The 57,671-nt window shown below is 66.2% G+C and carries 50 protein-coding genes and 1 tRNA gene (1 of these 51 running past the window's edge); 35 read left to right on the forward strand and 16 right to left on the reverse strand.

What is annotated here, in order from left to right; translation table 11 throughout:
- The 4 genes from dnaA (at position 1) to gyrB (ending at position 6,432) form a co-directional block, all read left to right on the forward strand.
- Positions 1-1,395, forward strand: coding sequence for a chromosomal replication initiator protein DnaA (dnaA, locus tag AC0J5K_RS00005; RefSeq protein WP_048528875.1), 1,395 nt, complete (start codon positions 1-3; stop codon positions 1,393-1,395).
- A 161-nt stretch (positions 1,396-1,556) separates the two neighbouring features.
- The gene (dnaN, locus tag AC0J5K_RS00010) at positions 1,557-2,675 is read left to right on the forward strand and encodes a DNA polymerase III subunit beta (protein WP_074836547.1); all 1,119 of its coding nucleotides are present in this window, start codon (positions 1,557-1,559) and stop codon (positions 2,673-2,675) included.
- 99 nt (positions 2,676-2,774) lie between these two features.
- Positions 2,775-3,875: a DNA replication/repair protein RecF gene (recF, locus tag AC0J5K_RS00015; protein WP_274562032.1), complete on the forward strand. Its 1,101-nt coding sequence runs from the start codon at positions 2,775-2,777 to the stop codon at positions 3,873-3,875.
- Positions 3,876-4,014: 139 nt separating this feature from the next.
- Complete coding sequence (gene gyrB, locus AC0J5K_RS00020; protein ID WP_048528882.1) at positions 4,015-6,432, forward strand: DNA topoisomerase (ATP-hydrolyzing) subunit B; 2,418 nt, start codon at positions 4,015-4,017, stop codon at positions 6,430-6,432.
- Between the two features lie 137 nt (positions 6,433-6,569).
- On the opposite strand, the gene AC0J5K_RS00025 is transcribed toward gyrB, so the two are convergent.
- Positions 6,570-7,508, reverse strand: a complete 939-nt coding sequence (locus tag AC0J5K_RS00025) for a MurR/RpiR family transcriptional regulator (protein ID WP_274562035.1) — start codon at positions 7,506-7,508, stop codon at positions 6,570-6,572.
- 217 nt (positions 7,509-7,725) lie between these two features.
- Here AC0J5K_RS00025 and AC0J5K_RS00030 point away from each other — a divergent pair, with 217 nt between their 5' ends.
- The 6 genes from AC0J5K_RS00030 to AC0J5K_RS00055 are packed head-to-tail and all read left to right on the forward strand — an operon-like array spanning position 7,726 to position 13,571.
- Complete coding sequence (locus AC0J5K_RS00030; RefSeq protein WP_274562037.1) at positions 7,726-8,190, forward strand: TRAP transporter small permease; 465 nt, start codon at positions 7,726-7,728, stop codon at positions 8,188-8,190.
- Positions 8,187-9,473, forward strand: a complete 1,287-nt coding sequence (locus AC0J5K_RS00035; protein ID WP_074836552.1) for a TRAP transporter large permease — start codon at positions 8,187-8,189, stop codon at positions 9,471-9,473. Before AC0J5K_RS00030 ends, AC0J5K_RS00035 begins: the two co-directional genes overlap by 4 nt.
- A gap of 27 nt (positions 9,474-9,500) precedes the next feature.
- Positions 9,501-10,538, forward strand: coding sequence for a TRAP transporter substrate-binding protein (locus tag AC0J5K_RS00040; protein ID WP_274562040.1), 1,038 nt, complete (start codon positions 9,501-9,503; stop codon positions 10,536-10,538).
- A 60-nt stretch (positions 10,539-10,598) separates the two neighbouring features.
- Positions 10,599-12,065, forward strand: coding sequence for a M81 family metallopeptidase (locus AC0J5K_RS00045; protein ID WP_274562042.1), 1,467 nt, complete (start codon positions 10,599-10,601; stop codon positions 12,063-12,065).
- Complete coding sequence (locus tag AC0J5K_RS00050) at positions 12,062-13,117, forward strand: D-TA family PLP-dependent enzyme (RefSeq protein WP_274562043.1); 1,056 nt, start codon at positions 12,062-12,064, stop codon at positions 13,115-13,117. Before AC0J5K_RS00045 ends, AC0J5K_RS00050 begins: the two co-directional genes overlap by 4 nt.
- Positions 13,118-13,169: 52 nt before the next feature.
- Positions 13,170-13,571, forward strand: coding sequence for a RidA family protein (locus AC0J5K_RS00055; RefSeq protein WP_274562045.1), 402 nt, complete (start codon positions 13,170-13,172; stop codon positions 13,569-13,571).
- A 68-nt stretch (positions 13,572-13,639) separates the two neighbouring features.
- On the opposite strand, the gene AC0J5K_RS00060 is transcribed toward AC0J5K_RS00055, so the two are convergent.
- Positions 13,640-14,137 (reverse strand): lactoylglutathione lyase family protein, encoded by a 498-nt coding sequence (locus AC0J5K_RS00060; RefSeq protein ID WP_274562047.1) that lies wholly within the window; start codon positions 14,135-14,137, stop codon positions 13,640-13,642.
- Between the two features lie 104 nt (positions 14,138-14,241).
- Between AC0J5K_RS00060 and AC0J5K_RS00065 the strand changes: the two genes are divergently transcribed.
- From AC0J5K_RS00065 to AC0J5K_RS00115, 11 genes are all read left to right on the forward strand, one after another.
- Positions 14,242-15,132, forward strand: a complete 891-nt coding sequence (locus AC0J5K_RS00065; protein ID WP_274562049.1) for a LysR family transcriptional regulator — start codon at positions 14,242-14,244, stop codon at positions 15,130-15,132.
- A gap of 148 nt (positions 15,133-15,280) precedes the next feature.
- Positions 15,281-16,837, forward strand: a complete 1,557-nt coding sequence (locus AC0J5K_RS00070; protein WP_274562051.1) for an ABC transporter substrate-binding protein — start codon at positions 15,281-15,283, stop codon at positions 16,835-16,837.
- Positions 16,834-17,871: an ABC transporter ATP-binding protein gene (locus AC0J5K_RS00075; protein ID WP_473009719.1), complete on the forward strand. Its 1,038-nt coding sequence runs from the start codon at positions 16,834-16,836 to the stop codon at positions 17,869-17,871. Before AC0J5K_RS00070 ends, AC0J5K_RS00075 begins: the two co-directional genes overlap by 4 nt.
- The gene (locus AC0J5K_RS00080; RefSeq protein WP_274562054.1) at positions 17,868-18,707 is read left to right on the forward strand and encodes an ATP-binding cassette domain-containing protein; all 840 of its coding nucleotides are present in this window, start codon (positions 17,868-17,870) and stop codon (positions 18,705-18,707) included. Before AC0J5K_RS00075 ends, AC0J5K_RS00080 begins: the two co-directional genes overlap by 4 nt.
- The gene (locus AC0J5K_RS00085) at positions 18,704-19,441 is read left to right on the forward strand and encodes a glycerophosphodiester phosphodiesterase (RefSeq protein ID WP_274562056.1); all 738 of its coding nucleotides are present in this window, start codon (positions 18,704-18,706) and stop codon (positions 19,439-19,441) included. Before AC0J5K_RS00080 ends, AC0J5K_RS00085 begins: the two co-directional genes overlap by 4 nt.
- Positions 19,438-20,373: an ABC transporter permease gene (locus AC0J5K_RS00090; RefSeq protein ID WP_274562057.1), complete on the forward strand. Its 936-nt coding sequence runs from the start codon at positions 19,438-19,440 to the stop codon at positions 20,371-20,373. Before AC0J5K_RS00085 ends, AC0J5K_RS00090 begins: the two co-directional genes overlap by 4 nt.
- Positions 20,370-21,269 (forward strand): ABC transporter permease, encoded by a 900-nt coding sequence (locus AC0J5K_RS00095; RefSeq protein ID WP_274562059.1) that lies wholly within the window; start codon positions 20,370-20,372, stop codon positions 21,267-21,269. The genes AC0J5K_RS00090 and AC0J5K_RS00095 overlap by 4 nt, the downstream gene beginning before the upstream one ends.
- A 141-nt stretch (positions 21,270-21,410) precedes the next feature.
- Positions 21,411-22,322: an ABC transporter substrate-binding protein gene (locus AC0J5K_RS00100; RefSeq protein WP_274562061.1), complete on the forward strand. Its 912-nt coding sequence runs from the start codon at positions 21,411-21,413 to the stop codon at positions 22,320-22,322.
- A gap of 59 nt (positions 22,323-22,381) precedes the next feature.
- Positions 22,382-23,362, forward strand: a complete 981-nt coding sequence (locus AC0J5K_RS00105; RefSeq protein ID WP_274562062.1) for a FecCD family ABC transporter permease — start codon at positions 22,382-22,384, stop codon at positions 23,360-23,362.
- A complete protein-coding gene (locus AC0J5K_RS00110) occupies positions 23,355-24,371 on the forward strand; it encodes a FecCD family ABC transporter permease (protein ID WP_274562063.1) in 1,017 nt (338 codons plus the stop codon). Before AC0J5K_RS00105 ends, AC0J5K_RS00110 begins: the two co-directional genes overlap by 8 nt.
- Before the next feature lie 2 nt (positions 24,372-24,373).
- Positions 24,374-25,168 (forward strand): ABC transporter ATP-binding protein, encoded by a 795-nt coding sequence (locus AC0J5K_RS00115; RefSeq protein WP_274562065.1) that lies wholly within the window; start codon positions 24,374-24,376, stop codon positions 25,166-25,168.
- A gap of 70 nt (positions 25,169-25,238) precedes the next feature.
- Here the strand turns inward: AC0J5K_RS00115 and AC0J5K_RS00120 are convergent.
- A tRNA-Thr gene (locus AC0J5K_RS00120) sits at positions 25,239-25,314 on the reverse strand.
- A gap of 209 nt (positions 25,315-25,523) precedes the next feature.
- Between AC0J5K_RS00120 and nadA the strand changes: the two genes are divergently transcribed.
- From nadA to AC0J5K_RS00140, 4 genes are all read left to right on the forward strand, one after another.
- Positions 25,524-26,573: a quinolinate synthase NadA gene (gene nadA / locus AC0J5K_RS00125; protein ID WP_074836565.1), complete on the forward strand. Its 1,050-nt coding sequence runs from the start codon at positions 25,524-25,526 to the stop codon at positions 26,571-26,573.
- A 5-nt stretch (positions 26,574-26,578) separates the two neighbouring features.
- The gene (locus tag AC0J5K_RS00130) at positions 26,579-28,150 is read left to right on the forward strand and encodes an L-aspartate oxidase (RefSeq protein ID WP_274562066.1); all 1,572 of its coding nucleotides are present in this window, start codon (positions 26,579-26,581) and stop codon (positions 28,148-28,150) included.
- A complete protein-coding gene (gene nadC / locus AC0J5K_RS00135; RefSeq protein WP_274562068.1) occupies positions 28,147-28,998 on the forward strand; it encodes a carboxylating nicotinate-nucleotide diphosphorylase in 852 nt (283 codons plus the stop codon). Before AC0J5K_RS00130 ends, nadC begins: the two co-directional genes overlap by 4 nt.
- Before the next feature lie 258 nt (positions 28,999-29,256).
- The gene (locus AC0J5K_RS00140; RefSeq protein ID WP_274562070.1) at positions 29,257-31,470 is read left to right on the forward strand and encodes an NADP-dependent isocitrate dehydrogenase; all 2,214 of its coding nucleotides are present in this window, start codon (positions 29,257-29,259) and stop codon (positions 31,468-31,470) included.
- Positions 31,471-31,704: 234 nt separating this feature from the next.
- Here AC0J5K_RS00140 and ureG read toward each other — a convergent pair whose 3' ends face one another.
- From ureG to AC0J5K_RS00180, 8 genes are all read right to left on the reverse strand, one after another.
- A complete protein-coding gene (ureG, locus tag AC0J5K_RS00145; RefSeq protein WP_274562072.1) occupies positions 31,705-32,337 on the reverse strand; it encodes an urease accessory protein UreG in 633 nt (210 codons plus the stop codon).
- Complete coding sequence (locus tag AC0J5K_RS00150; protein ID WP_274562074.1) at positions 32,334-32,975, reverse strand: urease accessory protein UreF; 642 nt, start codon at positions 32,973-32,975, stop codon at positions 32,334-32,336. The genes ureG and AC0J5K_RS00150 overlap by 4 nt, the downstream gene beginning before the upstream one ends.
- Positions 32,965-33,429: an urease accessory protein UreE gene (locus AC0J5K_RS00155; protein ID WP_074836570.1), complete on the reverse strand. Its 465-nt coding sequence runs from the start codon at positions 33,427-33,429 to the stop codon at positions 32,965-32,967. Before AC0J5K_RS00155 ends, AC0J5K_RS00150 begins: the two co-directional genes overlap by 11 nt.
- An 80-nt stretch (positions 33,430-33,509) precedes the next feature.
- Entirely contained in the window at positions 33,510-35,270 is a 1,761-nt protein-coding gene (ureC, locus tag AC0J5K_RS00160) for an urease subunit alpha (protein ID WP_274562076.1), read from the reverse strand.
- 1 nt (position 35,271) lies between these two features.
- Entirely contained in the window at positions 35,272-35,577 is a 306-nt protein-coding gene (locus tag AC0J5K_RS00165) for an urease subunit beta (RefSeq protein WP_274562078.1), read from the reverse strand.
- Positions 35,574-35,741, reverse strand: a complete 168-nt coding sequence (locus AC0J5K_RS00170) for a hypothetical protein (RefSeq protein WP_193388051.1) — start codon at positions 35,739-35,741, stop codon at positions 35,574-35,576. Before AC0J5K_RS00170 ends, AC0J5K_RS00165 begins: the two co-directional genes overlap by 4 nt.
- A gap of 47 nt (positions 35,742-35,788) precedes the next feature.
- Positions 35,789-36,091 (reverse strand): urease subunit gamma, encoded by a 303-nt coding sequence (locus AC0J5K_RS00175; protein ID WP_048528939.1) that lies wholly within the window; start codon positions 36,089-36,091, stop codon positions 35,789-35,791.
- Between the two features lie 4 nt (positions 36,092-36,095).
- Positions 36,096-36,980, reverse strand: coding sequence for an urease accessory protein UreD (locus AC0J5K_RS00180; RefSeq protein ID WP_274562082.1), 885 nt, complete (start codon positions 36,978-36,980; stop codon positions 36,096-36,098).
- 355 nt (positions 36,981-37,335) lie between these two features.
- Here AC0J5K_RS00180 and urtA point away from each other — a divergent pair, with 355 nt between their 5' ends.
- From urtA to AC0J5K_RS00210, 6 genes are all read left to right on the forward strand, one after another.
- Positions 37,336-38,622: an urea ABC transporter substrate-binding protein gene (gene urtA / locus AC0J5K_RS00185; protein ID WP_048528940.1), complete on the forward strand. Its 1,287-nt coding sequence runs from the start codon at positions 37,336-37,338 to the stop codon at positions 38,620-38,622.
- 69 nt (positions 38,623-38,691) lie between these two features.
- On the forward strand, positions 38,692-40,674 hold the full coding sequence (gene urtB / locus AC0J5K_RS00190) for an urea ABC transporter permease subunit UrtB (protein WP_274562083.1): 1,983 nt from the start codon (positions 38,692-38,694) through the stop codon (positions 40,672-40,674).
- 124 nt (positions 40,675-40,798) lie between these two features.
- Entirely contained in the window at positions 40,799-42,031 is a 1,233-nt protein-coding gene (gene urtC, locus AC0J5K_RS00195) for an urea ABC transporter permease subunit UrtC (protein WP_074836574.1), read from the forward strand.
- Positions 42,028-42,768, forward strand: a complete 741-nt coding sequence (gene urtD / locus AC0J5K_RS00200) for an urea ABC transporter ATP-binding protein UrtD (protein ID WP_048528944.1) — start codon at positions 42,028-42,030, stop codon at positions 42,766-42,768. Before urtC ends, urtD begins: the two co-directional genes overlap by 4 nt.
- Before the next feature lie 4 nt (positions 42,769-42,772).
- Positions 42,773-43,468 (forward strand): urea ABC transporter ATP-binding subunit UrtE, encoded by a 696-nt coding sequence (gene urtE / locus AC0J5K_RS00205; protein WP_274562192.1) that lies wholly within the window; start codon positions 42,773-42,775, stop codon positions 43,466-43,468.
- 87 nt (positions 43,469-43,555) lie between these two features.
- A complete protein-coding gene (locus tag AC0J5K_RS00210; protein WP_274562086.1) occupies positions 43,556-46,483 on the forward strand; it encodes a calcium-binding protein in 2,928 nt (975 codons plus the stop codon).
- Between the two features lie 18 nt (positions 46,484-46,501).
- On the opposite strand, the gene uxaC is transcribed toward AC0J5K_RS00210, so the two are convergent.
- Genes uxaC through AC0J5K_RS00235 form a run of 5 tightly spaced genes read right to left on the reverse strand, consistent with a single transcriptional unit; the run spans position 46,502 to position 53,468 of the window.
- Positions 46,502-47,893 (reverse strand): glucuronate isomerase, encoded by a 1,392-nt coding sequence (uxaC, locus tag AC0J5K_RS00215; RefSeq protein WP_274562087.1) that lies wholly within the window; start codon positions 47,891-47,893, stop codon positions 46,502-46,504.
- Positions 47,890-49,293, reverse strand: a complete 1,404-nt coding sequence (locus tag AC0J5K_RS00220; protein ID WP_274562089.1) for a mannitol dehydrogenase family protein — start codon at positions 49,291-49,293, stop codon at positions 47,890-47,892. Before AC0J5K_RS00220 ends, uxaC begins: the two co-directional genes overlap by 4 nt.
- Complete coding sequence (locus tag AC0J5K_RS00225) at positions 49,290-51,653, reverse strand: TIM-barrel domain-containing protein (RefSeq protein WP_274562090.1); 2,364 nt, start codon at positions 51,651-51,653, stop codon at positions 49,290-49,292. The genes AC0J5K_RS00220 and AC0J5K_RS00225 overlap by 4 nt, the downstream gene beginning before the upstream one ends.
- Positions 51,650-52,954 carry a TRAP transporter large permease gene (locus tag AC0J5K_RS00230; RefSeq protein ID WP_274562092.1) on the reverse strand — a complete coding sequence of 435 codons (1,305 nt, stop codon included), beginning with the start codon at positions 52,952-52,954 and terminating at the stop codon, positions 51,650-51,652. The genes AC0J5K_RS00225 and AC0J5K_RS00230 overlap by 4 nt, the downstream gene beginning before the upstream one ends.
- Before the next feature lie 10 nt (positions 52,955-52,964).
- Positions 52,965-53,468, reverse strand: a complete 504-nt coding sequence (locus tag AC0J5K_RS00235) for a TRAP transporter small permease (protein WP_048528952.1) — start codon at positions 53,466-53,468, stop codon at positions 52,965-52,967.
- A gap of 217 nt (positions 53,469-53,685) precedes the next feature.
- Between AC0J5K_RS00235 and AC0J5K_RS00240 the strand changes: the two genes are divergently transcribed.
- The 4 genes in view from AC0J5K_RS00240 to uxuA are tightly spaced (at most 24 nt apart) and all read left to right on the forward strand, a layout consistent with a single transcriptional unit that may run on beyond the window.
- Positions 53,686-54,663: a TRAP transporter substrate-binding protein gene (locus AC0J5K_RS00240; RefSeq protein ID WP_274562096.1), complete on the forward strand. Its 978-nt coding sequence runs from the start codon at positions 53,686-53,688 to the stop codon at positions 54,661-54,663.
- Positions 54,664-54,670: 7 nt separating this feature from the next.
- Positions 54,671-56,452 (forward strand): glycoside hydrolase family 2 protein, encoded by a 1,782-nt coding sequence (locus AC0J5K_RS00245; RefSeq protein ID WP_274562098.1) that lies wholly within the window; start codon positions 54,671-54,673, stop codon positions 56,450-56,452.
- Entirely contained in the window at positions 56,452-57,183 is a 732-nt protein-coding gene (locus AC0J5K_RS00250) for an FCD domain-containing protein (protein WP_048528956.1), read from the forward strand. The genes AC0J5K_RS00245 and AC0J5K_RS00250 overlap by 1 nt, the downstream gene beginning before the upstream one ends.
- 24 nt (positions 57,184-57,207) lie before the next feature.
- On the forward strand, positions 57,208-57,671 hold the start of the coding sequence (gene uxuA / locus AC0J5K_RS00255) for a mannonate dehydratase (RefSeq protein WP_274562101.1). The gene runs 703 nt beyond the window's last position; only the first 464 of its 1,167 coding nucleotides appear in the window; the start codon lies at positions 57,208-57,210; its stop codon lies beyond the right edge, outside the window.

The raw sequence follows: 57,671 nt of genomic DNA on the forward strand, positions 1-57,671 counted from the left end.
ATGACAAAAGACCAGTGGGGAGCACTACAGGGGCAGTTGCGCGAGACCGTTGGAGCAAACAACTTCACCAATTGGATCGAGCCGCTACAATTCGAAGGGGTGACGGACGGGGTGGCGCATTTCAATGTGCCGACCAGTTTTCTAGGCAATTACGTTCAGCGCAATTTTGGGGATTTGCTGCTGTATGCTATGACCAATGCCGGGGCGGATGTGCGCCGGATCGAGTTTGACGTGCCGGCCAACAAGGCCAGCATGCCGGCGGTGTCGCGTGCAGCGAACACGCCCGACCGGACCGGACAAACACAAACCAAGGCGACACAGTCGATGACATCACGCGCAGATCTGGCCGACTTGCTGCCCAGCGCGCCTCTCGACAAGCGGTTCACCTTCGACACCTTTGTCGTCGGCAAGCCGAACGAGCTGGCGCATGCCGCGGCGCGGCGCGTCGGTGAGGGGGGCGAGGTGACATTCAACCCGCTGTTCCTCTATGGCGGCGTGGGCCTCGGCAAGACGCACCTGATGCATGCCATCGCGTGGGAGCTGAAAAGCCGCTCGCCGCATCTCAACGTGCTCTACCTGTCGGCCGAGCAGTTCATGTATCGTTTCGTCCAGGCGCTACGCGACCGCAAAATGATGGATTTCAAACAGATCTTTCGCTCGGTTGATGTGCTGATGGTGGATGACGTCCAGTTCATCGCCGGCAAGGACAGCACCCAGGAGGAGTTCTTTCACACCTTCAACGCGCTGGTCGATCAGAACAAGCAGATCATCATTTCGGCCGACCGCGCGCCGGGCGAGATCAAGGATATGGAGAACCGCATCCAGTCGCGCCTGCAATCCGGTCTTGTCGTCGATCTGCACCCGACGGATTACGAATTGCGCCTCGGCATCCTGCATTCCAAGCTGGCGACCCACCGGCTGCAATATCCCGAGCTGGAGCTCGACGAGAAGGTGCTCGAATTCCTCGCGCACCGGATCTCGACAAACGTGCGGGTGCTCGAAGGCGCGCTGACGCGGCTTTTCGCCTTTGCCTCGCTGGTCGGCCGGCCGATCACCATGGAGCTGACGCAGGATTGTCTGGCCGATGTGCTGCGCGCCTCGGAACGCAAGATCACCATCGAGGAGATCCAGCGCCAGGTGGCCGAGCATTACAACATCCGCATGTCCGAGCTGATCGGGCCGAAGCGGCTGCGGGTGTTTGCGCGGCCGCGTCAGGTGGCGATGTATCTCTGCAAGCAGCTGACCAGCCGCTCGCTGCCCGAGATCGGTCGCCGCTTTGGCGGGCGGGACCACACCACCGTGATGCACGGGGTGCGGCGCATCGAAGAGCTCAAGGTGCAGGACGGCCAGATCGCCGAAGACCTGGAGATGCTGCGCCGGACGCTGGAAGCGTAGGCGGGAAAGCACGATTGGCGGGCCGAGTGCGATCTTGGCCCGTCGTGCCCTTGACGCCCCTCTCAAACCATTGGAAATCTCTCGTAATTGCCCGAAAAGGGCTTGGAGCGCTGGGGGGATGCGGCTAACGTGCCGGTCCCGGGCTTTCGGAGGGACAGGGTATGAAAATCAGTATCGAACGCGGCACGTTGCTCAAGGCCGTCGCGCAGGCGCAATCGGTTGTCGAGCGCCGCAACACAATCCCGATCCTTGCCAATGTCCTGATCGAAGCCGAGGGGGATACCGTGTCCTTCCGCGCCACCGACCTTGATATCGAGGTGGTCGACAAGGCCGCCGCCCAGGTCGAACGCGCCGGCGCCACCACCGTTGCCGCCGTCACCCTGCACGAGATCGTTCGCAAGCTGCCCGATGGCGCGCTGGTGACTCTGGCCGAAGAAGGCGCCTCGGGCCGGCTGACGGTCGAGGCCGGACGGTCGAATTTCTCGCTGGCGACGCTGCCGCGCGAGGATTTCCCGGTGATGGCGACCTCGGAATATTCGTCCAACTTCTCGGCCCCGGCGCCGGTTCTGCGGCGGCTGTTCGACAAGTCGAAATTCGCCATTTCCACGGAAGAGACGCGGTATTACCTGAACGGCGTCTACATGCATGTCGCGGATGGCGAAGAGGGCAAGGCGCTGCGCTGCGTTGCCACCGATGGCCACCGTCTGGCGCGGATCGACGCCCCGCTGCCCGATGGTGCCGGCGAGATGCCCGGCGTGATCGTACCGCGCAAGACCGTGGGCGAGCTGCGCAAGCTGCTGGACGATGACGACATGGAAATCGCGGTCTCGGTCTCCGAGACCAAGGTGCGCTTTGCCACGCCGGACATCATGCTGACGTCCAAGGTGATCGACGGCACCTTCCCCGATTACACCCGCGTCATTCCGCAGGGCAACACCCGCAAGCTCGAAGTCGATGCCAGCGATTTCGCCCGCGCGGTCGACCGGGTGGCGACGGTTTCGTCCGAGCGGTCGCGGGCGGTGAAGATGGCGCTGGACGAGGATCGGCTGGTGCTCTCGGTGAATGCGCCCGACAGCGGCGCCGCCGAGGAAGAGCTGGCCGTGGCCTACGGCGATGAGCGGCTCGAGATCGGGTTCAACGCGAAATACCTGCTGGAGATCGCCAGCCAGGTGGACCGCGAGAACGCGGTCTTCATGTTTAATTCCGCCGGCGATCCGACCCTGATGCGCGAAGGCAATGACACCAGCGCGGTTTATGTCGTCATGCCGATGCGGGTCTGAGTGCCTTTCCGGCGCGGAATCTGGGCCGCAGGCCGCCGCGCCATCGCCGACCGGCCGTCTGCGGCGGCGATCGCGCGGTTTGCGCTACGTGGCTAGGTCATGCCGACCCATCTGACTCACCTCAAACTTTCGCATTTCCGCTCGCACAAGCGCGTGGAGATGACGACCGATGCCCGCCCCGTCGCGCTTTACGGCGCCAATGGCGCCGGCAAGACCAACATTCTCGAAGCCGTCTCGTTGATGTCGCCGGGCCGCGGGTTGCGCCGGGCCAGCGCCGAAGAGATGACCCGCCGGCCCGAGGCGCTGGGCTGGAAGATCACCGCCATGCTCGAGGCCGACACCCGCGCCCGTGAAATCGAGAGCCTGTCAGAACAGGGCAGCGCCCGGCAGGTCAGGATCGACGGCAAGCCCGCCAGCCAGATCGCCTTGGGCAAATTTGCCCGCGTTCTCTGGCTGATCCCCTCGATGGACCGGCTCTGGATCGAAGGCGCCGATGGGCGGCGGCGGTTCCTCGACCGGATGACGCTGAGCTTCTTTCCCGACCATGCCCAGGCGGTGCTGGATTACGAAAAGGCGATGCGCGAGCGCAATCGTCTGCTCAAGGATCAGGTGCGCGACGCCCATTGGTATGCCGCGCTCGAGGTGCAGATGGCCCGCGCCGGCGCGGTGATCCATGCCAACCGGCAGGCGGCGCTCGCGCGGATCGCCGAGGCCCAGGCGGGCACCGAGACCGCCTTTCCGGTGAGCGAGCTTGACCTGACCGCCACCGAAGGCGAGATGCCGGCCGGCGAGGCGGAATTGCGCGCCGCGCTGGCTGAGAGCCGGTTTCGCGATCTGGCCACCGGCCGCGCCATGGTGGGGCCGCACCGGGCCGAGCTGCACGCCGTCTTTGCCGCCAAGGGGGTGCCGGCGCGCGATTGTTCGACCGGCGAGCAGAAGGCGCTTTTGATCTCGCTGATCCTCGCCAATGCAAGGGCGCTGGCGCGCGATTTCGGCAGCCCGCCGATCCTGCTGCTCGACGAGGTCGCCGCCCATCTCGATGCCGCCCGCCGCGCCGCGCTTTATGATGAAATCTGCGCCCTTGGCGCCCAGGCCTGGATGACCGGCACCGGGCCGGAGCTTTTTGCCGACCTGGGTGCCCGGGCGCAGCGCTTCGAGGTCAGCGAGACGGGCGGCGCCTCCTCGATCGCCACCGGCTGATCAAGCGTGCCATTGCGCGCGGGGCGGCCCCGAGAGAGCCCGCGGCGGGGACCGGCCGACACACAAAATCTTGTGGCATCTGCGTGACATATACGCAAAAAGCGCATATATTCCGGGCGAGAGAAAAAGAAGGCATCGCATGTCCGAGCAAGCACAACCCGCACCCGAATATGGCGCGGATTCGATCAAGGTTCTTAAAGGCTTAGAAGCTGTCCGCAAACGTCCCGGCATGTACATCGGCGACACCGACGACGGCTCGGGTCTGCATCACATGGTCTACGAGGTGGTGGACAACGGCATCGACGAGGCGCTGGCCGGTCATGCCGACTATGTGCATGTGAAAATCCACGCGGACAACTCGGTCTCGGTGCGCGACAACGGCCGCGGGATTCCGGTCGACATCCACGAGGAAGAGGGTGTTTCGGCGGCCGAGGTCATCATGACCCAGCTTCACGCCGGCGGCAAATTCGACAGCAATTCCTACAAGGTCTCGGGCGGGTTGCACGGCGTCGGCGTTTCGGTCGTCAACGCGCTCTCGGTCTGGCTCGAGCTGCGGGTCTGGCGCAACGGCAAGGTGCATTACGCCAAGTTCGAACATGGCGAGACCACCGAGCATCTGCGCGTCACCGGCGATGCCGAGGGCGAAAGCGGCACTGAGGTGCGTTTCCTCGCCTCGACCGACACCTTCTCGAACCTCGACTACGATTTCCATGTGCTGGAAAAGCGCCTGCGCGAACTCGCCTTCCTGAATTCCGGCGTCAAGATCATCCTCGAGGATGATCGTCCGGCCGAGCCGCTGCACATCGAGCTGTTCTATGACGGTGGGGTCAAGGAATTCGTCAAATATGTCGACCGCCACAAACACGCGATGATGCCCGAGCCGATCTATGTGCAGGGCGAACGCGACGAGATCGGCGTCGAAGTGGCGATGTGGTGGAACGACAGCTACCATGAGACGGTGCTGCCCTTTACCAACAACATCCCGCAGCGCGACGGCGGCACCCACCTGGCCGGCTTCCGCGGCGCGCTGACCCGGACGATCCAGAAATACGCTCAGGAAAGCGGCATCGCCAAGCGCGAGAAGGTCAACTTTACCGGCGACGACGCCCGCGAAGGGCTGACCTGCGTGCTCTCGGTCAAGGTGCCCGACCCCAAGTTCAGCTCGCAGACAAAGGACAAGCTGGTCAGCTCCGAGGTGCGGCCCGCGGTCGAGAACCTTGTCGGCGAGAAACTGTCGGAGTGGTTCGAGGAAAACCCCAATGAAGCCAAGATGATCGTCAGCAAGATCATCGAAGCCGCCATGGCGCGCGAGGCCGCCCGCAAGGCACGGGAATTGACCCGCCGCAAATCCGCGATGGACGTCAATTTCCTGGCCGGCAAGCTCAAGGACTGCTCGGAAAAGGATCCGGCCAAGACCGAGCTCTTTCTCGTCGAGGGGGACAGCGCCGGCGGCTCGGCCCAGACCGGCCGCGACCGGGGCACCCAGGCGATCCTGCCGCTCAAGGGCAAGATCCTCAACGTGGAACGCGCGCGGTTCGACCGCATGCTCTCGTCCCAGGAGATCGGCAACCTGGTGATGGCGCTCGGCACCGGCATCGGCCGGGACGAGTTCAACATCGACAAGCTGCGCTACCACAAGATCGTCATCATGACCGACGCCGACGTAGACGGCGCCCACATCCGCACCCTGCTTCTGACCTTCTTCTACCGGCAGATGCCCGAGCTGATCGAGGGCGGCTATCTCTATATCGCCCAGCCGCCGCTCTACAAGGTCAGCCGCGGCAAGTCCGAGGTTTATCTCAAGGACCAGGCGGCAATGGATGATTACCTGATGAATCAAGGGGTTGACGGCGCGGTGCTGAAACTCGCCGGCGGCGAGGAAATCACCGGGCAGGACCTTCTGCGGGTGGTCGAAGAGGCGCGCCAGCTCAAGCGCGTGCTTGACGCCTTCCCGACGCATTACCCGCGCCACATTCTCGAACAGGCGGCGATTGCCGGCGCTTTCGTGCCCGGCGCGGTGGATGCCGATTTGCAGGGCGTCGCCGACAAGGTGGCGCAGCGGCTCGATCTGATCGCGCTGGAATACGAAATGGGCTGGCGCGGAAGGATCACCCAGGATCACGGCATCCGCCTGGCCCGCATTCTGCGCGGCGTCGAAGAGGTGCGCACCCTTGACGGCCCGATGCTGCGCTCGGGAGAGGCCCGCCGCACCGGCAGCTTTACCGAGTCGCTCCAGGAAATCTACGGCAGCGCGGCCACCCTGCACCGCAAGGATCGTCATCAGGTGATCCACGGTCCGCTCGATCTCTTGAAGGCGATCCTGGAAGAGGGCGAAAAGGGCAACACGCTTCAGCGTTACAAGGGTCTGGGCGAGATGAACCCCGACCAGCTCTGGGAAACCACGCTCGATCCGGACGCCCGGACCTTGTTGCAGGTCAAGGTCGATGACGTGGCCGAGGCCGACGACATCTTTACCAAGCTGATGGGCGACGTCGTGGAGCCACGGCGCGAATTCATCCAGAAAAACGCGCTGAGCGTGGAGAACCTGGATTTCTAAAGGGCTGTAGGGGATGCAGGGTCACAAACGGCTCATGCTGGAGTGAGGTAAAGCGAACTGCCGCCACCGCAAGTTTCGGTCTCGCGCGAGACCGGCGCCAGGCTCCGCTGGTGGCGGTCGCGGTGCCGGCAACGGCGTTAGTCGCCCAGAGGTTGCGGGTCGGTCCGGCCGTGGTAGGCGGTAAGCGAGGCGCGGATGCGGCGCAGGTTCTCGCGGGTCTTGTCGGCGTTTTCATGTGCCACGGACAGCGCCAGCGCGTCGAGAATGGCCAGATAGGCAAAGCGCGACGGCGTCGGTTTGAAGATGTCGCTGTCTTCCGGCAAGTCGAGGCCGATTGCAGTCTCGCAGGCGTCGGCCAGGCGAGAGCCGGCCCGGGAGATGCCGAGGGTGGCGGCGCCGTAGCTGCGCGCCACGCGGGCGGCGCCGACCACGGCGTCGGCCTCACCGCTGGAAGAAAACAGCAGCATCACGTCACCGGGGCCCAGGGTCGCGGCCCGCATCTGCAAAACGTAGCTGTCATTGACCGACGCGCTGGGGATGCCGAGGCGAAAAAGCCGGTTGGCGGCCTCGGTGGCAAGCATCGAGGAGCCGCCGCCGATGCCGGCCGACACCACCTGCCGGGCGTGTGCCAGAAGCGTGCCGGCCGCGGCGATCTGCTGCGGATCCACCTGGTTCTGGGCGGCCGAGAGGGTGGCATAAAGCGCGCCGAGCACACGGTCGAGCGCGGTGCCGGACAGGCCGTCGTCGCCGGCGGCGATGGCGGGCTGAAGATATTGTTGGCTCACCGCCAGGTTCTGGGCCAGGCGCAGCTTGAACTCGCGAAATCCGTCGCAGCCAAGCGTCCGGCAAAACCGGATCACCGTCGGCGTGCTGACATCGGCGGCTTCGGCAACCTTGGCAATGGTCATGTCCGAGACCGTGTTCAGATTGGCTTTGACGAAATCCGCCACCTTCTGTTCCCGGGCGGCAAAATTGCCGTCGTGCTTGCGCAATTCCGAGATGACATCGGCCACCCTGGCGCGGCCGCGCACCGGCAGTTCCGACGAGGACGACAGGTCTGATCGATCGCTTGGCATGGGTCACCGTTTCATCCGTTTGCGTACCTTAGATACATATGGCTGACAATAAAGTACATAGATGACAGGGATTTCCACTTAGATATGTACTTTAATGACAAATTTGCTTGATTTTTCCCGGGTGCTCCGGCAGAACTGTACCTGAGTTACAAGCTGGATTCGGGGAGGGGTCGTTGTGAAATCCTGGGCTGGAAAGGTCAGTGCGCGGATTAACGCCGTGGTGGAGGCCATTGTGGCGGGCCTCATGCTGGCGCTTGTGTTCGACGTCTGGCTGGGCGTCGCCGATCGCTATTATTTCCACTGGCAGCTTCCCTGGCCCGAGGAATTTGCCCGTTATCTGATGATCTGGGCGGCGATGCTGGCGGTGTCCTGCGGTATTGCCGGGCGCGAACATATCGGGTTGACGGCCTTTGTCGACCTGCTTCCCAAGGTGCTGCGTCGGGCCAGCCTGATCGCGATGGATTTGCTGGCGCTGGCGCTTTTTCTCTACGTGCTCTGGTACGGCATTCCCTTTGCCAATGGCGGCGCCAGCCGGCAGGCGATGATCTTTGGCACCAGCTTGCGCCCCTATTACGCGGCGATCCCGATGGCGGCGGCGATTGCCTCGCTCCAGATGGCGCTGGTGCTTCTGCGCGATCTTGGCGCCCACAGCGAACCCACCTTCGAGGAGGATGCGGTATGATCTGGGCGCTGGCAGCATTTGTCTTTCTGATCCTGTTTGGCATGCCGATCGGCTTTGCCATCGGCCTGGCGGGTGTCGTCGGGTTGATCGATATGGGCGGAACCCAGTTTCTCGCCATCGGCCCGTCCAAGATCTTCAACGGCCTCAACATCTTTCCCTTTCTCGCCATGCCGTTCTTTATCCTCGCGGGTGAGGTGATGAACGACACCGGCATCACCGACCGGCTGGTCAAGCTGGCCCGCGTTCTGGTGGGCCGGTTCCGCGGCGGGCTGGCGCATACCAACATGCTGGCCTCGGTGTTCTTCGCCGGGCTGACCGGCTCGGCCACGGCCGATGCCGCCGCCTTTGGCCGCACGCTGGTGCCGGCGATGGTCAAGGAGGGCTACAAGCGCGACTATGCCTGTGCTGTTACCGCCGCCGGCTCGATCATCGGGCCGACGATTCCGCCCTCGGGGCTGATGGTGGTCTATGGCTCGCTGATGGGCGTGTCGATTGCCGGGCTGTTCGCCGCGGGCGTCCTGCCGGGGCTGGTGATTTGCTTGGTCTGCATGTCGGTGATCGCCATCGGCGGCAACCGCGAGAACCTGCCCAAGGCGCTGCGCGGCGCCACGCTGCGCGAGGTCTGGCAGACCTTCGTGTCGTCGCTGACGGCGCTGGCGATGCCCGTCATCATCCTCGGCGGCATCCTGGGCGGCGTGGTGACACCCACCGAGGCGGCTTCGATCGCCGTGGCCTATGCGCTCTTCATCGGCATCTTCGTCTATCGCACGCTGACCTTCCGCAGCTTCTACGGCATGCTGGTGCGCACCGCGCGGATCACCGGGGTGATCTTCGTCATCATCGCCTTCGCCGGCATCCTTGGCTGGTGGATGAGCTTCGAGCGCATCCCGCAGATGATCGCCGAGGGCGTGCTGAGCCTGTCGGACAACCGCTATATCGTGATCGCCATCATCATCGGCCTGCTACTTGTCGTGGGCATGGTGATGGACATCACCGCCATCCTGATCATCCTCGCGCCGGTGCTGGTGCCGCTGACCGAGAATGTCGGGCTCGAGCCGATCCATGCCGGGATCATCTTCGTGCTGGCGCTCAACATATCGCTGATGACGCCGCCGGTGGGCGCCTGTCTCTTTGTGCTGTCCTCGGTGACGGGCGAAAAGCTCGAGCGGATCTCGCTCAAGCTCTTCCCCTTCCTGATAGCCGAGGTCGCGGTGCTCTTCATCTTCGCCTTCTGGGAGGACGCAGCGCTCTGGCTGCCGCGCCTGCTGGGATTTGCCCAATAACCGTTTCATGACAACTGGAGGATAATAATGAAACATCTCGCAACCTGTGCCGCGCTTGCCGGCATGATGACCGCCTCGTCGGCCTTTGCCGGTGGCACAATCAAGTTCGGCCATGACAACAAGGCCGACCCCTTCGAGAACCCGGCGCATGCCTGTACTGCCGTCTTCTCGAACATTCTCGAGGCCGGCACCAATGGCAGCGTCGACGTCGAGGTCTTTGGCTCGAACCAACTCGGCACCGCCGCCGAACACGTGCAGCAGGTGCGCGACGGCATCTTGCAGGCGACGCTGACCTCGACCGGGGCGTTGGCCAGCTATTACCCGCGCATCGACGTGCTGAACCTGCCCTTTGCCTTTGCCGACAACAGCTCGACTTACGAAGTCTTCGATGGTGCCTTCGGCACGGCGCTGGCGGCGGATATCGAAGAGACGTTGGGCGACGTGGTGGTTCTGGGGTTCCCGGATACCGGCGGGTTCTTTGCCGTCACCAACTCCAAGCGGCCGATTGCCGAACTGGCGGATTTCGAGGGCGTGCGGGTGCGCACCATGACCCTGCCGTCGCACCAGAAGATCATGCAGGCGCTGGGCGCCGAGGCCTATCCTCTGGCCTGGGGCGAGGTCTATTCCGGGCTGCAAACCGGCGTGATCGACGGCCAGATGAACCCGGTGCCGATCATCTCGTTCGCGAACTTCGCCGAGGTGCAGGAGTACATGACGCTCACCAACCACCTGTTTTCGCCCTATACCTTCATGATCAACCGGGCGTTCTATGAAGATCTGACCGATCAGGAGCGGACCGTGCTGCACCACGCGGCCGAGAACTGCGTCACCGCCAGCCGTGGCATCAGCCGGATCATCGAAGCCTCGGATCGTGGTCTTGCCGGGCTGATGGACCAGATCGAGGTGACCGCCCTGACCGCCGAGCAGCGCAAAGCCATGGCCGATGCGACCCAGCCGGTGTTCGAGACCCATGTCGCCGAGAATCTGGACGCCAAGGCGGGCGAATTGCTCGAGCTTCTGAAGACCGAGGTCTCTGCCGCCAACGGCAACACCTACCTCGACTGATCCCGACAATGCGGGCCGGGGGCGCTCTGCCGCCGGCCCCAAGCAGATAGGTTTCCCAATATGCGTGTTTTCTGTGCCTCCGTCGCGACGGAATGCAATACCTTCTCGCCGCTGCGGGCCGACTTCACCGATTTCGCCCAGAGCTTCTATGCTCCGCCGGGGGCGCATCCCGAGACGCCGACCCTGTGCAGCGCGGTCTTTCCGGCGCTGCGCCGGCGGGAAGCCGCCGGCGAGATCGAGCTGATCGAGGGCACCGCGACCTGGGCCGAGCCGGGCGGCATCGTCAATGCGCCGACATGGGACCGGTTGCGCGAAGAGGTGCTGGCGCAGCTGCGCGCCGCGCTTCCTGTCGAGGCGGTGGTACTGGGGCTGCACGGCGCGATGATCGCCGAAAACTGCGTCGATTGCGAGGGCGTGCTGATCGAAAGCATGCGCGAGGTCGTCGGGCCTGATGTCACCATCGGCGTCAGTTTCGACCCGCACAGCCACCTTAGCGCCAAACGCACGGACAACGCGGATATCATCACTGTTTTCAAGGAGTTCCCGCACACCGATTTTGTCGAAACCGGCGAGGCCTGTGTCGATCTGACCCTGCGCGCCGCGCGGGGCGAGATTGCCCCCGCGATGGCGGTGTTTGACGTGCGGCTGATGGATATCCTGCCCACCAGCCGCGATCCGATGCGCGGTTTCGTCGACCGGATGCAGGCGCTCGAGGCCTCCGGCGCGGCGCTGTCGGTTTCGGTGATCCATGGCTTCATGGCGGGCGACTCGCCCGATCTGGGCGCAAAGCTCATCGTCATCACCGACAATGACCCGGCCGCCGCCGCCCGGCTGGCGCGTGATCTGGGGATGGAACTCTTTTCCTTTCGCGGTGCGGCCCGGCCCGATTTCCTGACCGCCCGCGAGGCACTGCAACGCGCCGCCGCTGCGCCCGACGGGCCGGTGGTGATCGCCGACGTCTGGGACAATCCCGGCGGCGGCGTGCCGGGCGACAGCACCATTCTGCTGCGCGAGGCGATGGCGCTGGGGCTGACCGATGCAGCCTTTGGCACGATCTGGGATCCGATGGCGGTGCGGCTTTGCCATGCGGCGGGCGAGGGCGCCCGGCTGGCACTGCGCTTTGGCGGCAAGACCTCCTCGGTGGCGGGCGATCCGGTGGATGCCGAGGTTCTCGTCAAGCGCGTGCAGAAGGATGCGGTCCAGAGCTTCGGCACCTCGGTCGTGCCGCTGGGCGATTGCGCGGTGATCGAGGTACAGGGGATCGAGGTCGTGCTGAACTCGAACCGGGCGCAGGCCTTTTCGCCGGATCTGTTCGGCAACCTCGGCATCGACACTGCCGCCCGCAAGATCCTGGTGGTCAAGTCGACCAACCATTTCCATGGCGCCTTTGCTCCGATAGCGGCCGAGATCCTCTATGCCGCGGTGGACGGGCCGTACCCGAACGACCCGCGCAAAAACGCCTATACCCGCCTGACCCGGCCGCTCTGGCCGATCGTCGACAACCCGCATGAATTGGAGGCGCAATGACGTTCCCCGAAATCGACACCCCCGCCGTCCTGGTCGACCTCGATATCGCCGAGGCCAACATCGACCGCTTTCAGGCCCATTGCGATCGCCATGGCCTGCGGCTGCGCCCGCATATCAAAACCCACAAGCTGCCGCGCCTCGCCCAACGTCAGATCGCCGCCGGCGCCATTGGCATCACCTGTCAGAAGATCTCGGAAGCCGAGGCGATGATCGCCGAGGGCGGCGTCGAGGATGTGCTGCTGACCTACAATATCCTTGGCACGGAAAAACTTGCGCGGCTGCGCAAGCTGGCCGACCGGGTGCGGCTCTCTGTGGTCTGCGACAATGCGCAAGTGGCCGAGGGACTTTCAGCGGCGTTTTGCGATGCCGACGCGCCGCTGCCGGTGCTGGTCGAATGCGACACCGGGGCAGGGCGCTGCGGCGTGCAGACGCCCGAGGCGGCGGCCGAGCTGGCAGCGGCAATTGCGGACCTGCCCGGCCTGCGCTTTGCCGGGCTGATGACCTATCCACCGGTCGAGCACGAGGCCGAGGTGCAGGACTGGCTGACCCGCGCCAGAACGCTCTGCGAGGCGCGCGGCCTGACCGTCGAGGTGGTGTCGAACGGCGGCACGCCGGGCATGTGGCAGGCGCAGGAGGTGCCCGCCGCCACCGAATACCGGATCGGCACCTACATCTACAACGACCGCTCCTTGCAGGCGCGCGGGCTTTGCGACTGGGCTGATTGTGCGCTGGCGGTACTGGCCACGGTGGTTTCGGTTCCGGCGCCGGATCGGGCAATCATCGATGCGGGGTCCAAGGTGCTGACCTCCGATCTGCTGGGGCTCGAGGGCTTTGGCCATGTGCTGGGCCGTCCCGACATCACGGTTGCCGCGCTGTCGGAAGAGCATGGCACGCTCAGCGCCGCGACCATCGGCCTCGCGGTCGGCGACCGGGTGCGGATCGTGCCCAATCACGCCTGCGTCGTCACCAACATGCTGGACCGGGTCGAGCTGGTCCGCGGCGAGCATCATGAAGGCCCGGCGCCGGTGGCGGCGCGGGGCCAGGTCTGGTGACGCGCCGGCCGTGTCTCTTTTTCGAAACGATCACACAAACAGGTATGCTTTCATGACACACCCGCACCTTTTCCGGTTCGACGGCGCCGACGCCCAGGCCGGCGGCCAGAAACGCCCCTTTTCCAAGGCCGTGAGGGCCGGGGATTTCGTCTATGTCTCGGGACAGGTGCCGACCGTCGATGGCGAGGTCGTCACCGGCGGCATCGTCGCCCAGACCGAGCAGGTCGTGGCCAATATCAAGCAGGTTCTGGCCCTGGCCGAATGCGGGCTCGAGGATGTGATCAAGGTCAATTGCTGGCTGGACGACGCCCGGGATTTCTCGTCCTTCAACGCGGTGTTCGAAAAGCACTTCATCGATCATCCGCCGGCCCGTTCGACGGTGCAATCGCCGCTGATGGTCGATGCCAAAGTCGAAATCGACGTGATCGCCTTCAAGCCGGTTCAACCCGGATAAGCCCGATACCGCGACAAACCTGCCCCGCCGCGCCGGAAAAGCCGCTGCGGCGGGGTCCGGGCTGGCAGTCATTCATAGGCGCCGGCGGAATAGGTGAGCTCGTAGCTGTGGCTGTAAAGCTCGAAGACAATGCCGAACGGGTCTTCGACATAGACCATGCGATAGGGCTTCTTGCCGGGGAAATACTCCCGGACCGGCATGCGCTGACGGCCACCGGCGGCGACGATCCGCTCCAGCAGGCCTTCGACATCCGGGTCCTGGATCGCGAAATGGAAGGTGCCGTGGCGCCGGTGTTCGAGGCTTTCGTCGGGGGCGTAATTGCCGGGGAACTCGAAGATCTCGATGCCGATGCCGTCGGCGGTGGCAAGATGCGCGATCCTGAGTGAGCCCCAGCCGGGGCCAAAGACATCGGTGCACATGGTGCCAATGGCGCTGTCGTCTTCGATGGCCTCGGACGGCTGCATCACGACATAGAAACCCAGAACCTCGGAATAGAACTTTACGGCGGCCTCGAGGTCGGGAACCGACAGGCCGATGTGGGAAAAGCTGCGGGGGGTCGGTGACATTCGATTACTCCAATCCGGTTGCGATGAGCCTGAAGTAGACAGCCGGTGCCCGCATGTGAAATTATCAGTTTGAATGGAAATCATAACAAAACGTTTGCCCTCTCATGCTGAACGCCACCTCGCTCGACACCTTCACCACGCTTTGCGAGACCGGGCATTTCACCCGCGCGGCGGAACGGTTGAACATGACCCAGCCGGGCGTTTCGCAGCATCTGCGCAAACTCGAGGCGCAACTGGGCCAGAGCCTGATTGCGCGTGAGGGCAAGAGCTTTACCCTCACCGCCGCCGGCGAGGCGGTGTTTGCGCTTGGCCGTGCGCGGCGCAACGAAGAGAAACACCTGCGCGCTGCGCTCGAGACCGACGACCGGGATGCCGGCGAGGTGCGCATCGCCTGTTCCGGCAGTTTTGCGATGCTGCTCTATCCGGTCCTGCTGCCGTGGATGCGCGCCGCGCCCGATCTGGCGATCCACCTTCAGGCGGCGCCACAGGCGGATATTCTGGCGGGTCTGCTCGACGGGCGTTTCGATCTTGGTGTGCTCGGCGCCGATCCCGGTCATGCCCGACTCGAGGCGCGCCATCTCGGACGCGAAGAGCTGTGCCTTGTGTTGCCGGCGGATGCGCCCGACCGGGTGTCCGGCTTCGCCGATCTCGACGCGCGTGGCTTTGTCGCGCATCCCGACGGCTATGCCTATGCCGACGATCTTCTGAACCTGAACTTTCCCGGCGCCTATCCCGGCGCCGACCGGATGCGGACCCGCGCCTATGTGAACCAGATCGGCCAGATCCCCGCTCCGGTGGCCGAGGGCATCGGCTATGCGCTCTTGCCGCGCAGCGGGATCGAGGCCTTTGCGCGCAAGGACCGTCTCCGGGTGGTGCCGCTGCCGCAACGGCGCTGGCACGCGCTCTGGCTGGCCGCCCGGCGCGGCCGCCCGCTCCCGGCGCGGCTGAAATATGCCCGCGACCTGATCGTGACGTCGGCCGGCCAGTTGAAGTGACCGGTCCGTAGCCGGCGCGATGCCCTGCCGGCCGGCTGCTCTGACGGCTGCCGCATGCCTTCATGCAAGTGTCACGCAACCGTAGTGCCGGCGTCACCAAAGCGGGCATATTGCGGTGCTCATCCTGCATCTCACCTGGAGCAAGCACTTGAAACTATTGTCCGCCCTCGCAGCGGCCAGCATCGGACTGGCCGCCACCTTCGGCATGTCCGCGGCCAAGGCCGAAAGCCGGCCCGATATCGTCGTTGCCGTTCCCGACCTGCCGCCGACGCTGGAGCCCGCCAAGGAGCTGTCCAACATCGGCACGCGCATCACCTATGACATCTTCGATACGGTCATCCGCCGGGATTTCCTTTCGGCCGAGGATGGCTCCGGTGCCGAATTGACACCGGCGCTGGCCGAAAGCTGGGCCTGGACCGATCCGCGCACCCTGGTGCTCGATCTGCGCGCCGGCGTGAAATTCCACAACGGCGAAACCCTGACCGCCGAAGACGTGGCCTTTACCTTTTCCGCCGAGCGGCTGTCGGGCCCGGAATCGATCATGGCCAACGGCCGCGGCTATTTCGGCAATATCGAGAGTGTCGATGCCACCGGCCCGCTGCAAGTGACCTTTTCCCTGAAAGTCGCCGATCCGATCTTTGAACAACGGCTCGCCTCCTGGACCGCCTGGGTGGTGAACAAGAAGGACTGGCAGGCCAACGCCGGTGACAGCTATCCGCAGTTTCCGGTCGGCACCGGCCCCTTCATGCTCGACGACTACAAGGCCGATCAGTCGATCCGTCTGGTGGCCTTCGACGATTACTTCGGCGGCACGCCCAAGGCCGCCTCGGTGACCTTTGTGAAAGTGCCGGAGGAAGCGGCGCGGATTGCCGGGCTTGTGGCCGGCGATTTCGACATCGTCACCACCATCGGCCCGGATCAGATCGGCCAGATCAACGCTTACGACACGGTCGAGGCCCGGTCGGTTGTCCTGTCGAACTCGCACGTGCTGGTCTACAATACCGAACACCCGACGCTGGCTGACAAGCGCATTCGCCAGGCGATGAACCTGGCGATCGACCGCGAGCTGCTGGTCAAGGCGCTCTGGGCCGGCAAGACGGTTGTGCCGCTGTCGCACCAATACCCGGAATACGGTGCGCTGTTCGACCCGAGCCGCGACGGCCTGGTCTATGACCCGGAGCGGGCGCGCGCGCTTCTGGCCGAGTCCGGCTATGACGGGGCACCGATCCACTACAACACCAACCCCAATTACTACGTCAACACCGTGCCCGCCGCGCAGGCGATCATCGAGATGTGGAAAGCCGTGGGTCTCAACGGCAAGCTGAACCTTGTCGAGGACACGCGCGGCGGACCGGAAGACACGCTGATGGTGCGCACCTGGTCCAACACCACCCGTTTCCCCGATCCGGCCGGCGGGTTGTGGAACCTCTGGGGCCCGCATCAGAGCACGCAGCGCAACAAGGAATGGGCGCCGGCGGCGTTCAACGCTCTGGGTGAAACGCTGGACAAGACGCCCGAGCCGGCCGCGCGCAAGGAGGTCTTTCACCAGATGCTCGATATTTGGGAAGACGAGGCGCCCGGCACCATCCTCTATCAGCCGCTGGAAACCTATGGCGTGCGCAAGAGCCTGAAGTGGCAACCTTATTCCCACTTCTACCTCGATCTGCGCAACGACAACTTCGAAGACATGGCTGTCTCGCAGTGACGCTGGTCGATGATATCTCGTTCGCCGGCACCCGCCGGCGGACGTCCTCGGGCCCGACCGGCCCCGCCGTCGGGCCCGAGCCGCTTCTGCGTCTCGAGGGGGTGAGCGTCGGCACCGATCGCGTCGATCTGGTGATGGATGTCGATCTTTCGCTCGCGCCCGGGGAAACCCTGTGCCTTGTCGGCGAAAGCGGCTGCGGCAAATCGCTGACCTGTCTGGCAGCCATGGGGCTGCTGTCGGCGCCGGTGCGGTGCACGTCGGGGCGGGTGCATTTTGCCGGGCAGGAGATCTCGGCCCTGACCGAGACCCAGCTTCAGGCGCTGCGCGGTCGCGATATCTCGATGATCTTTCAGGATGCCACGGCGGCTCTGAACCCGGTGCGCCGGGTCGGTGACCAGGTGGCCGAAGTGCTCGTGCTGCACGAGGGCCTGACCTGCCACGCCGCCCGTGCCCGCGCCGCCGCGTTGTTCGACATGGTCGGCATTCCCGATCCGCGCGCCCGGCTACGTGCCTATCCGCATGAGCTTTCGGGCGGGATGAACCAGCGGGTGATGATCGCCATGGCGCTGGCCTGCCGCCCGAAGCTGATCGTTGCCGACGAGGCGACAACGGCGCTGGATGTCACCACCCAGGCGCAGATCCTCGACCTGCTGCGCCAGCTCCAGGTCGAGACCGGCGCGGCAATGATCTTTGTCACCCATGATCTTGGCGTCGTGGCCGAAATCGCTGACCGGGTTGCGGTGATGTATTCCGGCCGGATTGTCGAGTTCGCCACCGCCGATGCGCTGTTCGAGGCGCCGCGCCATCCCTATACCCGCGGCCTGATGGCCTGTCGCCTGCATGTGGCCACACCCAGCGCCGGGCGGCTGGCCGCGATCGAAGGCGTGGTGCCGCCGCCATCGGCACGGCCCGCCGGCTGCGCCTTTGCGCCGCGCTGCCCGAAGGCCGAAGCCATCTGTGCCAACCGGCCCGCGTTGCTGGGCGTCGGGGCGGCGCAGGCGGTGGCCTGCCACTCGATCGGGCCCGCGCGATGAGCGGCGCCGGTCTGAGCCTGCGCGGGATCACGCGGGTCTATGGCGGGGGTCTCTGGCGCCGGGTCGCCGCAGTGCGTGCGGTGGATGACGTCAGCCTCAGCCTCGCCCCGGGCGAGGTTCTGGGCATCGTCGGTGAAAGCGGCTCCGGCAAGTCGACGCTGGGCCGGATCGCCGCCCGGATCGAAAGCCCCACCGCAGGCGAGGTGCTGATCGATGGTCAGCCGGGGCCGAGGATCGGCTCTGCCGCCTGGCGCCGCGAGCGCGCGCAGGTGCAGATGATCTGGCAGAACCCGTCGCGCGCGCTCGATCCCCGGATGTCGGTTGCCGCTCAGATCGAAGAGGCGATGGCCACTCATGCCATCGGCGGCCGCCGCGACCGGCGCGACAAGGTGGCGGAATATCTGGAGCTGACCGGTCTGGGCGGTCTGGGCGACCGCTTTGTCCACCAGCTGTCCGGCGGGCAGCAACAGCGCGCGGTGATCGCCCGCGCCCTGTCGCTCCGGCCGCGGCTGGTGATCTGTGACGAGGCGGTCAGCGCGCTGGATGTCTCGGTTCAGGCCCAGATCATCAACCTGCTGACCGACCTGCGCGCCCGGTTCGGCATGAGCTACCTGTTCATCTCGCACGACCTCGGCGTCGTGCGCCACATCTCTGACCGGATCGCCGTGATGCGTCATGGCAAGCTGGTCGAGGAAGGTGAGGCCGATCGCGTCTTTGCCACGCCGCGCCATCCCTACACCCGCGCGCTGCTTGCCGCCGTGCCCGCCGCCACACCCGCCGCCCGGCGGGCGCGCGACACGGCGCAGCAGCGCCGCCAGGAAAGAGCCCTGACATGAGCCAGCCCCTGTTGATTGCCCATCGCGGCGCCTCGGCCCAGCACCGCGAAAACGCCCCCGCCGCCTGGCAGGCCGCCATTGCCGCCGGTGCCGCGATGATCGAGGCCGACGTCCGCATGAGCGCCGACCACCGCATTGTCATCTGCCATGACGCCGATCTTGCCCGCATCGCAGGCAGCCCCGATGTGATCGCCGAGACGCCCTTTGCCGAGCTGCAACGCCACAGTGCCGAAGACGCCCCCGCCGCGCCGCCGCTGTCGCAACTGTTCGCCACCGTGCCGCCGCGTCAGCCGATCCTGTTCGACGTCAAGGACGAACGCCCCGTGGCGCTGGCGCTGCTGGTCGAGGCCGCATTGGCCAGCGGGCGCGAGAACCTGACTTTCGGGCTGCACCGGGTCGAGAGCCTGCGGCGCCTGCGGGCGCTGGGCTGGCGCGGCGATGTGTTGGGCCTTCTGCGCGACATGTCGGAAGCCGAGGCCTTTTTCGCCGAGGGCGGCACCAACTTGCGTCTCTGGGAAGGCCCGGCGCTCGCCGATCCCCGCAGCCTGGCGGCCCATGTCGCCGCCCACCGGCCGGTCTGGATCACCACAGGCGGCTGTGACGGTCGCAGGGCCGGCGATCACGCCGATGCCAGCCTGAGGCAGCTGCGCGACCTGGGCGCCACGGGCTTTCTGGTGAACGACCCGGCCGCCTGCCGCGCGGTACTGACACGATACGCGGAGCCGCAGGAATGAGCCCCGGATTTCTTACCCTCAAGCTGCTGCGCGGCCTGCTGACGCTGTTTCTCGCGGTGACCTTTGTCTTTGTGATCCTGCGTTTGGCGGGCGACCCGCTGCGGCTGATGCTGCCCGATGACACGCCGCCCGATGTGATCGACCATTACCGCCAGCTCTATGGGCTCGACCGGCCGCTGCTGGAACAATACCTGCGCTATCTTCAGGGGCTGATGCAGGGCGATTTCGGCTATTCCTTCCGCGACCGGCAGCCGGCGCTCGACACGGTTCTGAGCCGGATTCCGGCGACCCTGCTGCTGGGGCTGACAAGCTTTGTGGTTTCGACCTTGATCGGCCTGGTGGCGGGGATCGTCGCGGCGCTGCGCCGGGGCAGCCTTGTCGATCAGGCGGTCATCAGTTTCTCGATCTTTGGTCATTCGATGCCGAGTTTCTTTCTCGGCATCCTGATGATCCTGCTGTTTGCCATGACCTGGCGCATCCTGCCAAGCGCCGGCATGGGCAGCGCCGCGCATCTGGTGATGCCGGCCATCACGCTGGGGGTGGGTGGCGCCGGGGCGATTGCCCGTTTCACCCGGTCGTCGATGCTCGAAGTGCTGAACCAGCCCTACATGACAACCGCCCGTGCCAAGGGCGTGCCGGTCGCGACCCGGGTGCTGCGCGACGCGGTGCCCAATGCGGCGGTCCCGGTGGTCACCGTTCTGGGGTTGCGCATGGGCGGGCTGATCTCCGGCACCGTGGTGGTTGAAACGGTCTTTGCCTGGCCCGGCATCGGGCAATTGCTGGTGACGGCCGTGGGGCAGCGGGATCTGGCGGTCGTCCAGACCATCGTGATCTTGGTGGCGCTGACCATGGTGGTGGCCAATTTCGCCGTCGACGTGGCCTATCGCTGGCTCGATCCGCGCATCGCCGGCGCCGGAAAGGAGGCGACATGACCGCACCCGACCTCTCGCTCCCGCAGCGCCGCCGTTGGCGGGGTTCGCGGGCCCGGAATGCCTCTGCGCCCGGCCCGCTGGTGGCCTTGTCGCTGGTCTGGCTGGCGGTGATTGTCTTTGTGGCGATCTTTGCCGATCTTCTGGCCCCGTATTCCCATACCGAACAAAGCCTGCTGTCGCGTCTAATGCCGCCGGCCTTTGCCGGCGGCGACCCGGCCTATCTCCTGGGCACCGACAATCTCGGCCGCGACGTGCTGAGCCGGCTGCTGCATGGCACAAGGATGAGCGTGATCATCGCGCTGGCCGGGTCGCTGATCGGTGCAAGCGTCGGCACGCTGATCGGCATCCTCGCAGCGCATTTCCGCGGCTGGGTCGAAGAGGCGATCATGACCCTGGTCGATCTTCAGGCCGCCATGCCCTTTCTGATCATCGTGCTGGCGATCCTGGCCTTCTTTGGCAATTCGATCGAGCTGTTCATCCTGATCATCGGCCTGCACGGCTGGGAAACCTATGCCCGGATCACGCGTGGCCTCGTGCTTCAGGCCAACAGTCAGAGCTATGCCTTTGCCATCCGCACCCTCGGCGTGCCGCCGGTCAGGATTTATCTGCGTCACATCCTGCCCAATATCCTGTCGGTGCTAATCGTGCAGGTGACGCTGAATTTCCCCGATCTCATCCTGCTCGAGACCTCGCTGAGCTTTCTCGGGCTGGGCATCCAGCCGCCGCAGACCAGCCTCGGCCTCGCGCTGGGCGAGGGGCGCAGCTATCTCGCCACCGCATGGTGGATCGGCGTGCCGGCGGGGGTCGTGATCTTTCTCACCACCCTGTCGATCAGTCTGGCGGGCGATTGGTTGCGCGACCGGCTCGACCCGACATTGAAGCGGGCCGACCACTGAAAGGCAGCATCTGACAGGCGCTCCGGCCTGGGGTGGCCGGAATTCCTGAGCGAAACGGTTTGACCGGGGCGCAATATCCGACTAAATAGATCGGAATTAAGGAGGCGGATGTCTCCACCCCTCGAACCGCAGGCAGATTTCATGAAATTCCCCACTGTTTTCCTTGCGCTTGCCCTGGCCGCCGGCGCGGCCCAGGCGCGTGACGTGACCCATGAGCTTGGCACCACTGACGTGCCTGACAGCCCCGAGCGCATTGTCGTGCTGGAGTTTTCCTTTATCGACGCGCTCGCGGCGCTGAACCTTGCGCCGGTGGGCATCGCCGATGACGATCAGCGCGACCGGGTCCAGCCGGTCTGGTCAGAGCGGATCGGCGACGACTGGACCAGCGTCGGCACCCGCAAGACGCCGAACCTCGAGATCATCGCCTCGCTTCAGCCGGATCTGATCATTGCCGACAAGTCGCGCCATGCAGCGGTCTACGAGACTCTCGGCCAGATCGCGCCGACCGTCGTCTATGACAGTCTCACCGGCGATTACGAGGACATGCTGGCCGTCGCCGATGAGATCGGCACCGCGCTTGGCCGGGCCGAGGAAATGGACGCTTTCCAGGCCAGCCACGGCGCCCGCATGGATGCGCTGCGGGCCGACGTCTCGGAACAGACGCAGGGCGATGACGCGCAGTTTGGGGTGATCAACGCCAATGGCCTCTGGCTGCACAGCCCGAAATCCTATGTCGGCAGCCTGCTGGCCAGCTTCGGCTTTGCCCCGGCCATGCCGCTGACCGGCTCCGACAGCTATGGCGAGCTGTACCAGAAGACCACGCTGGAACAGCTTTCGGCGCTTGATCCGGGGCTGCTCATTCTCGGCAAGAGCGGCGATGGCCGCACCCTCGATCAGGACTGGAACGCCGACAGCCTGTGGCAGCAGATCGACGCGGTCGAGCGTGGCCGGTTGTTCAATGTGTCGTCTGACCTGTGGTCGCGTGCCCGTGGCATGCTGACCGCCGAAGAGATCGCGGCTGACATCCGCGACATTGCCGCCACGCTGAAGTGACCGACCTGACGTTCAGCCGCACCGGTCGTCCGCCGCGTATCCGCCTCTCCCGGGGCGGGATGCGCTGGGCGGTCCTGACCTGCGTCCTCGCCGCGGGGGCGCTAGCCTCGCTGTTGACCGGCGGCCGCGACGATGTGGGGCTGGCGCAGCTGGCCGGGCTCTTTGCCGGGGAGGCCGCCAGTACGGCGGAACAGACGATGCGCGACATTCGCCTGCCGCGGACGCTGGCCGCGGCAGGTCTCGGGATCAATCTCGGGGTGGCGGGCCTTCTGTTGCAGGCGGTGACGCGCAATCCGCTGGCCTCGCCGGCGATCCTGGGGATCAATCAGGGCGCGGCGCTGGGCATCGTCCTGGGGCTCACCGTTCCGGCGCTGGCGGTGGTGCCGGGCTGGCTCCTGGCGTCGGTCTTCGGACTGGCGGCGGCCTGCCTGACCTTCGCGATTGCCGGGCTGTTCTCGGGGCGGATCGACTCGATGCGGTTGATCCTCGGCGGCGTCGCGGTCGGCGCCATCGGCTTTTCCGCGGTGCGGCTGGGCTACACGCTGGAAGATGACATCGCCCGAGAAGTGGTGCGCTGGACGGTCGGCGATATCGCCGACCTGCGGATCGATGCGGCGCTGCGGCTGCTGGCCTTTGCACTGCCGGGGCTGGGGCTGGCCTATCTCATGGCGCATCGGTTGAACCTGATGGCCATGGGCCATGCCGCCAGCAACGGGCTGGGCTTCGATCCGCGGGCGACCCTGGTTCAGGGCACCGTGCTGGCCGCACTGTTGACCGGGGTGTCGATTTCGGTGGCCGGGCCGATTGCCTTTGTCGGTCTGGTGGCGCCGCATATCGCGCGCTGGCTGTGCGGCGCCGATCACCGCCGGCTGCTGCCGGTTGTGGTGCTGATCGGTGCCACGCTCACCATCTGGGCCGATGCGCTGTCCAAGCTCTTGCCGCAGGCCGAGGAAGCCCCCGTCGGCATCGTCGTGGCGATGCTGGGCGCGCCCTGGCTGCTGGTGTCGGTTCTGCGCCGGTCGGGCACCGCCCATGTCTGACGCCCGGCGCCCCGAGTTCCCCGACTTGCGCGGTCCGGTCACGCTGGCGCTGCTTGGCGTGCTCTTGCCGGCGCTGATGTTCGCCGGTCTCTTTGCCGGCGCCATACCGCTCGAGATCGAGACCGTGGTCAACAGCCTGCTGGGCCGCGACGGGCCCCGGCAGGATTTCATCGTGCTGCAATCGCGCCTGCCGCGCGCCCTGCTGGCGGCGCTGGCCGGCGGCGCTCTGGCGCTCTCGGGGGCGTTGATCCAGGCCTTGATGCGCAATCCGCTGGCCAGCCCCAAGATCGTCGGAATCAACTCTGGCGCGGCCTTTGCGGTGCTGGTCACCGCCTTCTACATCCCGGCGCTGCCACATTCGCTGCTGCCGGTCCCGGCGGCGCTGGGCGGGCTGATGGCCGGGGCGCTGGTCTGGTGGTGCGCCCAGCGCGGCGATATCGACCCCCGGCAGCTGACGCTTGTCGGGCTTGCCGTCGGGCTGACGCTGGACGCCGGGGTCGATGCGCTTCTGGTGGCCAACACCGGGCCGGAATCCTCGGCGCCGCTGATCTGGCTGACCGGCAGTCTCTGGGGCCGGGGCTGGACCCATCTGGCCAGCGTCGCGCCGGTGCTGCTGACGCTGGCGACCGCTGCCCTGATCCTGGCCTTCCGTCTCGATCTTCAGGCGTTGGGGCCGCGTCGCGCCGCCGGTCTCGGTGTGCGGGTCGGGCTGGAGCGGACGCTGGCGCTGCTGGCGGCGGTGATCCTGGCTTCGGTCGCCGTCAGCGTGGTCGGCGTGCTCGGCTTTGTCGGGCTGATGGCGCCGCATGTCGCCACCCGGCTTGTCGGTGGCCGGCACCGGATCATGCTGCCCACCGCCGCGCTGTTCGGCGCCGTGCTGACCGTGGGTGCCGATACCCTGGGCCGCGCCATCCGCCCGCCGCTCGAGATCTCGGCCGGCATTCTCACCGCGCTGATGGGGGCGGCGTTTTTCATCTGGCTGCTGATCGCCGAAGACCGGAGGATATAGGCATGATCGACCTCGAGAACGCGGTCGCGGGCTACAAGTCGTTTCGGCTGGCGCCGACCACGCTCACTTTTGCCGAGGGCCGGTTTTCCGCTCTCATCGGCCCCAACGGCTGCGGGAAATCCACCCTGTTGCGGATGATCTCGCGCCAGCTTGCGCCGCTCTCCGGCGCGGTGCGGATCGGCGGGCGCGCGGCCGCCGGGCTGAGCCAGAAAGACCTCGCCCGGCGGATTGCGCTCCTGCCGCAGGAAAACATCGCTCCGGCCGGGATCAGCGTCGCCGATCTGGCCGGCTATGGCCGTGCGCCGCATCAAAGCCTGCTGGGCATCGCCAGCGACACAGACCGCGCCCATGTCGCCCGGGCGCTGCACCGCATGGATCTGGCGCATCTGGCGCAGGCGCCGGTGGCCAGCCTCTCGGGCGGCCAGCGCCAGCGCGCCTTTCTCGCCATGCTGCTGGCCCAGGACACCCCGGCGATGCTCTTCGACGAGCCGACCAACTGGCTCGACATCCAGCACCAGGTGCAGGTGCTCACGCTGATCCGGAGCCTCGCCGCCGAGGGCCGCACCTGTGTCGCGGTGCTGCATGACATCGCCCAGGCGGCCCGGTATGCCGATCACCTGGTGGTCATGAAGGATGGTGCGATCGTGGCCCAGGGCGCCCCGGCCGAGGTGGTGACGGCCGAACTTGTCGCCGAGGTCTACGAGATCGCGGTCGAAATCCACCCCGATCCGGTCAGCGGCACCCCGGTGCCCTATCCCTGCCGGCCCCGTTCCGGTGCCTTGGCGGCCGCCGGCTGACCCCTTCGGCCGGACCCGGGCCGTCAGACGGCGGCGGTCTGCCTCGAGGTCCCTTGAGGTGCTTGGAGAATGGTGCCGGTGATAGGACTCGAACCTACGACCCCATCATTACGAATGACGTGCTCTACCAGCTGAGCTACACCGGCGCCGGTCAGGCAATTAGCACCGGCCCAGGCCCCTTGCAAGCCGCGTTTCGCCTCTCGGGCACCCGAGGGAAGCCGTGACACACCGGGGCAGAGGCGATATTCCCCGGTCTCGTGGAAACAGGCTTTTGACCTTGGGTCACATCCGACATATGTAAGCCGCTCTTGTATCTCGGGCCCTTGGCCCTGCCCCTTGGCAAAGGACATCTCCGATGCTCGATCACCTCGACATGCGCAGCACGCTTGCCGAACATTATGATCTCGCCCCCTCGCTCGATCTCGCCGAAGACATGGCCGCGCTCTATGCGCCGATGAAGCCCTCGCTCACCCTGCCCGACTGGGCGATGTACGCGCCCTATGTGGCGGCGATCAACCGCTTGAAAAAAGAACGGAATGCGGTGATCTTGGCGCACAACTACATGACGCCCGAGATCTTTCACGGCATTTCCGACGTGGTGGGTGACAGCCTGGCTCTGGCGGTCAAGGCCAAGGAGGTCGAGGCCGATGTGATCGTGCAATGCGGCGTGCATTTCATGGCCGAGACCTCGAAGATCCTGAACCCCTCGAAGACCGTCCTGATGCCCGACATGAACGCCGGCTGTTCGCTGGCCGAATCGATCACCGCAGACGGCATCGCCGAGATGCGGGCGAAATACCCCGGCGCGCCGGTGGTGAGCTATGTCAACACCACCGCCGAGGTCAAGGCGGCGTCGGACATCTGCTGCACCTCGGCCAATGCGCTGCAAATCGTCGAGGCGATGGAAAGCGACACCGTCATCATGACGCCCGACCAGTATCTGGCCCAGAACGTGGCGGCGCAGAGCTCGAAGAAGGTCGTCTACTGGCCCGGTTCCTGCGTGGTGCACGAGCTTTATACCGCCGATGAGCTGAACGCCTATCGCGATGCCAATCCGGGCACCAAGATCGTGGCCCACCCCGAATGCAAGCCCGACGTGGTGCAGGCCGCTGATTTCACCGGCTCGACCACCGGCATGGTCGACTGGGTGCGGCAGAACCGCCCCGAAAAGGTGATGCTGGTGACCGAATGTTCGATGGCTGCCAATGTGGCCGAGGAACTGCCCGAGGTCGAGCTGACCAAGCCCTGCAATGCCTGCCCCTACATGAAGATGATCACGCTGGAAAAGGTGCTCTGGTCGCTGCACACGATGACCGAGCCGGTCGAGGTTGATCCGGCCATCGCCGAAAACGCCCGTGTCGCGGTCGAGCGGATGATCGACCTGTCGCGCAAGCTGGGGCTCTGATCCGGGTGCAGGTGGTCGAGACCGGCCGCACTGTCATCATCGGCGCCGGGCTGGGCGCGCTTTACGCGGCGCTGAAACTGGCGCCGCACCCGGTGGTGATGATCTCGCCCGAGCCGCTGGGTGAAGGCGCAAGCTCGGCCTGGGCGCAGGGCGGCGTGGCGGCGGCGATGGACCCGGCCGACAGCCCAGAGGCCCATGCCGGCGATACCGTCAGCGCGGGCGCCGGGATTGTCGATGGCGCGGTGGCCGATCAGGTTGCGCGCGCGGCGCGCGAGCATATCCTAGATTTGACCGAGCTTGGCGCGCCTTTCGACCGTACGGCGGCGGGCGGGTACGTGCTTTCGCGCGAGGCGGCGCATTCCTTTGCTCGGGTGGTGCGGGTCAAGGGCGACCAGGCCGGGGCCGAGATCATGAAGGCGCTGGTGGCGCAGGTGCGGGCGACGCCCTCGGTGCAGGTGATCGAAGGCGTGCTGGCCACCGGCCTCGAGGTCGCCGACGGCCGGGTCACCGGTGTCACGCTGGCGCGCGCCTGCGATCAGGGCTCGGCGCCGCTGACCCTTCGCGGATCGGCGGTCCTGCTGGCCGGGGGCGGCTCGGGCGGGCTCTATGCGCTGACCACCAATCCGCGCCGCATTCGAGGCCAGGTGATCGGCATGGCGGCCCGCGCCGGCGCGGTGATCGCCGACCCGGAGTTCGTCCAGTTCCATCCCACGGCCATCGCCTCGGGCGAGGATCCGGCACCGCTGGCCACCGAGGCGCTGCGCGGCGAAGGCGCGGCGCTGATCAACCGCGACGGGTCACGCTTCATGGTCGCGGCCCATCCCGACACCGAGCTGGCCCCCCGCGATGTCGTCGCGCGCGCCGTCTATGCCCAGACCCAGGCCGGGCTGGCGCCGGCGCTCGACACGCGCGAGGCCCTGGGCCCACGCATCCTGACACTGTTTCCGGGAGTGGCCGAGGCCTGCCTGCGGGCCGGCATCGACCCGGCAACCCAGCCGATCCCGGTGGCGGCGGCGGCGCATTACCACATGGGTGGCATCGACACCGACGCCGAGGGCCGGGCCAGTCTCGGCAATCTCTGGGCCTGCGGCGAGGCGGCCTCGACCGGGCTGCATGGCGCCAACCGGCTGGCCTCGAACGGGCTGCTCGAGGCGCTGGTCTATGCCCGCAACTGCGCGCTGGGCATCGCCGCGACGCTGGCCCCCGACACGGACCCCGCCCCGGAGGTGACGCTGACCTTCGAGAAGGGCGGGCAAGCGCCCGATGAGCGCGCGGTGGCACGGCTGCGGGCGGCGATGACGAGCCATGTCGGCGTGATCCGTACCGCCGGCGGGCTGCGCCGCGCCCTGACCGAAATCGCCCGGCTGGAGGCCACGTTCGGCACCAGCCCGACATTCAGAAACATGACCGCCACCGCGACGCTGATCGCCGCGGCCGCGCTGTTGCGCGAGGAAAGCCGCGGCGCGCATTTCCGCGAGGATTTTCCGGCCGCCGCCCCGGACGCGCGCCGCAGCCGGATCACCCTGACCGAGGCGCTGGCCCTGCGGCGCAAGGTGGCAGAAGAGGAAATCGCATGATCGCCCATACATCCCTTCCCGATCTGGTGCTGGAACCGATGCTGCGCATGGCGCTGGCCGAGGATCTGGGCAGCTACGGCGATATCACCACCCGCACCGTGATCCCCGCCGGCACCAGCTACACCGCCCGGCTGACCGCGCGCGAGGCGGGGGTCGTTTCGGGCATGCAGGTGGCGGCGCTGGCCTTTCGGCTGGTCGATCCCGCGCTGGCGCCGGTGACCCGCCTGACGGATGGCAGCCCCTGCGTGCCGGGCGACGTGCTGATGGAGATCGCGGGCGACGCCGCCGCGATCCTGACCGCCGAGCGCGTGGCGCTGAACTTTGCCGGGCGGCTTTCGGGCATCGCCAGCCTGACGGCGGCTTTTGTGGCAGAGACCGCCGGCACCGCGACCCGCATCACCTGCACCCGCAAGACCACGCCCGGACTGCGCATCGTCGAGAAACTGGCCGTGTTGCATGGCGGCGGCTTCAACCACCGCTTCTCGCTGTCGGATGCGATCCTGATCAAGGACAATCACATCGCCGCCGCCGGTGGCGTGCGCCCGGTGCTCGAGGCCTGCAAGGCGCGGGCCAGCCACATGATGCGCGTCGAGATCGAGGTCGATACGCTGGACCAGCTTGCGGAGGTGCTCGAGACCGGCGGCGCCGATGTGGTGCTGCTCGACAATATGGACAGCGCGACCCTGCGCGAAGCCGTGGCGCTGGTGTCGGGGCGGCTGGTGACCGAGGCCTCCGGCAACATGCGGCTCGACCGGATCGCCGAAGTGGCGGCGACCGGAGTGGATTACATCTCTTCCGGCGCGCTTACCCATTCGGCGCAGACCCTGGACCTCGGCCTCGACTTCTGAACCGGCGCCGGACCCGGGACTTGCCCGTCCCAGCCCCTCTCGGCCAGCCAGGGGGCCCCGGATCACGTCCGGGGCGCGGGGGCGATGGTGCCGCGCGGCTTTGTCCGGTTGAAACGCGGGCGGGGCTGGTCTATGCGACCAGTGATCGAAGTATTTGGCGATACCCCGGTTGCGTCCAGGCGAGGGCCTGGCTTTCCTGCCGACCGGCACACGCCAGAGCCGCAAGCGTTTCCACTGTCAGAAAAAAGGCAATACATCATGGCCGAAACAAAGTCCCCCGAGATACTGTATACCATTGTAGACGAAGCGCCGGAGCTGGCCAGCGCCTCCTTCTTGCCGATCATCCGCAAGTTCGCCTCGGCGGCCGGGATCACGGTTGGCACCAAGGATATTTCGCTGGCAGGCCGGATCATCGCGACCTTCCCGGAGAACCTGACCGAGGCGCAGCGCCAGTCCGACGATCTGGCCGAATTGGGCGAGCTGGTGAAACAGCCCGGCGCCAATGTCATCAAGCTGCCCAACATCTCGGCCTCGGTGCCGCAGCTGGTGGCGGCGGTGAAGGAATTGCAGGCGCAGGGTTATGCGCTGCCGGATTATCCCGAGGATCCGCAGACCGACGCCGAGAAGGACGTGCGCGCGCGTTACGACGGGATCAAGGGCTCGGCGGTGAACCCGGTGCTGCGCGAGGGCAACTCCGACCGGCGCGCCGCCAAGGCAGTCAAGAACGACGCTCAGAAGAACCCGCACCGCATGGGCAAATGGTCGGCCGACAGCAAGACCAAGGTGTCGTCGATGGACGGCAATGATTTCCGCTCGAACGAGGTCTCGACCACGCTGACCGCTGCGCAGGCCGGCACGGCAAAAATCGAATTCGTCGGCAAGGACGGCAGCACCAAGGTGCTGAAGGACGGCTGGCCGCTGGAGGCGGGCGCGGTCGTCGATGCGAGCTTCATGTCGGCCCGGGCGCTTTCGGATTTCCTGGCCAAGCAGATCGAAGAGACCAAGGCCGACGGCACGCTGTTCTCGCTGCACCTGAAGGCGACGATGATGAAGGTCTCGGACCCGATCATCTTTGGCCACGCGGTCAGGGCCTGGCTGGCCCCGGTGTTCGAGAAACACGGCGATGCGCTGAAGGCGGCGGGCGTGAACCCCAACTCCGGTCTGGGTGACCTGCTCGAGCGGGTCAAGGACAAGCCCGAGATCCTGGCGGCGATCGAAGAGGTGCGCGAGCAACGCCCGCCGATGTACATGGTGAACTCGGACAAGGGTATCACCAACCTGCACGTGCCGTCCGACGTGATCATTGACGCCTCGATGCCGGCGCTGATCCGTGCCGGTGGCAAGGGCTGGGGCCCGGATGGCAACGAGGGCGACAGCAACTGCGTCATCCCCGACAACTCCTATGCTCCGGTCTATGACGAGAGCATCAAATTCTTCAAGGAAAACGGCGCGCTCGACCCGGCGACCGCGGGCTCGGTGCAGAACGTCGGCCTGATGGCGCAGAAGGCCGAGGAATACGGCTCGCATCCCACCACCTTCGAGGCCGAAGCCGAGGGCACGATGCGCATCGTGCTGGAGAACGGTGATGTGCTGCATTCCCATGACGTCGAGGCCGGCGACATCTGGCGCGCCTGCACCACCAAGAAGGCGCCGATCGAGAACTGGGTGCAACTGGCGATGGACCGCCAGCGGCTCACCGGGGCGCAGGCGATCTTCTGGCTCGACGAGACCCGGGCGCATGATGCCGAGCTGATCAAATACGTGAGCCCGATCCTCGAAGCCAAGGGCGTTGCCGACAAGTTCGAGATCCTGGCGCCGCGCGAAGCGACCCGCGCCTCGCTCGAGACCATCACCGCCGGCAAGGACAGCATCGCCATCACCGGCAACGTGCTGCGCGACTATCTGACCGACCTGTTCCCGATCCTCGAGCTCGGCACCTCGGCCAAGATGCTGTCGATCGTCAAGCTGATGAACGGCGGCGGGTTGTTCGAAACCGGTGCCGGCGGCTCAGCGCCGAAGCACGTACAGCAGCTGGTCGAGGAAAACCACCTGCGCTGGGATTCGATGGGTGAGTTCTGCGCCCTGGGCGAAAGCCTGAAGTTCCTCGCCGACAGCCAGGGCAACGACAAGGCCGGTGTCCTGGGCGAAGCCGCCGAGGAAGCCACGCAGGGCATTCTCGACAATGACCGCTCGCCCTCGCGCAAGGTGGGCCAGCCGGACAACCGCGACAGCCACTACTGGTTCGCCCGTTACTGGGCCGAAGCTTTGGCGGCGCAGACCAAGGACGCCGAGCTGGCGGCGCATTTCAAGCCGCTGGCCGAAGAGCTGGGCGCCAAGGAAGCCGAGATCACCGGCGAACTGGCCGCGGCGCAGGGCCAGGCGGCGGAAATCGGCGGCTACTACAAGCCGAGCGACGAGCAGAAAGCCGAGGTGATGCGCCCAAGCAAGACGCTGAACGCGATCATCGGCTGATCAGGGCTCCGAAACCACGAAAGCCGTCCGGAGGGACCCGGGCGGCTTTTTCATGGCGGCGGCACCCGTGCGCGAACGGCCCCGAAGGCGCCCGACGATCGCCATTCCGCGCGGCCTGTCCCGACGTCGCTCAAAGGGCTCGATTTCCGATCGACCTTCGCGGCACCCGTCCCGGGCCTGACCCGGGACCTCGCCGCCCGCCATGAGGCCCCTGATCAGGTCCGGGGCGCGACCTCACGCCACACAAGCCAGCTCGCGCAGCCCGGCCAGCGCGCAGATCGCCTTGAGCACCTCGTCCGGTCCCCGGTCATGGCGCAGCGCGGTAAAGAGAAATGGCCGCCCCTGGCGCATCCGTGTCGCATCCCGCTCCATCACCTCGAGCGAGGCGCCGACATGCGGCGCCAGGTCGGTCTTGTTGATGATCAGCAGGTCCGACTTGGTGATCGCCGGCCCGCCCTTGCGCGGAATCTCCTCGCCGGCGGCGACGTCGATCACGTAGATGGTGAAATCGGCAAGCTCAGGCGAGAAGGTGGCAGAAAGGTTGTCGCCGCCCGATTCCACCAGCACCACTTCGAGATCCGCGTGGCGCTGGCGCATCTCGGCGATGGCGGCGAGGTTGATCGAGGCATCCTCGCGGATTGCGGTATGCGGGCAGCCGCCGGTCTCCACCCCCATCACCCGGTCGCCCGGCAGCACCTGCATGCGCATCAGCGCCTCGGCGTCCTCCTGGGTGTAGATGTCATTGGTGATCACCCCGATCGAATAGCCGGGATGCATCAGCCCTGCCAGTTTGGCGGTCAGCGTGGTCTTGCCGGCGCCGACGGGGCCGCCGATGCCGATGCGGAGGGGTCCGTTCATCCGGGTCATGAGCGAAAGATCCTTGGTTGCAGGGTTTCATGCGCCATCGCCGCCACATCCGACAGGAAGGCATTGGAATAGAGGTCGTCCGCCGTGGCCTCGGCGGTCTCGCCGGCGATCCGGGCGCAGAGCGGGGTGAGCGCGGCCAGCGCCGCCTGGCCCTCGGTCTGGCCCAGCGGCACCAGCCGGATCGCCGCCGAGGCCAGATTGGCGGCAAAGGCGTGCAGATACATGGCGCCGGTCTGCTCCAGCGGCAGGCCGGCCAGCCGCGCGGCGCGGCCGAGCGCCACCGGCAGCATCAGGTCGGGCAGGTCATGGCCCCAGACATCGCGCAGCGTCTTGCAGAAGGCCGCGCCTTGCAGCTCTGCTTCCATCAGCCGCTCGGCCGAAGCGGCAAAGGCCCGCGCCGTGGCATCGACCTGATCGAGCGTGGCCGCATCCTCGGCCTGCCAGCCGAGCGAGACCAGCACCGCGTCAGCCCGGCCGCTGCCGTCCTCGAGCAGCGCCGCCAGCCAGTCGCGCAGGCTGTCGCCGGAGTTTACCCAGCCACGGGCAATCGCGCTCTCCAGCCCGTGCGAATAGGCGAAGGCGCCCAGCGGGAAGGCGGGCGAGAGCCAGTGTTGCAGGGTCAGAAGGTCAATGGGCATGGGCCGTATGCCCGTGTTCATGCGCATGGGTGCGGCCATGGCCATAGGCGCCGCCTTCCGGGGTGAAAGGCTCGGTGACTTCGGTCAGCGTGGCGCCGAGATGTTCGAGCATATGCCCGATCACCGGGTCGCGCTGGATCAGCAGTCGGCTGTCGTCGATCTGGCAGGGGGTGTGGCGGTTGCCGATATGCCAGGCCAGCCGGGTGAGATCGGGGCCGGTGACGGCATAGAGGTCTTCCGCGGCGGCGATGACCTCGATCCGGATGCCGTCGGGCAGCGCAAAGGCCTGGCCGTGATCGACCGAGGTCGTGTGTTCGAGATCGACGAGAAAGCGCAGGCCGGCCTCCGAGACCAGCACCTTGCGGCGCAGGAACCGGTCGTCATAGGAGAGCTGCACGCGGTCGGTGCAGGTGTCGACGTGGGGGATCAGGGTCTGGGTAACGGGGAGGGACATGGTCTAATCCGGTTATAAGGGAAGAAGAGGAACGCGCCGCGCGTGGGGGCAGGCCGGCCGGGAGTGCATCCCGGAAGGCCTCAGAACAGAAAATACCTCTGCGCCATCGGCAGCACCTCGGCCGGCTGGCAGGTCAGCAGCTCGCCGTCGGCGCGCACCTCGTAGGTTTCGGGATGCACCTCGACCTGAGGTGTGGCGGTGTTGAGTTTCAGGTCCGACTTGCCGATCTTGCGGGTGTTCTCCACCGCCACGGTCTGCTTCGCCAGGCCCCAGGTGTCGCGGATGCCTTCGGCCTGGGCGGCGGCCGAGACGAAGGTCACCGCGGAGTTCTCGACCGAACGGCCATAGGCGCCCCACATCGGCCGCGAATAGACCGGCTGCGGCGTCGGGATCGAAGCATTGGGATCGCCCATCTGCGCACAGGCAATGGTGCCGCCGAGCAGGACCATCTCGGGCTTCACCCCGAAGAACGCCGGGTTCCAGAGCACCAGGTCGGCGCGTTTGCCGACCTCGATCGAGCCGATCTCGTGCGACAGCCCATGCGCGATGGCCGGGTTGATGGTGTATTTGGCGATATAGCGGCGGACGCGGAAATTGTCGTTGTCGCCGGTCTCCTCGGAGAGCCGCCCGCGCTGTTTCTTCATCTTGTCGGCGGTCTGCCAGGTGCGGATCAGCACCTCGCCCACCCGGCCCATGGCCTGGCTGTCCGACGCGATGATCGAAAACGCGCCCATGTCGTGCAGGATGTCCTCGGCGGCGATGGTTTCGCGCCGGATGCGGCTCTCGGCAAAGGCCACATCCTCGGGGATCGACTTGTCGAGGTGGTGACAGACCATGAGCATGTCGAGATGTTCTTCGAGCGTGTTCACGGTAAACGGCCGCGTCGGGTTGGTCGAAGACGGCAGAACGTGCTCTTCGCCGCAGATCTTGATGATATCGGGGGCGTGGCCGCCGCCCGCGCCCTCGGTGTGAAAGGCGTGGATGGTGCGGCCTTTCATGGCCTTTACCGTGTGCTCGACAAAGCCGCTCTCGTTGAGCGTATCGGTGTGGATCATCACCTGCACGTCCATGTCATCGGCCACGCTCAGGCAGCAGTCGATGGCGCCGGGGGTGGTGCCCCAATCCTCGTGCAGTTTCAGCGCGCAGGCGCCGCCCTTGACCTGTTCGACCAAGGCTTCGGGCAGAGAGGTATTGCCCTTGCCGGCAATGGCCAGGTTCATCGGAAAGGCGTCCGCCGCCTGCAACATCCGCCCGATGTGCCAGGGGCCGGGGGTGCAGGTGGTGGCCAGCGTGCCATGCGCCGGGCCGGTGCCGCCGCCCAGCATGGTGGTCAGGCCGGAATGCAGCGCATCCTCGATCTGCTGCGGGCAGATGAAATGAATGTGGCTGTCGAAACCGCCGGCGGTCAGGATGCGGCCTTCGCCGGCGATCACCTCGGTGCCGGGCCCGACGATGATGGTCACGCCGGGCTGGGTGTCGGGGTTGCCGGCCTTGCCGATGGCAGCGATCCGCCCGTCTTTCAGGCCGACATCGGCTTTCACGATGCCGGTGTGATCCACGATCAGCGCATTGGTGATGACGGTATCCACCGCACCGCCGGCCCGCGTGACCTGGGCTTGGCCCATGCCGTCGCGGATCACCTTGCCGCCGCCGAACTTGACCTCTTCACCGTAGGCGAGGGCGTTCCGGCCTTCGCCTCCGGTGAGCGCGGCCCCGGCCTGCTCGGCGGTGAGGTCGCGTTCGACCTCGATGATCAGGTCGGTATCGGCCAGCCGCAGGCGGTCGCCGACGGTGGGGCCGAACATGGCGGCGTAATCGGAGCGTTTGATCGTGGCGGGCATCTCAGAGGTCTCCCATCACTTGTTGATTGAAACCAAAGATCCGCCGCGCCCCGGAAATCGGGATCAGGCTGACCTCGCGCCGCTGGCCCGGTTCGAACCGGACGGCGGTGCCGGCGGCAATGTCCAGACGTCGCCCGCGCGCGGCGTCACGGTCGAACTCCAGCGCGGGATTGGCCTCGGCAAAGTGGTAGTGCGAGCCGACCTGCACCGGGCGGTCGCCGGTATTGGCGACCATCAGGGTGAGCGCTTCGGCGCCCGGGTTGAGCGTCAGCGTGCCGGCGGCGGGAATGAGCTCGCCCGGGATCATTTGCGCAGCACCATCAGCGCGGCGGCGACGGCGATGAGGCCCAGCGCCATTGCAACGGTCAGCCAGTTGCCGGAGCCATGCGGGTGCAGATGGGCGCCGGAATGGGCGAGGGCGGGGGCGGTCGAGAGGGTGAGGGTGAAAAGCGGGGCGAGCAGGCGGGTCATGGGGAATTCTCCTGTTGGGGCGGTGGGTTGCAAACCCACCCTACGGGTCAGCGGATCGGGTTGTGGACGGTGACAAGCTTGGTGCCGTCGGGAAAGGTGGCCTCGACCTGGACCTCGTGGATCATCTCCGGCACGCCTTCCATGCAATGGTCGCGGGTGATCACCTGCGCGCCCGCCTCCATCATGTCGGCGACAGAGCGGCCGTCGCGCGCGCCTTCGACCACCGCGTCGGTGATCAGGGCAATCGCCTCGGGGTGGTTCAGCTTGACGCCTCGGTCGAGCCGCTTGCGGGCGATCTCGGCCGCCATGGCGACCAGAAGCTTGTCCTTTTCGCGGGGGGTCAGGTTCATGAGGTCACAATCTCCAGGAAACAGGCAGGGTATCGCCCGACAGACGGTCCAGCACCGGCAGCAGATGCTGCCGCAGCACATGGCTGTCAGGGCATAGAAGACGCAGCACCAGCACATCCGGCGCCAGCAGGCTGGCGCCGCCGCAGGTGGCAAGCTGGGCGCGGACGGCGGCCAGATGCGCCTCGGCGTCTGGCGCGACATAGACCAGCGAGGCCATCGCCCCGGCGCCATCGCCGATCGGGCGCCGGGCCAATTGTCGGCTGATGTCGCCCTCGAGCCGCACCGCATCGCAATAAAGCGGCTGGCCCGCCCGGCGCAGGGTGATCCGGTCGTGAAACCGGGCGTCGGTCAGGGTTTCGCCCATGGCGGCGCGCCCGAAGATCACCGGTTCGACCATCAAGAGCCGTGCATCGGCGGCCAGATCGACGCTCAACCGCCGCCGCAGCGCGCAGCCGTCATAAAGAATGAGTTCCTGCGGCAGCCAATGCAATGTCGCACCGGCAGCCACCTGAAGCGTGCTGTCGACCCGGCCGAATTCGCCGTCGCGGCTGCGATAGGCGCGCTCGGCCGCCTGCGTCGTCAGCCCCAGCGCCGCGCCCGGCCCGGCGCTGGCAGTCAGCGACAGACGGTCGCCACCGGTCACGCCGCCGGCGGTATTGATGCAGATCGCCTGCAACATTTCGCCCGCCCGCGGAAACAGCGTCTTCATCGCGCCGGCCTGGCGCAACCCGTCGATCACGCTGCGCCCGCCATGGCGTTTCGCCGACAGCACGATCTGCCCGCGCGCCCGGGGCTGGGCGTCAAGCGGCTGAAACGCTTGGGGTATCGGGGGATGCAGGGTGATGGGTTTGCTCCGCTTGGATGACGTGATCTGCTGCGGATTGAGCATATGGGCGCCGCCAATGGCCAGATTCGCGGCAGTTTGGAAGCAAGCGCCGGGCCATTTCGCCCAATTTTTAGACAAAAGTGGTTAACAGCGCCCGGAAATGGGGCAATTGCCGAGGAACGGCCTGAAATCCCCCCGGCAGAATTGATCCATTCGCCGCAATGCAGAACTCATGTCCTTGCTCACGCAACGGTGACATCCCGCTAGGGCAACCGGCGCAGGGCGTGTGACGGCCAAGAGAACTGGCATTCGTAGCGGCCGCCACACTTTCGCAACATGAACGTTGCAGGGCTTTCTGTAGGCCGCCGCGCCCGCTGGCGCAATGGCCCCACAGCCGCTCTGCGGGGAGAGACAAGATATGACCCGTATCAGCAAGACATTCACCTCTATCGCCGCACTTGGCATGTTCGCCGCCGCGCCCGCGCTGGCGCAACAGGACTGCCCGATCAAGGTCGGCGTGCTGCACTCGCTCAGCGGCACCATGGCCATTTCCGAAACCACGCTGAAAGACACCGTCGAAATGCTGGTCGAACAGCAGAACGACGCCGGCGGCCTGCTGGGCTGCGAGCTTGAAGCGGTTGTCGTCGATCCGGCCTCGGACTGGCCGCTGTTTGCCGAAAAGGCGCGCGAGCTGCTGAGCGTGCATGAGGTCGACGTGATCTTTGGCAACTGGACCTCGGTCAGCCGCAAATCCGTCCTGCCGGTGATCGAAGAGCTGAACGGCCTGCTGTTCTATCCGGTGCAATACGAAGGCGAGGAAAGCTCCAAGAACGTCTTCTACACCGGCGCCGCCCCCAACCAGCAGGCGATCCCGGCCACCGATTATTTCCTCGAAGAGCTCGGCGTCGAGAAATTCGCCCTGCTCGGCACCGATTACGTCTATCCCCGCACCACCAACAACATCCTGGAATCCTACCTGAAATCCAAGGGCATCCCCGAGGAGGACATCTTCGTCAACTACACCCCCTTCGGCCATTCGGACTGGGCCACCATCGTGGCGGATGTCGTGGCGCTGGGCGCCGACGGCAAGCAGGTCGGCGTGATCTCGACGATCAACGGCGACGCCAACATCGGCTTCTACAAGGAACTGGCCGCCGCCGGCGTCTCCGCCGACGACATCCCCGTCGTCGCCTTCTCGGTGGGTGAGGAAGAGCTCTCGGGCCTCGACACCTCCAACCTCGTCGGCCACCTCGCCGCCTGGAACTACTTCCAGTCCGCTGAAACCGAGGCCAATGCCGCCTTCATCGACACCTGGAAGGCCCGCATGGGCGCGGAGCGTGTGACCAATGACCCGATGGAGGCCCATTACATCGGCTTCAACATGTGGGTGAACGCGGTCACCGATGCCGAAACCACCGAGGTCGATGCCGTCCGTACCGCGATGTACGGTCAGGAATTCCCGAACCTGACCGGCGGCACCGCGGTCATGCTGCCCAACCATCACCTGGCCAAGCCGGTGCTGATCGGCGAGATCACCGAGGACGGACAATTCGACATCGTCAGCCAGACCGAGGAAGTCCCGGGCGACGCCTGGACCGATTTCCTGCCGGAATCGGCGGTGCTGAAGTCCGATTGGAAAGACCTCGGCTGCGGCATGTACAACACCGAGACCTCGACCTGCGTCCAGATCAAGTCGAACTACTGATCTGACCTCCCGAGGGGCGTGGCCATCGTGCCGCGCCCCCGCTCTCCTCGACAGAACAGGCCCCTGAATATGCACCGCGTTCTTTTCGCGTGCCTGACCCTTCTGTGCCTGCCCCTGATGGCAGCGGCGCAGGACCAGGCCCCGAACTCCTCACAATCGTCCACCACCGACGCCGCCCTGCAAGCGATCCTGCAAGAGCATGCGCCACTAGTCGCTAAACCGTCGCGCCGAACCATTGGCACGGTGCTCGATGCGCTCACGGCCTCCGGCCTGCCGCAGGTGCCGGTCTTCCTGAACCGCTACGCCGATAAGGAGGTCTGGCAGCGCGAGGCGGACGGGGTGTTCTTCTATGCCGAGGAAACCGGTGACGCCTATGCCCTGACCGACATCGACAGCGGTGACGTCCTGGCCGAGGTGGACGGCGACGGCCTGAAGAACATCAAGCCCAACGGCGGTGTCCGGCGTGAGATCGGCGCGGCATTGGTGCAGTTCCAGCTCTCCGATCCCGACATCACCCGCCGCCGCGACGCGCTCGACGCGATCTCGCGCAATCCCGATCCCTCGCAGCTCGCCGCGCTGACCGCCTCGATCGAGGGCGAGACCGACGCCGGCCTGCGCAGCCGCAAGGCGCGGCTCGCCACCTATCTCACCGCTCGTTTCGGCGACACCTCCGAAGCCCGGATCACGGCCATCCGCGCCCTGTCCGACGACCTCAGCGTCGAAGGCCGCGCGGTGCTCAACCAGATCCTCGCCACGCGTTTCGCCGCGGCGCAATCCCTGCCCGGCGACAGCAATATCGCCCGCGTGCTGACGCCGGGCGAGGGCATCGACCGCGACACCGCCTATGCCGCCCTGGTCGATGCCGATCTCGCCCCGCCGCTGGTTGATGCCGGCGCGGTCCGCGCCGCGCTCGAAGCCAACATCACCGGAGGCCGGGTCGGCGGCATCCCGCTCGGCCAACTCGGCACTGCCGAGGCCCGCGCCAGGGCCTATGCCGCTCTGGCCGCCGAAGGCACGGTGCCGCAACAGGTCACCGAAGCGGACATCGACGCCACCCTCGCGGCGCATGTCTTCTTCGACAGCTACGAAGAGACCGACCCGGCGATCACCGGGGCCGCCGAGGACACGCTGGCCGCCGTGCGCACCCGCGTCGGCGTCGGCCAGACCATCGATCTGACGATGGATGCGGTGTCGCTGGCCTCGATCTACTTCCTCGCCGCCATCGGCCTGGCCATCACCTTCGGCGTCATGGGGGTGATCAACATGGCGCATGGCGAATTCATCATGATGGGCGCCTATACCGGCTATGTGGTCCAGCTCTTCGTGCCCGATTACACCCTGTCGCTGGTGGTCGCCCTGCCGCTGGCCTTCGCCGTCACCTTCGCCGCCGGCGTCGCGATGGAGCGGCTGGTGATCCGCTGGCTCTACCACCGCCCGCTCGAGACCCTGCTGGCCACCTTCGGCATCTCGATCGCCCTGCAACAGCTGGCCAAGAACATCTTCGGCACCCAGGCCCGCCCGCTGACCTCGCCGGGTTGGCTCGATGGCGCCTGGGTGCTCAACGACGTGGTGCAGATCGCCTATATCCGCATCGCGATCTTCGTGCTGGCGCTGTTGTTCCTCGGTCTGCTGCTCTTCATCCTCAAGAAGACCCGCCTCGGGCTGGAAGTGCGCGCCGTGACGCAGAATCCGCGCATGGCGTCGTCGATGGGCATCAATCCCGACCGGATCAACATGTTGACCTTCGGCCTCGGCTCGGGCATCGCCGGCATCGCCGGCGTCGCCATCGGCCTTTACGCCAAGGTCACCTCGGAAATGGGCGCCGATTACATCGTGCAGAGCTTCATGACCGTGGTCGTGGGCGGCGTCGGCAATGTCTGGGGCACGCTCGCCGGCGCCACGCTGATCGGCTTCCTGCAAAAGGGCATCGAGTTCTTCAACCCGTCGAACACGCTCGCCGCCCAGACCTACATGATCCTCTTCATCATCCTCTTCATCCAGTTCCGTCCCAAGGGCATCGTCGCCCTCAAGGGCCGCGCCGCAGGAGACTGACCATGACCCATCCAGTCCTTGCTCTTGCCGAAAATACCGCGGGGGAGTCCGCTGCAAGCGGACGGGGGCAGAGCCCCCGCCCCCGGCGACGCCAGAGGCGGCGCAACATGAAAGGCGCAGCCCAATGACCCGATCCTTCCTCTTCCGCAACCCGTCGGTGATGTGGTTCCTCGCCGCATTGGCGCTTTTCACCCTCGGGGTCACCGCGCTCAGCGAAGCCACCGGCGTGGGCTTTGTCTCCACCAGCTTCGTCAAGACCCTGGGCAAGACCCTCTGTCTCGCGCTCATCGCCATCGCCATGGACGTGGTCTGGGGCTATTGCGGCATCCTCTCGCTTGGCCATTTCGCCTTCTTCGGCATCGGCGGCTATGCCATCGGCATGTGGCTGATGTATGCCCGCACCGAGGGCATCGTGCTCGAAAGCCTGCAAGCCGGCGCCCTGCCGCCGACGCCCCAGGAGATTTCCGACGCTATCGCCGGCCAGATCTTCGGCGTGGTCGGCGCCTCGGAACTGCCGGGCCTGTGGAGTTTCGCGCATTCCCTGCCGCTGCAACTCATCGCCGTCATCCTCGTCCCCGGCCTTCTGGCGCTGGTCTTCGGCTGGCTCGCCTTCCGCAGCCGCGTCACCGGCGTCTACCTGTCGATCCTGACCCAGGCGATGACCCTGGCGCTGTCGCTCTACCTCTTTCAGAACGACACCGGGCTCAGGGGCAACAACGGCCTCTCCGGCCTGCAAAACATCCCCGGCTTCGAGGACACGCCGCAGGCGATGATCTCGATGGCCTTCTTCTGGGGCTCGGCGCTGGCTTTGGGGCTGGGCTACCTGCTCTTTGCCGTCGTGGTCGACGGCAAGATGGGCAGCGTGATCCGCGCGATCCGCGACAACGAGGCGCGGGTCCGCTTTCTCGGCTACCATGTCGAGAGCTACAAGCTCTTTGTCTTTACCCTGACCGCCATTGTCGCGGGCATTGCCGGGGCGCTGTATTACCCGCAGGCCGGCATCATCAACCCGGCCGAGATCGCGCCCATCGCCTCGATCTACCTCGCGGTCTGGGTGGCGATCGGCGGCCGCGGCCGGCTCTACGGCGCGGTGATCGGCGCCGCCTTCGTCTCGCTGCTGTCGAGCTGGTTCACCGGCGGCGGCGCGCCGGCCATTCCGCTGGGCTTCTACACCATCCAGTGGACCGACTGGTGGCTGGTGCTGCTGGGCCTGTCGTTCGTCGCCGTCACCCTGTTCTTCCCCAAGGGCATCGGCGGCCTCTTCGATTACATCACCATCCGCCATCCGATCCCCGACCGTGTGGGCGATTACGGACCCGACGGCGGCGCACGACGCAAGGAGGAGGGCAAGCCATGACAACGCTGCTCGAAATGTCAGGGGTCTCGGTCAGCTTCGACGGCTTCAAGGCGATCAACAACCTGAGCTTCCAGATCGGCGAGCCGGAGCTGCGCGCCATCATCGGCCCGAACGGTGCCGGCAAGACCACCTTCATGGACATCATCACCGGCAAGACCCGGCCGGACGAGGGCCGCGTGCTCTTCGGCGAAAAGTCCGTCTCGCTTCTGAAGATGAGCGAAAGCCAGATCGCGCGGGCCGGGGTGGGGCGCAAGTTCCAGAAACCCACGGTGTTTGAGGCTCAGACCGTGCGCGAGAACCTCGCCATGGCGCTGGCCAACAAGCGTGGCCCCTTCGACGTGCTGTTCTATCGCAAATCGAAACGCGGCGCCGAACGGATCGAGGAGATCGCCGAGCTGATCGGGCTGACCGAGGAGCTGACCCGGCTCTCGGGCGAGCTCAGCCACGGCCAGAAGCAATGGCTCGAGATCGGCATGCTGCTGGCGCAGGATCCGCGCCTGCTTCTGGTGGATGAACCGGCGGCGGGGATGACCCCGGCGGAACGCGAAAAGACCACGACGATGCTGGTCGAGGCGGCCCGGAAACACGCGGTGGTGGTGGTCGAGCACGACATGGAATTTGTCCGCCGCCTGAACTGCAAGGTTACGGTGCTGAACGAAGGCTCGGTGCTGGCCGAAGGTTCGCTCGACCACGTGACCAACAACAAGGAGGTCATCGATGTCTATCTCGGACGGTAAGCCGATGCTGGAAACCCGCGACCTGACGTTGAAATACGGCCACAGCCAGATCCTGCACGGCATCTCGATGCAGGCGCGGGCCGGCGAGGTGACCTGTGTCATGGGCACCAATGGCGTCGGCAAGACCAGCCTGCTCAAGGCGATCTCCGGCAGCCATCCCCGCGCCGGCGGCGACCTGTCGATCGACGGCGAGGTGATCCCGCCGGCGCCGGCGCATGTGCTGGCGCAGAAAGGCGTGGGGTATGTGCCGCAGGGCCGCGACATCTTTCCGCTGATGACGGTGATGGAGAACCTCGAAACCGGGTATGCCTGCCTGCCCCGCTCCGAGCATTTTGTGCCCGACGAGATCTTCGAGCTTTTCCCGGTGCTCAAGCAGATGCGCGCCCGCCGGGGCGGCGATCTCTCGGGGGGTCAGCAGCAGCAGCTGGCGATTGCCCGCGCGCTGATCACCAAGCCCAAGCTGCTCTTGCTCGACGAACCGACCGAGGGCATCCAGCCCAACATCATCCAGCAAATCGGCGAGGTGATCAAATACCTGCGCGGCAAGGGCGAGATGGCGATTGTGCTGGTCGAGCAGTTCTTTGACTTCGCCTATGGTCTCGGCGATCATTTCGTGGTGCTGAAACGCGGCGAGGTGGTGCTCGAGCGGGACCGCGCCAGCGCCGAGCGCGAAGTGCTGCTGGAGCATGTCTCGGTCTGAGCCGGCCCGCGCAATCGTGAGACAGCCTGTCAAATTCTCGCCATAACATTCACAAGAATGGTGGGACGGGATTCGGAGGTATGTTTCATGTTGAGAACGGTCTGGATGGCCCTGTGTCTGGGGCTCGGATTTGCCGGCGCGGCTCCAGCGCAGGAGGAGCGCTCGGTCAGGGCCTATGTCTGGGGCAATTCGCTGATCAATCATCCCACCGCATCGGAGGGCACCGCCGTGCCCTGGTGGCTGGCGCGGATGGCCGGGGCAGCGGGGCGCGAGCTGGCGCTCAGTGGGCAATATGCCTTTGGCGGGCAATTCCCCGACAAGCTGCCGCCGCTGCCGGAATGGGGGTTTCCGGGAGTCACGCCCAGCTATGAGCCCGGCCGCGCATTTGGCGATGCGCGGATTGATACCCTGTTGATAAATCCCGAGAACTTTATCCAGTACAAGGGCCCGTCAGAGCCGTATGACGGCGATCACAGCGACGGCCGCAGCCCGGTCAGCGGCACTGTGGCGCTTGCCGCCTGGGTGGTCGATCAGGGGTTGTCGCCGACGGTCTTTCTTTATGAAGGATGGGCCGAGATGGAGCGTTTCCCGCCCACCCGGCGCGCCTATCGCCGCTATCAGGCCTTTACCACCGGCGATTACCACGACTGGTATCTCGATTATCACGCCGCCGTGGCCGCGGCACTGCCCGCGCTCGATGTGCGGCTGATCCCGGTCGGGCCGATCCTGACCGGTCTCTTGACCGAGGGCCCGTTGCAGGAGCTGCGCCCGACCGATCTCTATACTGACAACGCCCCGCATGGCACGCCGGCAACCTATCTGATCGCCGCCATGATCACCTATGCCGCGCTCTACAACGCGCCGCCGCCGGTCCTCGAGCTGCCCGAGGACGTGCATCCGGTGCTGGCAGAGAGCTATGGCGCCGCGGCGGATTACATCTGGCAGGAAATGCAGGGATTTGCCGCGCCGCGCCGGGCCGCTGCCCTCGATGCCCCGCCGCAGGACGTGCCGGCCACGGCGCAAGTGGCGCCGCAGCCGCAGTTCGCCCCGGCCTCGACCGGTGTCGGACTGGCCAACCCGTCGATGGCCGTGGGGCTGAACGGCATTGCCGACTGGTCCACACAACAGCCCTTCATCGACGTGATGAAGACCGCGCGGCACTGGGTCGGGCATCTGCCGGGGCAATGGGGCGGTGTCTCGGCCGAGGATATGGCGGCGCAGGGGGCGTTGGATGCGCATGGCTGGCTGACCCGGATGCCGGCGGGTGTCGACCGGGTCGAGGCCTTTCTGCTGACCGATATGCCGCCCGAGGCGGTCTCGCTGAAAGGCCGCTACCGGGTGACATGGGAGGGCAGCGGCGAAGTCACCGTCGTCGGGCGCGCCCGGGTGCAGCAGAAGGAGGCGCGCGCGCTCTGGTTTCTTTATGAACCGGGGGAGGGGACGGTTGCGGTCCAGATCAGATCGACCGATCCGAACGGCACCGGCGATTACATCCGCAACATCCGCGTGATCCGCGAGGCGCATCTGCCGCTGGATGAGGCCGGGGTGGTGTTCAACCCGGATTTCATCGACCGCATCAAGGATCTCCGCGCCCTGCGCTTCATGGACTGGATGTTCACCAACGGCTCGCCCAAGGTGGCCTGGCAGGACCGTGCGCGGATTGGCGATTATTCCTATTTCCATCGCGGCGTGCCGGTCGAACGTCTGGTGGCGCTGGCCAATCTGGTGGGCGCCGATCCCTGGTTCACCATGCCGCATATGGCCGATGACGGCTATCTCCGGGCCTATGCCACGGCGGTGCGCGGCGGGCTCGATCCACGGCTCAAGGCCCATGTCGAATATTCCAACGAGCTCTGGAACCGGTACTTTCCCCAGGCGGCCTGGGCCGACGAACAGGCCCGCGCCCGCTGGGGCGAAGCGGCCGGCGACGATGGCTGGATGCAGTTTGCCGGGATGCGGGCGGCGCAGGTGGCGGATATCTGGACCGGGGTTTTCGGCGCCGAAGCTGCCGCGCGGCTGGTCAACGTGATCGGGGTGCACACCGGCTGGCCGGGACTCGAGGTGCCGCAGCTTGCCGCGCCGCTCTGGCAGGCGGAGGGCAATGCCGCCCCGGCCGGGCGGTTTCAGGCCTATGCGGTCTCGGGCTATTTCGGCCATATGATCGGCAGCGAGGAGGAGGGCCACGAGATCAGGGCGCTGCTCGACGATGCCGCGGCGCGGGCGCGCGCGGCGGGCGAGGCCGAAGGGCTGCGCCGGGTTGCCCTGCGCGAATATGCGCGGGCGCGGCAGTTCGAGGGCACCATTGCGCCGGTGATCGACCGGCTGCGCGCCGGATCGCTGAAAGAGCTGACCGAGGAGCTCTGGCCCTATCACGCCCGGGTCGCGGCAGAACAGGACATGCGGCTGGTGATGTACGAGGGCGGCACCCATATCCTCGGTCACGGCCCCTGGCAGGAGGATGAGACCCTGACCGCCTATTTCCACCGGCTCAACTATTCGCCCGAGATGGGTGCGCTCTATGCCGATCTGCTCGTCGCCTGGCGCGATGTCGGCGGCACGCTGTTCAATGCCTTTGTCGATATCGGCAAGCCGTCGAAATTCGGCAGCTGGGGCAACCTGCGCCACCTCGACGACAGCACCCCGCGCTGGGATGCGCTGATGGCCTTCAACCAGACCGCCCCCGGCTGGTGGGAACAACGCGCGCCGGGCACCTTCTTGCAGGGCGTGACGCGGCGGGGCACCGAGGCGGCCGACCGGCTGGAGGGCACCAGCGAAGAGGATGTGCTGATCGGGCGGGCCGGGGATGACGTGCTGGTAAGCGCCGGGCGGGGCGATTTCCTGCATGGCGGGCCCGGGCGCGACGTGGCCGAGCTGCCGGGGGCCTATGGCAGCTATGGTTTCGACCGTCAGGGGCCGCTCCTGCGGGCTTGGCATAGCGAGGGTGTGGTTCACCTGCGCGATATCGAGGTGCTGCGCTTCGAGGATGTGGAGGTGGCGACCGACCTGTTGCAATAGGCCGCCACCCGCAGTCTTCTAGAGAAACCAGTCGCGGGCGTTGCGATAGCAGACATCGCGCACCAATTCGTCCATCGCGTCCTGATCATCGGGCACATGGCCCTCGACCTGCCAGCGGCCGACGATGCGGCAGAACAGCCGGCGGAAATATTCGTGACGCGGGAAGGACAGGAACGAGCGGCTGTCGGTCAGCATCCCGAGGAAGGTCGAAATCAGCCCCATCTGCGCCAGGGTGCGCATCTGGTCCTCCATGCCATCGAGCTGGTCGTTGAACCACCAGGCGGTGCCGGCCTGGATCTTGCCGGGGATCGAACCGTCCTGGAAGTTGCCGGCAGTGGTGACAATGGCGGCATTGCGGGTGGTGTCGAGCCCGTAGAGCACGGAGCGCGGCAGCGTGCCGTCGCGGTCGAGCCGGTCGAGCAGGGTGTTGAGCGGCTCGGCCAGGCTGACGTCGCGCGGGCTGTCGGCGCCGACGTCGGGGCCAAGGCTCTCGCGCAGACGGGTGCGGTTGGAGCGTAGGGCGTTGACATGCAGCTGCATCACCAGATCGCGCTTGGCATAGGCCCGGCCCAGCGCCACCAGCAGCGCCGCCCGCCAGGCGGCGGCATCCTCACCCGAGACCGCGCGCCCGGTGCGCCCGGCATCCAGCGCCGCGTCAAGCACCGCCGCCGGCACCTCCGGCCCGGCGTCGAGCCGGTCGATGCCGTGGTCGGCGGCGCGGCAGCCATGCGCCACGAAATGATCGAGTCGTTTTTCCAGCGCGCCGATCAGGTCGTCGAAGCTGGCAATCGGGTGGGTCAGCTCTTCCAGCCGCGCGATCCAGGCGGCAAAGCCCGGCGCGTCGATCTTCATCGCAGGATCGGGGCGGAAGGTCGGCACCACGCGCCAGGGCGCGTCCTTGAGCGCGGCGTGATGTTCGAGACTGTCGAGCGGATCGTCGGTGGTGCCCACCAGTTCGACCTTCATCTGGCTGAGCAGCCCCTGCGCGCCGTAGCCCGGCTCTGCCAGCCGCTCCTTGGCGGCGTCCCAGATCCGGTCGGCCGTCTCGGTGCTCAGCACGGTGCCGTCGAGCCCGAAGTAGCGCCAGAGCTCGAGATGCGACCAATGGTGCACCGGGTTGGCGACCAGCTTGGGCATGACGCGGGCGAAGGCATTGAACTTGTCGCGGGGGTCGGCGTCGCCGGTGATCAGCCGTTCCTCGACCCCGGCCCAGCGCATCAGCCGCCATTTGTAGTGATCATGGCCAAGCCAGAGCGTGCCAAGCTCGTCCCAGCGCTGGTCCTTGGCGATCTCGGCCGGGGGCAGGTGGTTGTGGTAGTCGATGATCGGCAGGTCGCGGGCCACCTCGTGGAACAGGTGCCGCGCCTCGGCGGTGTCGAGCAGGAAATCGTCGTTCAGGAAACGGGTCACAGGGCCTCCTTCAGGGCGCCGATGATGCCCTGGCTGGTGATGGCGTCAAACGCAGTTTGCACGGCGGGGGTCAATGTTTCCGACAGGTCGGTCGGCCCATCGAGGCCGAGCACGTCAGCGACCGGATCGGCGCCGGCAGCAGCGGCGCGCAGGGCGTCCTGGCGCGGGTCGGCCACCGGGGGCAGATCGCGCAGCGCGGCGATCCAGCTGGCGATCGCCAGCGCGGTGAGCGGCCAGGGCCGCCCGGCGGCGGCGTTCCGGCTGGCCGGTGCGAACAGCCGCTGCGGCATCTTCTGGCTGGTGTCCTGGGCGATCTGGTCGAGCCGGTGGCGCAGCCGCGTGTTGGCGAACCGCGCGATCAGCGCCTCGGCATAGCCGGGCAGATCGACGCCCTCGGGCATGTCGAGCGTCGCGGCCTGTTCGTCGAGCATCAGTTTCAGCGCCGCCTGTCGCAGCACCGCGTCGCCGGTGGCCTCTGCCACGGTCTCATGGCCCGCCAGCCGCCCGGCGTGGGCGAGGAAACTATGCGCGCCATTCAGCATGCGCAGCTTCATTTCCTCGTAGGGCGTGACATCCTCCACCAGCTCGGCCCCGCCTTCGGCAAAAGGCGGGCGGGCGCCGGCGAAATGATCCTCGAGCACCCATTGCAGGAACGGCTCGGTGACGATGCCGTTGGCGTCCTCGCCGCCCGCCGCCTGTTCGATCAGCGCCCGACCCGCGTCATCCAGCGCCGGGGTGATGCGGTCGACCATGGAGTTCGGGAAGGCGGCATTGGCCTCGATCCAGCCGGGCAGTTCGGCGTCGATCTCTGCGGCGTAGTCCAGCACCACCTGGCGCAGGATATCGCCATTGCCCGGCATGTTGTCGCAAGAGACCAGGGTGATTGGTCTGGCGCCGCCGGTGCGGCGGCGACGCAGCCCCTCGGCCAGGACACCGATGGCGGTGCTGGGTGCGCTATCCCCGGAAAGGTCGGCCTTGATGTCGTCGCGGCTGGTGTCCAGCCGGCCGCCGGCCTGGCAATAGCCCTTTTCGGTCACCGTCAGCAGCACCACCTCGAGCCCGCCCGAGGCGATCAGATCGAGCAGCGCCTCCGGCCCGTCGCGGCGCGGATGCAGGCTGGCGATCACGCAGCCGATCCTGCGCACCCGGGCGCTTTCGCCATCGGCGGCGGCGACATGATAGCGGCCCTCGGCCCGGTCCAGCGCCGAGAGTGCCTCGGCCCCCGAATGCAGCCGCGCGGCCACCACGCCCCAATCGCCGCCCGTGGCGTCGAGTCCCCGGTCGAGCACCCACATCGGATGCGCCCGGCCAAAGGCGCCGAAGCCGAGATGCAGGATGCGCGGTTTCAGCGCCGCGCGGTCATAAGCGGGCGCCTCATGGGTGATCTCCAGATCGGTCATAGCTCTACCTCGTCATGCGATGCGATGTCCCGGCCCCCGGCACGCAAGCCACGGGTTTCGCCGGCGGGCAGGATCACCCGCGCGCTCGGCAGGATCGGCGCGGCGCTGCCCGCCTGCTGCCAGTCGAGCGTGACATGACTGTCGGTGCTCGCAAGGGTGAATCTCAGCAGGCTGTGTTCGGGGGCTTCGCTGATGCCATCGTCCTCGTAAAACAGCGATACCTCGCTGGCCTCGCCCGGGGCGGGGAACAGCAGCAGGTCGCGCGCCTGATCGGCGGAGGGATCGGCGCGCATCGCGCCCGCAGAGACCGGCAACACCGCACCGGCGCGGACAAACAGCGGCATGCTGCCCAGGTCGACCGGCAGCTCGAGCCGGGTGCCGGGGGCGTGATAGGCGCCGCTGTGGAAATCCCACCAGCCGGTGGCGTTCTGGGGGAGCTGCACCACCCGCGTCTCGGCGCCCGCGTCCATCACATTGGCGACCAGAAGATCGCGGCCGAGCATGAATTCGTCACGCTCCTGCCAGCAGGCCGGATCTTCCGGGAAATCGAGGAACAGCGGCCGCAGTATCGGTTCGTCGGCGTCCGCCGCCTGCCACAGGCAGGTGTAGAGATAAGGCAGCAGCCGGTAGCGCAGCGCCAGGGCCGCGCGAATCTGCGGCAACACCTCGGGGTACATCCAGGGCTCGTTGACGGTGCCGTCGTCGTTCCAGGAATGGATGGTGAAGCGCGGATGGAAGATGCCGTTCTGCACCCAGCGGACAAAGAGTTCGGGCCCGGGCTTGGGGCCGGAAAAGCCGCCGACGTCATGGCCGATGTTGTAGAACCCCGAGAGGCTCATCCCGAGACCGGTGCGGGTATTGAAACGGATTGTCTTCCAGTCGGTGCGGTTGTCGCCCGACCAGGTCTGGGCATGGCGTTGGAGCCCCGGCGCGCCGGAGCGCGAGATCAGGTAGGGCCGCTTGCCCGGCGCATGTCTGCGCTGCGCCTCTTCAGAGGCGCGGCTCATCAGGATCGGCATCAGCGGCCGGATCAGCCCGACATCGACCGGATCGCCAAAGCCGGCGCAGCGGGCGTGGTGATCCCAGATCTCGTATTCGTTGTTGTCGTTCCAGGTCGAGCCGATGCCATGATCGAGCAGTTGCGTCGTCACGCCCTCCTGCCACCAGGCCACCGCATCCGGGTTGGTGAAATCGAGGTGCGCGCCTTCGTCGTCCCAGAAGATCGAGCGTTCGGGTTTGTCGTGGTCCTCGCTGTCGCGGATGAAGAGCCCGGCCCCGGCCACCTCGTCATAACGCGGGTGGTCCTGCAACAGGCAGGGCTTGATATTGGCGATCAGGTGTACACCGGCCTCGGCAAAGCGCGTGGTCATGCCGGCGATGTCGGGCACCTTGTCATGATTCCAGTTGAAGACATAGCGTTTCGGGCCAATCGAGGTGTAGCCCGAGGACATCTGGAAGCTGTCGCAGGGAATGTCGTGCTCGGCAATACGGGCGAGAAAACCCTCAAGCTGCGCCTGCGCGTCGGGCGCGTCGGTATAGCTCATGGTCGAGCCGGAATAGCCCAGCGTCCAGCGCGGTGGAAAGGCGGTGCCGCCGGTCAGCCGGGTCTGGCCCTTGACCAGATCGAGCAGTTGCGGCGCCCAGCGGACATAGTAATCGAGATCGCCATCCTCGGCCCGGTAGGCGCGATACGGCAGGTGGTAATTGTCGAGCTCGTTGCCGATGTCGAACCAGCAGGAGGCCAGGTTGTCGTAAAAGATCGACCAGGCCCCGGCGCGCTCGGTCTGGGTCAGCGTAAAGGGCACATGCTTGTAGAGCGGATCGGTCTTTTCGGCGTCATAGCCCATGGCATCGAGATTGCGCATCTCGAAACGGCGGCCGCTGCGTTCCAGATCGCCGGTCTTTTCGCCAAGGCCATAAACCCGGTCCTCGGGATAGCGCCGCAGGAAATGTTCGTGCCGGTGATCGCGGGTGCCGAGCAGGGCGCCGCCGGTGGGGCGTTCCTCGACAAAGGGCACCCATTCACCGTCGATCCGTGCCGCCCAGGCCAGGTGCAGCGGCTGCGAGACCGTGAGGCGCAGCACATCGGTTTCGATCACCAGCGTCTCGCCGTCGGTGATCTTTGCCGCGGGGCAGGCAAAACCCGTGAGCTCGTCGCGGCTGCGCCCCTGCCAGGGCATCTCGCCCCCCGGCGCGACGCACCAGGTCCGGTCGAGCCGCCAGGTGCCGTCCTTCTTCAGCGACACCCGGATCAGGTCATGCTCCAGCACCCGGATCGACAGCAGGTGCCGGCCCTCGACCAAAAGATCGGCCCCGGCGGCGTGGCGGGTGTGAAGGGACCAGTCGCGAAGCGTTTTCATAGGCCGTATCCCAGAAGCAGGCGGGGCAGGAAGAGGCTGATCTCGGGGACATAGGTGACCACGAGCAGCAGCGAGACAAGCACCGCATAGAGCGGCAGCAGCGGTTTGATCACCTTGGCGATCGAGGTGCCGCCGACCGAACAGCCGACAAACAGCGCCGATCCGACCGGCGGGGTGCAGATGCCGATGCAGAGGTTGAAGGTCATGACGATGCCGAAATGCACCGGATCCATGCCCAGATCGCCCACCACCGGCAGGAAGATCGGCGTAAAGATCAGAAGCGCCGGTGTCATGTCCATGAAGGTGCCGATCAGCAGCAGGGTGATGTTGATCGCCAGCAGGATCATCAGCGGGTTGTCGGACAGATTGAGCAGCACCTCGGAGATGGTGTTGGGGATCATGCCAAAGGCCATGGCCCGGCTCATCGCGATCGAGGCGCCGATCATCAGCAGCACCACCGAGGTGGTGACGGCGCTCTCGATGATGATGCGCGGCAGGTCGCGCAGCGAAATCTCGCGATACCAGACCAGCGCCAGCACCAGCGCATAGATCACCGCCGCGGCCGAGGCCTCGGTTGCGGTGAAGACGCCCGAGATGATGCCGCCCATGATGACGACGATCAGCCCAAGCGGCAGCACCGCGTCGCGCGCCGCCACCCAGAATTCGTTCAGCGAGGGGCGAGGCGAGACCGGGTAGCCGCGCCGCTTGGCGATGATGCCGGCGACGATCATGATGCCGAGGCCCATCAGCAGGCCGGGCAGGTAGCCGGCGACAAACAGCGCCGCGATCGAGGTGCCGCCGGTGATCAGCGAATAGACGATCAGCGTCGCCGAGGGCGGGATCAACAGGCCGGTCGGGCAGGAGGCGATATTGACTGCCGCCGAGAAGCTGCGGTCATAGCCTTCGCGGTCTTGCAGCGGCGCCATCACGCCGCCGACCGCCGCCGCCGAGGCCACGGCAGAGCCGGAAATCGAGCCGAACATCATGTTGGCCAGCACGTTGCAATGCGCCAGCGCGCCGGGCAGCCGGCCGGCCAGCACCTTGGCGAAATTGATCAGCCGCATGGCGATGCCGCCATGGTTCATGATGTTGCCGGCGAGGATGAAGAAGGGGATGGCCAGCAGCGTGAAGCTGTCGAGCCCCGAGGCCATCTGCTGGGCGACGATAAAGACCGATTGCTCGACCCCCATGAACAGCAGGAAGGTCAGCGTCGCCGCGGAGCCGATGGCAAAGGCAATGGGCACGCCCATGGCCATGAAGATGACGAAGGAGCCGAAGAGGACCCAGATCGCGTAGCTCATATCTATTTCCTCATTCGATCGGCAGGTCGGAGTCGGACTCGACCACAGGCATTCGCCCGCGGGCGACCTCGGCAAAAAACAGGGCGCAGTAGTAGAGAATCACCGCCCCGGCGAAAGGGATGGCGCCGTAGATCCAGCCCATCGAGATGCGCAGCGCCGGGGTGACCTGGCCAGAGGCCAGGGTCCGCGACACCAGCGAATAGCCGCCCCAGATCATCACCACGGCGGCGAAGCTTGCCACCACCAGCAGGATCGCCGCCTCGGAAGCCAGCTTGCGGCGGCCGCTGAGCGTGCTGGTCAGCAGGTCGATGGCCAGGTGGCGGCGGGCGCCAAAGGTATAGGCGCCGCCGATCAGCGCCAGCCACATGAAGAGAAAGCGCGCGATCTCGTCGGTCAGAGTGCTCGGCGTGCCGAGGACGTAGCGGCTCAGCACCTGCCAGGTGACACAGGCGACCAGCACCGTGAAGATCGCGATGATGACCCAGCGCAACAGGCTGTCGATTGCGGACTTCATGGAGCGCGCCTCCGGCTTGGGCGGGGTGGTCTTGCGTGGGGGATCATCTCGTCTCCTCCTCAGGCTGAGAATGTGCCGCATACTCGCAGCCTCGATAAATGTGGTCAACCAATTTCAGAAATGGGTTGACTACTTCCTGCAATAAACCGCATCATCCGTCCAGATTGGTCAACCAGGATAAGGGGCCAATCGCTGAAATTCTTCCGGGAGGACTTCCATGAAAGTCGCAGCTACCTTTACCGCCGCCGCCATTGCCGCGGTCGCCACATCGGCCGGCGCCGAGACGTTCCGTCTCAACCACAACAACCCGCCGGATCATCCGACGCATCTGTCGATGCAGTTCATGGCGGATCGCGTCGAAGAGCTGACCGATGGCGGCATCAAGATCCAGATCTTCCCCAACGCCCAGCTTGGCACCCAGCGCGAATCGATGGAGCTGGTGCAGAACTGCGCGCTCGAGATGGCCCGCTCCAACGCCTCCGAGCTCGAAGCCTTCGAGGAAAGCTATTCGGCAATGAACCTGCCCTATATCTTCGCCTCCGAAGCGCATTTCAACGAGGTGATCTCGGGCGAGATCGGCCAGGACATCCTTGCCGCGTCGGTCGACAACGGCTTTCGCGGCGTGGCTTTCCTGACCGAGGGCGCGCGGTCGTTCTATGGCCAGAAACCGATCCTCTCGCCGGCCGATCTGACCGGCGTCAAGGTCCGCGTCCAGCCCTCGCCCTCGGCGATCCGCATGGTCGAGCTGCTGGGCGGCAACCCCACCCCGATCTCCTGGGGTGAGCTTTACAGCGCGCTGCAACAGGGCGTCGTCGATGCCGCCGAAAACAACCCCACGGCACTGACCTCGGCCCGCCACGGCGAGGTTGCCTCGCATTTCTCGCTCGACGAGCACACCATCATCCCCTCGGTCGTGGTGATGTCGAACTGCGCCTGGGACGGCATGAGCGCCGAAGAGCAGGAGGCCTTCATGACCGCTGCGGCGGAAATGCAGCAGCGTCACGGCGTCGAGTGGAAGAAAGCCTCTGACGCGGCCATCGAGCAGGCCCAGGCCGAGCTTGACGTGACCGTGCACGAGGTCGACAAGACCCCCTTCGTCGAGGCGGTCCAGCCGATGTACGAAGAGGTCGCATCGCAGTCCGAGACGGTCGCCGACCTGATCGAGCGCATCCAGTCCTCGGCCTCCGGCTCCTGAGGTCGCCATGCTCGAACGGTCAGATATCGCCGAGAACGCGCTGCAGTGCCTGCATGACGAGGACTACGACCGTCCTTTCAACACGCAGAGCCTGAACGCCGAGACCCTGATCTTCTCCGGCGGCCGGCAGGGCCGGTCGCTGGACGGAGACTGGTTCTTCTGCGTCGATCTCCTTGATACCGGGCTGCGGCAGAAATGGTTCGCCATGACGCCCGCACGCCCCGAAGACCGTATCGAGCCGTGGGATTACGACCCGCATGACGGCGAGACGGTGCCGGTGCCCTCGAACTGGCAGATGCTGAAGGAGAAATGGTATTTCTTCGAAGGCTCGGCCTGGTACACCCGGCCCGTCACCGTCGACGCCCTGGACGAAGGACGGCGCCGCTTCCTGCGGATCGGCGCCGCCCAGTATGATTGCAAGGTCTTCGTCAACGGCCAGTTCCTCGGCAACCACTACGGCGGCTCCACGCCGTTCTGTGTCGAGCTGACCGAGGCGCTGGAGCCGGGCGAAAACTGGATCATGCTCTGCGTCAACAATACCCGCACCCGCGACCGGGTGCCGATGCGCAACACCGACTGGTTCAACTATGGCGGCGTCTACCGCGAGGTGACGCTTTTCGAGACGCCGGCGACGGTGATCCGCGAGCTGTTCCTGCGACTCGAGGGCGGCGCGGTAAAAGCCTTGGTCGTTGCTGATGGCCCGGCCGAGAGCGCGCGGCTGGAGATCCCCGAACTGGGCGTCGAAACCGACATTCCGCTGACCGAGGGGCGTGGCGAGGTGACGCTGGAGGCGCAGCCTGCGCTCTGGTCGCCCGACAGCCCGATGCTCTATCACGTGACCTGCACCGCCGGCGGCGATGTGGTGACCGACCGGGTCGGTTTCCGCACTGTCGAACGGCGCGGAACCGAGATTTTCCTGAACGGCAAACCGCTGTTCCTGCGCGGCATTTCCGTGCACGAGGACGACGAACGGACCGGCAAGGTCACCAGCGAGGCTGACATCCGTCGCCGCTTCGAACATGCCCGCGAACTGGGCTGCAACTTCCTGCGGCTGGCGCATTACCCGCATCACGAACGCGCCGCCGAGATCGCCGACGAGCTGGGCCTGCTGCTCTGGGAGGAAATCCCGGTTTACTGGGCGATCGATTTCGCCAATCCGGCCACCCGCCGCGATGCCACCAACCAGCTCACCGAACTGGTGCGCCGCGACCGCAACCGCGCCAGCGTGATCATCTGGTCGATCGGCAACGAGAACCCCGACACCGATTCCCGGCTCGACTTCATGCAGCGCCTGGCCGCGACCGCCCGGGCCGAAGATCCGACCCGGCTGATCGCCGCTGCCTGCCTGATCAACCACGCCAAGCTCAAGATCGAGGACCGTCTGGCCGGCGCGCTCGATATCATCGGGATCAACGAATATTACGGCTGGTACGACGAAAACTTCGACGAACTGGCGATCATCGGCCGCAATTCCGCCCCCGACCGGCCGGTGGTGATTTCGGAAACCGGAGCCGATGGCGACCATGAGAAAGGGCCCGAGCGGGGGCTGTTTTCCACTGCCTATCAGTCTGAAGTCTATGAAAAACAGATCGCGACACTGTCGGATCTTGATTACATCAAAGGAATTTCGCCCTGGATCCTCTATGATTTCCGTGTCGAACGGCGTCAGAATGTCTTTCAGCGTGGTTGGAACCGCAAGGGTCTGATCGCCGCCGACAAGCAGACCAGAAAGCCGGCCTTCGGCCTTCTGGCGGCGCATTACGCGGAGCGGGCATCGAAGGAGGAGTGATGGGCGAACGCAGGCAATATCGGGATGTGGCGCGGGACATACAGGACATCATCCGCAGCGAGGCGCTGGCCGCCGGCGACCGGTTGCCGCCGGAACGCGGGCTGTCGGACCGGCTTGGCGTGTCGCGCTCGCTGGTGCGCGAGGCGCTGATCCTGCTCGAGATCGAGGGCGTGGTCGAGGTGCGTAAGGGCTCGGGGATCTACATCTCCGACACGCCACTGGGCACCGGGGCACAGGTGCGCGACGATATCGGCCCGTTCGAGCTGTTGCAGGCGCGGCAGCTCATCGAATCCGAGGTCGCCGGCTTTGCCGCCCGCATGGTCACCAAGAACGACATCCTGCGCCTGCGCGAGGCGCTGGCCCGTGAACGTGCCGACATGGCCGACGGCGATCCCGGCTATGACGGCGACCGCGAATTCCACCGGCTGATCGCCGAGGCGACGCAGAATTCGGTGCTGGTCGACGTGGTCGAGGAGCTCTGGCGCAAGCGCGAGCAGAGCCCGATGTGGGCGCGGCTGCACGATCGCATCTTCGAGACCGAATATCGCCGCGCCTGGCTGGACGATCACGAGGCTATCCTCGCCGCGCTTCAGGCCCGCAACCCGGAACAGGCGCGCGCCGCCATGTGTCAGCATCTCGGCAATGTCCGCGAAACGCTGATGGCGCTGTCGGACGTCGAGGATCCCTCGTTCGACGGCTATCTTTTCGAGCCGGTCGCCCAGACCGGATAACCCCAAAGCCCCCGAGAGGCCTCTATGATCGAATCCTGGCGCTGGTTTGGCCCCGATGATCCCGTGACCCTATCCGATGTCCGCCAGGCGGGCGCCACCGGCATTGTCACCGCCCTGCACGGCGTGCCGGCCGACACCCCCTGGCGCCGCGAGGATATTGCGACCCGGCAAGAGATGATCCGCGATGCCGGCCTGGAATGGGTCGTGGTCGAGAGCATTCCGGTCCACGAGAGCATCAAGACCGGCGCGACGGGCTGGGAAGCCATGGCCGACGTCTGGGCCGAGAGCCTGCGCGCCGTCGCCGCCGAAGGCATCACCACGGTCTGCTACAATTTCATGCCGGTGCTGGACTGGACCCGCACCGCGCTCGATCATGCGCTGGCCGATGGCGCGCAATGCCTGCGGTATGACGCGGTGGATGCGGCGATCTTCGACATCTTCCTGCTCAAGCGCGACGGCGCCCGCGCCGACCACCGCGCGGACATCGC

The sequence above is a fragment of the Marinovum sp. E3 genome (genome assembly GCF_055755275.1).

Coding starts and splice junctions, on each gene's coding strand:
- AC0J5K_RS00220 (WP_274562089.1), bottom strand. CDS start 49,293: ATGACCGATCTGGAGATCACCCATGAGGCGCCCGCTTATGACCGCGCG.
- AC0J5K_RS00180 (WP_274562082.1), bottom strand. CDS start 36,980: ATGCTCAATCCGCAGCAGATCACGTCATCCAAGCGGAGCAAACCCATC.
- urtD (WP_048528944.1), top strand. CDS start 42,028: ATGACAACGCTGCTCGAAATGTCAGGGGTCTCGGTCAGCTTCGACGGC.
- AC0J5K_RS00155 (WP_074836570.1), bottom strand. CDS start 33,429: ATGTCCCTCCCCGTTACCCAGACCCTGATCCCCCACGTCGACACCTGC.
- AC0J5K_RS00045 (WP_274562042.1), top strand. CDS start 10,599: ATGCGTGTTTTCTGTGCCTCCGTCGCGACGGAATGCAATACCTTCTCG.
- AC0J5K_RS00250 (WP_048528956.1), top strand. CDS start 56,452: ATGGGCGAACGCAGGCAATATCGGGATGTGGCGCGGGACATACAGGAC.
- urtE (WP_274562192.1), top strand. CDS start 42,773: ATGCTGGAAACCCGCGACCTGACGTTGAAATACGGCCACAGCCAGATC.
- AC0J5K_RS00175 (WP_048528939.1), bottom strand. CDS start 36,091: ATGAACCTGACCCCCCGCGAAAAGGACAAGCTTCTGGTCGCCATGGCG.
- AC0J5K_RS00055 (WP_274562045.1), top strand. CDS start 13,170: ATGACACACCCGCACCTTTTCCGGTTCGACGGCGCCGACGCCCAGGCC.
- AC0J5K_RS00245 (WP_274562098.1), top strand. CDS start 54,671: ATGCTCGAACGGTCAGATATCGCCGAGAACGCGCTGCAGTGCCTGCAT.
- AC0J5K_RS00035 (WP_074836552.1), top strand. CDS start 8,187: ATGATCTGGGCGCTGGCAGCATTTGTCTTTCTGATCCTGTTTGGCATG.
- AC0J5K_RS00170 (WP_193388051.1), bottom strand. CDS start 35,741: ATGACCCGCCTGCTCGCCCCGCTTTTCACCCTCACCCTCTCGACCGCC.
- urtA (WP_048528940.1), top strand. CDS start 37,336: ATGACCCGTATCAGCAAGACATTCACCTCTATCGCCGCACTTGGCATG.
- AC0J5K_RS00230 (WP_274562092.1), bottom strand. CDS start 52,954: ATGAGCTACGCGATCTGGGTCCTCTTCGGCTCCTTCGTCATCTTCATG.
- AC0J5K_RS00165 (WP_274562078.1), bottom strand. CDS start 35,577: ATGATCCCGGGCGAGCTCATTCCCGCCGCCGGCACGCTGACGCTCAAC.
- AC0J5K_RS00095 (WP_274562059.1), top strand. CDS start 20,370: ATGACCGCACCCGACCTCTCGCTCCCGCAGCGCCGCCGTTGGCGGGGT.
- AC0J5K_RS00065 (WP_274562049.1), top strand. CDS start 14,242: ATGCTGAACGCCACCTCGCTCGACACCTTCACCACGCTTTGCGAGACC.
- AC0J5K_RS00150 (WP_274562074.1), bottom strand. CDS start 32,975: ATGCCCATTGACCTTCTGACCCTGCAACACTGGCTCTCGCCCGCCTTC.
- gyrB (WP_048528882.1), top strand. CDS start 4,015: ATGTCCGAGCAAGCACAACCCGCACCCGAATATGGCGCGGATTCGATC.
- urtB (WP_274562083.1), top strand. CDS start 38,692: ATGCACCGCGTTCTTTTCGCGTGCCTGACCCTTCTGTGCCTGCCCCTG.
- AC0J5K_RS00090 (WP_274562057.1), top strand. CDS start 19,438: ATGAGCCCCGGATTTCTTACCCTCAAGCTGCTGCGCGGCCTGCTGACG.
- AC0J5K_RS00110 (WP_274562063.1), top strand. CDS start 23,355: ATGTCTGACGCCCGGCGCCCCGAGTTCCCCGACTTGCGCGGTCCGGTC.
- AC0J5K_RS00105 (WP_274562062.1), top strand. CDS start 22,382: ATGCGCTGGGCGGTCCTGACCTGCGTCCTCGCCGCGGGGGCGCTAGCC.
- dnaN (WP_074836547.1), top strand. CDS start 1,557: ATGAAAATCAGTATCGAACGCGGCACGTTGCTCAAGGCCGTCGCGCAG.
- AC0J5K_RS00240 (WP_274562096.1), top strand. CDS start 53,686: ATGAAAGTCGCAGCTACCTTTACCGCCGCCGCCATTGCCGCGGTCGCC.
- AC0J5K_RS00040 (WP_274562040.1), top strand. CDS start 9,501: ATGAAACATCTCGCAACCTGTGCCGCGCTTGCCGGCATGATGACCGCC.
- dnaA (WP_048528875.1), top strand. CDS start 1: ATGACAAAAGACCAGTGGGGAGCACTACAGGGGCAGTTGCGCGAGACC.
- ureC (WP_274562076.1), bottom strand. CDS start 35,270: ATGCCCGCCACGATCAAACGCTCCGATTACGCCGCCATGTTCGGCCCC.
- AC0J5K_RS00210 (WP_274562086.1), top strand. CDS start 43,556: ATGTTGAGAACGGTCTGGATGGCCCTGTGTCTGGGGCTCGGATTTGCC.
- nadA (WP_074836565.1), top strand. CDS start 25,524: ATGCTCGATCACCTCGACATGCGCAGCACGCTTGCCGAACATTATGAT.
- AC0J5K_RS00060 (WP_274562047.1), bottom strand. CDS start 14,137: ATGTCACCGACCCCCCGCAGCTTTTCCCACATCGGCCTGTCGGTTCCC.
- AC0J5K_RS00050 (WP_274562043.1), top strand. CDS start 12,062: ATGACGTTCCCCGAAATCGACACCCCCGCCGTCCTGGTCGACCTCGAT.
- AC0J5K_RS00115 (WP_274562065.1), top strand. CDS start 24,374: ATGATCGACCTCGAGAACGCGGTCGCGGGCTACAAGTCGTTTCGGCTG.
- AC0J5K_RS00100 (WP_274562061.1), top strand. CDS start 21,411: ATGAAATTCCCCACTGTTTTCCTTGCGCTTGCCCTGGCCGCCGGCGCG.
- nadC (WP_274562068.1), top strand. CDS start 28,147: ATGATCGCCCATACATCCCTTCCCGATCTGGTGCTGGAACCGATGCTG.
- recF (WP_274562032.1), top strand. CDS start 2,775: ATGCCGACCCATCTGACTCACCTCAAACTTTCGCATTTCCGCTCGCAC.
- urtC (WP_074836574.1), top strand. CDS start 40,799: ATGACCCGATCCTTCCTCTTCCGCAACCCGTCGGTGATGTGGTTCCTC.
- AC0J5K_RS00140 (WP_274562070.1), top strand. CDS start 29,257: ATGGCCGAAACAAAGTCCCCCGAGATACTGTATACCATTGTAGACGAA.
- AC0J5K_RS00025 (WP_274562035.1), bottom strand. CDS start 7,508: ATGCCAAGCGATCGATCAGACCTGTCGTCCTCGTCGGAACTGCCGGTG.
- AC0J5K_RS00085 (WP_274562056.1), top strand. CDS start 18,704: ATGAGCCAGCCCCTGTTGATTGCCCATCGCGGCGCCTCGGCCCAGCAC.
- AC0J5K_RS00225 (WP_274562090.1), bottom strand. CDS start 51,653: ATGAAAACGCTTCGCGACTGGTCCCTTCACACCCGCCACGCCGCCGGG.
- AC0J5K_RS00235 (WP_048528952.1), bottom strand. CDS start 53,468: ATGAAGTCCGCAATCGACAGCCTGTTGCGCTGGGTCATCATCGCGATC.
- ureG (WP_274562072.1), bottom strand. CDS start 32,337: ATGACCCGGATGAACGGACCCCTCCGCATCGGCATCGGCGGCCCCGTC.
- AC0J5K_RS00080 (WP_274562054.1), top strand. CDS start 17,868: ATGAGCGGCGCCGGTCTGAGCCTGCGCGGGATCACGCGGGTCTATGGC.